Below are 57671 nucleotides of genomic sequence, written 5' to 3' on the forward strand. Positions count from 1 at the left end.
GCGTTCCGTGGTCTGGACCGATATTATTCAATTTATCGTGCTGGCCTTTGGTATCCCGATGACATTGTATTTTGGTTTACAGCATGTTGGCGGCTGGCAAGCCATGCAAAACAATTTACCTGCAACGCATTTTACCTTGCCTACAGAACCATTGGCGATGATTGCATTATTATCATTATTTATGACCTTCATGCTGGGTGAAACGTTGGTTCCGCCCTATCTGCAACGACTGTTAATTGGTAAAAGCAGTAAAGATGTCATTCGTGGGTCGCTGTTAAGCGGATTGTTTTCGATTCCTTTTTTTGCCATCACCGGTTTAATTGGTTTGGTGGCATTAGCCATGCAGTCCTCTCTAGATGCTAATTTAGCAATGCCTTATGTTATTCAACAGGCCGTGCCACCCATTCTGCAAGGCATTGTGGCAGCTGCCATAGTTTCTATCATCATGTCTTCGGCAGATTCGTTTTTAAATTCGGCATCAATTGCCTTCAGTAATGATATTGTCAGGCCATTACGTAAAACACCATTAACAGCCAAAGCAGAATTAATGCTCGCTCGTGTGATCACATTATTAGTGGGTATTGCATCAATGGTTTTTGCGTTATCGATTGATAGCGTTATCGATATTCTGATTTACGCGTATAACTTTTGGGCGCCAACCGTATTAGTGCCTTTAACAATGGCAATTCTGGGGTGTTATGTAAGTCGTAAACGGTTTATTGCCGGAGCGGTGGCTGGAATTGGTTCTGCAATTGTCTGGAATGTGGTATTACAGCAGCCATGGCAGATTGATGCTTTGGTGATTGGTTTTTTTGTTAACTTAATTGCTTTTACTTGCGTTGATAGGCCTGCTGCAAAAGCCGCGAAACTGGCGGATATTCAAGCCGGAAATTGCTGAGGAATAACAACATGAAATTATCGATGACCTGTTTTCAGCGGCTGCTGATCTTGCCGATACTGGCTGCTATGAGCAGCTGTGCTGCCTATAGTGTGGTTAACAGTGATCGTTATTCGGGAGCGTCCAGCGCAGTACCTGCTGAATATATACCCTCACCGGGTTTTTGCCGTATATGGTATAAAAACCGTGCTCCTGAACAGCAACCGGCCCAGGGTGACTGTGAAACGTTGAAACAGGATATTCCTGAAAATGCCGTGTTGTTAAAAGGCTGACATTAACGATGCAATCACGCTAGAATTGATTAATGACTAACCGCTTACGCATACTGACCGCTATCTTTGTTATCATCAAATTATTGATGGTCAGTGGCGTTACTGCGTCTGTGGCTCATCTCCCAGACGATCATTATTCAGCTCATTTGAGTATTGCGCATAGTCATGCTGATCATGGCTATCAGCATGAGGATATTGATCATGATCATCAGCTCCATTTGCACCTGGTTGCGGATTTAGTCAGTTATTCACTATTTTTTCAGGCCCGGACGGCTGATGCCGTTGCCAACACCAGCAGCAGTCAGCTGGTGACTTTGTATTATTCCCCTCTGTTACCGCCCCCCAACGCTTAATTCCATAACGTTTTAAACAACTTTTTGTTTTGCTGCCTGCTTCAGCGGGTGGTGTTATGGAGTTCATCATGAAATATCAAATGAATCCGTTTGTGAACAGGGGATTGATGGCGCTGCTCATTGCCGCGTTATTATTATGGACTGTTGCAGTGCGTGCCGAGAGTCGTGCGAGTCTCGATTTGGCCACAGCGCTGGAACGCACCTTATTGCAGAGTCCGAGATTACAGCAGTTTCCCTATCAACAGCGAGCGCTTGAAGCGCAGAAACTACAAGCCGGGTTGCCACCCAATCCGCAATTACAGGCAGATTTGGAAAATGTGCTGGGCACCGGCAATAGCCGGGGTCTTTCCGGTGCGGAATTAACTTTATCGTTAAGCCAGCTTATTGAAATGGGCGATAAACGCCAGAAACGCGTCGATCTGGTCGATGCCAAATCCAGCCAATTGCAACAGCAATTCGAGATTCAGCGGCTGGACACACTATCTGAGGTAACCGCCAAGTATCTGCAGGCGTTACGGATAGATGCATTGATAAGCTGGAATCAAAGGCGTATTCAGATTGAGCAGCAGGCCCTGGAGGTTATACAACAACGTGCTGCCGCCGGAGCGGTCGGTCAGGCAGATGTTTTACGTATGCAACTGTTGCTTGAACGCTCTGAGTCCAGACAGCAACAGCTAAATGGTCAACGCAAACTTGCTTATCAGCAAGTCGCTGCCAGCTGGGGTGAAGAAGTCGATTTTGCCGAGCTGGAAGGCCAATTACAGCAACTGCCAGTGTTGCCGGAGCAGTCGGCACTGGAACAAGCCATTTTGCAGTCTCCTCAATTTTTACAAAGCCACACTTTAATTCGTTTGCGCGAGGCGCAGTTACGTCTTAGTGAGGCAAAGTCGAAAGCGGATGTCAGTTTCGGTGCCGGGATTAGACGGTTGGAAGGCCAAAATGACAATGCACTGGTATTCAGTTTTTCGATGCCATTACAGTTATACGACCGTAATCAAGGCAATATAGCCGCTGCCCATGCGGAGTATGAAGCCGGCGTGTTGCAGCAACAGCTGACACAAACTGAATTGCGGATGGCCTTATTGGAAATCTATCAGGCCATGTTCAACAACCATCAGCAAATTGAACGGTTACAACAAACGCTGATTCCATTAACACAGGCACTGTTAAAGCAAACCGAAACTGGTTATCAAGCTGGTCAATACAATGTCTTGCAATGGATTGATGCTCAAATCGAAGCGTTTACAGTTGAACGTGATCTGATTGAAGCACAAACCGCTGTACATACACAGTTATTAGAGTTGGAGCGGTTAACCGGGATGCCTTTAAGCCGCTCAATCTTTACTGCCAGTTATCAGGAATAGTCCGATGAAATTAATCACCTTATTTTTTAGCCTGCTGGCACTGTCGAGTTCAGTGGTCCTAGCGGCGACCGATCATGCTCATAAAGAACAGCATGATCATGAAGAAACCCTGGAAGGACCGCATGGTGGAAGGTTATTGGAAAATGAAAACTTTGCGGTGGAAATAACCATTTATGAACAAGGCGTACCGCCGGAAATGCGGGTTTATGCCTATGAAAATGGAAAGCCAGTCGATCCTCAGCAGATCAATTTGACGGTAACGTTAACGCGGCTGGACGAGGAACAGAATCTTATCGACTTTACGGCCGAAGCTGATTATCTGCTAGGGGATACGGTAATAGACGAGCCACATTCATTTGAAGTGATTGTGGAAGCCGAATATCAGGGAAAGTCCCACCATTGGCACTATGACAGTTTTGAAGGTCGCAGCATGATAACTGATCGCATGATAACGCTGACAGGAATAGAAACAGAGCCAGCTGGACCGCAAACCTTATCCATAACCAATTCCCTTTACGGTGTAGTCAGCGTAGCGGAGGACCGTCAGTATCGGGTACATGCGCCGTATCCCGGCATTATTGAGTCGGTGATGGTCAGTACCGGCGATAAGGTCAAAAAAGGTCAGGTGCTAGTGACTGTACGTAATCAAACCACTTTACAAAGCTACTCTATCCGCAGTCCGGCCAACGGTGAGGTCACACAGCGTATGGCCAATGCCGGTGACCACAGTGATATGGGCAGTTTACTGGAAGTCAGTGATTTATCCCGAGTCTGGGTTGAGCTGTCGATGTTCCCAGCCGATATCGAACAATTACAGGTCGGTATGCCGGTCAAGGTGAAGGATTTGCATCAACATGAATCAGCTGAGGGAAAAATCAGTTACATCTCTCCCAAGATGACCGGCGGACACATTGCCCGCGCGCGGGCTGAAATTACCAATGCAGAGGGTCATTGGCGTCCTGGTATGCATGTCAACGCTGAAGTGCTAGTTGAACAATACCCTGCTGAGCTGGCAGTAAAACACAGCGCCATTCAAAGTTACCGGGATATGCCGGTGGTGTTTGTCCGTTATGGCAATACGTTTGAAGTCAGAATGCTCACTTTTGGCAAACAGGGGGCGGACTATATCGAAGTGCTTTCCGGATTAAAACCAGGTAGCCAGTATGTGACGACAAACAGTTTTCTGCTCAAGGCGGAGGTGCTTAAATCCGGCGCCACCCATGATCACTAGGAGCAGAAGATGATTAACTTTATTGTAAAATTTTCTGTCGAGCGTCGATGGTTAGTGCTTTTTATAACAATGCTTATTGCCGGAGTGGGCGCTTACAATATTTTTCAGCTTAATATTGATGCTGTGCCGGATATTACCAATGTTCAGGTGCAGATTAATACCGAAGCAGAAGGGTATTCCCCGTTGGAGGTTGAACAGCGAATTACCTATAGCGTTGAAAATGCGATGGCTGGCTTACCCAATCTCGATTACACCCGTTCTTTATCACGTTATGGGTTATCTCAGGTCACCGTGGTGTTTAAAGAAGATACGGATATTTATCTTGCCAGGCAGTTGATAAACGAACGCCTGCAGGGTATTCGCAGTGCGTTACCTGTTGGCATAGAACCGCAGATGGGACCGATCGCCACTGGTTTGGGAGAGGTGTTTACCTACAGTGTGCGTGCGAAATCAGGTGCGTTGAAAGCCGATGGAACAGAATATACGGCAGAAGATTTACGTACCATTCAGGACTGGATTATCCGTCCGCAAATGGTAAAAGTGCCTGGTGTAACTGAGATCAATAGCATTGGTGGTTACGAACGTGAATACCAGGTTGCCCCCGATCCAGCCAAACTGCTGGCTTATAAAGTCAGCCTGGCCGAACTGAGCGAGGCATTAATTCGCAACAATCAGAATGCTGGTGCCGGTTATATTGAACGTAATGGCGAACAGTGGCTGGTACGTTCTCCAGGTCAGTTAACTTCTCTGGAAGATATTCGAAATGTGGTTATTACCAAGCGTGATGACACGCCGATCCGGATATCGGATGTGGCCGAAGTGTTTTACGGAAAACAGTTACGCACCGGCGCTGCGACCCAGGATGGAAAAGAAACAGTTTTAGGCACAGCATTTATGCTGATTGGTGAAAACAGTCGAGTGGTCGCCAGAGCGGTTGCTGAACGCCTGGAACAAGTAAACCAAAGCTTGCCGGAAGGCGTTGTGGCGAAAGCGGTATATGACCGAACCACATTAGTGGATAAAACCCTTAAAACGGTACAAAAAAATCTGTTCGAGGGAGCTGTACTGGTCATTGTGGTGTTGTTTTTATTGCTGGGAAATATCCGGGCTGCATTAATAACCGCGCTGGTCATTCCGTTAAGTATGTTATTTGCCATTACGGGTATGGTCAGTAACAAAGTATCGGGCAATCTGATGAGTCTGGGAGCGATTGATTTTGGACTGATAGTCGATGGTGCGGTAATTGTGGTGGAAAATGCCTTGCGCCGATTGGGTCTGGCACAGCAGCGTCTGGGGCGTTTATTAAGCTTGCAGGAACGCTTGGCGGAAGTGATTGAGAGTACCCGGGAGGTGTTTAATCCCGCGGTCTTTGGCATGTTTATTATCATGCTGGTGTATCTGCCGATTTTTGCCCTCAGTGGTGTTGAAGGAAAAATGTTTCATCCCATGGCGTTTACTGTGGTGGCTGCCTTAACCGGGGCTTTGATATTCGCGGTGACTTTTGTGCCAGCGGCTGTGGCGATATTGATCACTGGCAAGGTGGCCGAACTGGAAAACCCCATTATGCGAATGGCGCGCTGGATTTATCGGCCGCTGTTGAGTCTCTCTTTACGCCTGCCATTTATAATTGTATTGCTGGCCACGCTGTTGGTCAGTATCACAGTTTATTATGGTTCGCGTTTAGGCAGCGAGTTTCTGCCACAACTGGATGAAGGGGATATCGCTTTGCATGCATTGCGTGTCACCGGTACCGGACTGGAACAATCTGTGGCGATGCAAAACCAGCTTGAATCGGTGATCGCCGAGTTTCCACAGGTTAAACATGTGTACTCGAAAATTGGTACGCCGGATATTGCCACTGATCCGATGCCACCAAGTGTTGCTGATACGTTTATTATTTTGCAACCCGTCGAGCAATGGCCTGAGCCGCATTTGAGCAAGGCAGAGTTTCTGGCAGAATTACGTGAAGCTGTTGAAGCAGTGCCGGGAAACCTCTATGAATTCACCCAGCCGATTGAAATGCGTTTCAATGAATTGATTGCCGGTGTACGGGCAGACGTGGCATTACGAATTTATGGAGATGATTTGCAGACACTTTATCAACTGGGCGGTCAGACTGAGCAAATGTTGTCAGGTGTTACTGGCGCTGCAGATGTAAGGATGGAACAACTGACCGGTTTGCCGATGCTATCCATTGAGCCACAACGTGATCATCTCGCTCTGTTGGGGTTGGATATCGCCAGTCTGCAGCAAAGCATTCAAACAGCGATAGGCGGCACCTCTGCCGGCTTGATTTATGAAGGGGATAAACGTTTCCGAATCGTGGTTCGGTTAGAGGATGAGATACGTAAGAATCCCGATCGCCTGGCTAAACTGCCGATCGCGTTACCTGACAGTGATGATCCGGATTTATCTTATGTGCCGTTGGGTGAGATTGCGGATATTAAAGCGATCAGCGGCCCCAATCAGATAAACCGTGAAAGTGGCAAACGTCATGTCATTATCAGTGCCAATGTGGTGGATAGGGATTTGGGATCTTTTATAGCGGATGTACAGCAGAATGCCCAACAGCTCAATTTGCCAGCCGGGTACTGGCTGGAATATGGTGGAACCTTTGAACAATTGGAATCGGCCAGCAAGCGACTGATGATTGTGGTGCCTGTAACATTGTTGCTGATCCTGATGTTATTGTTCAGTGTATTTAATTCATTCAAAGATACTTTGCTGATTTTTACCGGTGTACCAATGGCATTAACCGGTGGGCTGATTGCACTGATATTAAGGGATATGCCGTTATCTATTTCTGCAGCTGTGGGGTTTATTGCTTTATCAGGTATAGCCGTCTTAAACGGCGTGGTGATGTTGACATTTATCCGACAGCTGCGTGGGCAGGGGTTAGCATTGATGGAATCGGTTTTTCAGGGAGCAATGCAACGGTTAAGGCCGGTATTGATGACCGCATTGGTCGCCGGATTGGGATTTCTGCCAATGGCGTTAAATACCGGAACAGGTGCAGAAGTTCAGCGACCTTTAGCCACAGTGGTGGTGGGGGGGATTATCTCGTCTACGCTGTTAACGCTGCTGGTTTTGCCAGCATTGTATTTATTAGCCTATCGATTCAAAGTTAAATAACGCAGTAATAAAAAGGCCGGGAGAACCCCGGCCTTTCCACAACAAACGAAGCTGAAACGAAATTAGTTCAGCATAGATTGCACTTTATTGCGCAACTCAGGATCACTTTGGATGGCCAAAGCAATATTACTGTAAGTTTCGACATCTAAACCGGTGTCTTGCACCGTTTGAACCATTTTCTGGCTCGCTTCTTGTTGTAATTGGGCTGCTTGGTCTGGATCTTCTGTGCTTTCCAGACGGCCGGAATATTCACTACGAATACCTTCTAAATCTTCCTGAACATCAGCAAATTTTTTCAAATCAGCTTCACTGAAATCAGCAGCTTGATTAGATTCAGGCATAGGGGCTTGTTGTGGTGCAGCTTGTGGTGCTTGTGTACCTTGCTCTGCCATTGCAGAAGTACTCAAACCTAATGCCATTAAGATAGAAACTAATGTGGCTGTTTTTTTCATGGTGTTTTCCTTTATTGATTATGAAACACAATGTCAATGTTGCGAGTTCTATGCCAAAAACTTCGAAAAAACATAAGTCAATGAATTAAAACAAAATAATGAATTTGTTTATTTTCATCGCCCAGGTTAATAGCTTGACCGACACACTATTGGTGTGTCATTTTGGCCCATGTGTCATTAGTTCAAATTCCATGAAAGGGTCTAAAGATGCGATTTCCTTCGATTTTTAGCAATCTCCGCTTAGTGCTGATTATGCAAGTCGCTTTGCCGGTATTGTTGGTTTTGGCAGCAATATTGGCGATTGGACTTTCTATGGTGGGACAGTTTATCGAAGAACGGATGCAGCGAGATCTTCAACAAGTGGCCAGAACTATTCATCTCCCGGTATCGCAGGCATTGGAACGGGAAGATTTGGATCAATTACAGAATAGTATGGCTTCGGTATTTGGTATCACCGAGGTGTATGGGGCTTATTTATTTGATGCCAAAGGCAAGCGTTTAAGTAGCTTTGGTGTGGTTAATCCCACCAAAGAGCAGGCAACAGATGCACTTGAACAAATCGTTCAGGGTGAGTTTGCTCAATATGAACGGATCCGCGGCCAGAATGTATATTCGTTTTTTATGCCATTGTTTGACGCGACCGGACAGCCGAATGGTTTGCTTCAGGTAACACGGCGACGCAGCGATATTGATCGTGAATTAACCGAATTAAAATATTGGGCTTGGGGTGGCTTTGGGCTGGTGTCATTAATCATCCTGGGTGTAATCACCTATTCGCATCAGCGGGCTATTGAAACGCCACTACAAAAATTAGTCGAGAGCATGCGACGCGTCAGTCATGGGGATCGCGATCATCGAGCCGCAGAGCGAGGACCTATAGAAATCAGCCAGTTGGCAAAAGGACTTAACGGCATGCTTGATGCCATCGAACAAGCTGAAGAAAGTGAAGCGCAGCAACGTTATGCTCGTGAACAAATGGCAGAAAGGCTCAGACAAACCGAAACCATGGCAGCGCTTGGCCAATTATCGGCTGGGGTGGCACATGAACTTGGTGCCCCGTTAACCGTAGTGGATGGGCGAGCCAGCCGTTTGTTAAGACGCCTGCATAATGACAATGATATAAAAGAATTAAATGAAATCCGCCAGCAGGCAGCCAGGATGACATCCATTATTCAACAATTACTCAGCTTTGGTCGCTCTTCACGAGCTGAAATGCGTGATCTTGATGTGACTTCATTATTAGAGAGGGCAGAGGCTTTACTGGCTGATCATGGTTATCAGATCCGGCTTATAAAAAACTCCAGCGCCATAGTCAGGGGAGACTCTTTAAGTTTAGAACAGGCACTGGTTAATTTACTGCGAAATGCCTGTCAGGCCTGTCCTGATGGACCGGTTGAACTGTCCTGGGAACAGCGGGATGAGCAGTTAATTATTCATATTGATGATGCCGGTCCGGGAATTAATGATGAGCAGCAACAACAGATTTTTGAGCCCTTTGTCACCACCAAAGCACCAGGTGAAGGCAGCGGTTTGGGCTTGGCGATTGTGAAACGCATTCTACGAGAACATCAGGGAGAGGTGATGTTAACTGACAGTCCACTGGGTGGGGCTAGATTCAGCCTGATTTTACCTTTGGTGAAGCATACCGATTCCGGAACAATCGCATGACAACAAAACAGAACAAAAATTTACCTATCCTGTTGATTGAAGATGATCAGGCTTTGGCACGACTGATTAGCGATGAGTTGGAAGCCGAGGGCTGGAGTTTGATAATTTTTCATCAAATCCACCCAGCATTGGACTGGCTAAAACTCAATCAACCTGCATTGATTGTGACAGATTTACGGCTCCCTGATGGTAATGGCATGCAGGTTGTGGAGCAGGTGGTGACCCACTGGCCGGAAGAGCAACGACCGGGGCTGATTGTCATCACTGCTTTTGGCAGTGTGCGCCAAGCTGTTCAGGCATTACAGGCGGGAGCAGATGATTTCCTGACCAAGCCATTGGATTTAGAGCATTTTCTGCTGGCCGTTGAGCGTGTGGTAGCAACACGTAAATTACATGATGAATTGTTTCAATTCCGTAAACTCAACCGGCAACCCAGTTTTCATCAGATGTTCGGTCGCAGTGAAGCTATGCGAAGTCTGTTTGAACAGATTAAGGTCATTGGTCGTGCCCAGGGGCCGGTATTGATTAATGGTGAAAGTGGAACTGGCAAAGAGCTGGTGGCCAAAGCACTACATGCGGAAAGTGATCGTGCAGCCAGCCCCTTTTTAGCGGTGAATTGTGCGGGTATTCCCCAGGAATTACTCGAGAGTGAATTTTTTGGTCATGCCGCCGGCTCATTTACCGGTGCCAAAAAATCCCGTAAAGGTTTGTTACAAGAAGCCAATGGCGGCAGTCTGTTACTGGATGAGATTGGTGAAATGCCCATGGCACTCCAGGCGAAATTGTTACGAGCATTGCAGGATGGCTCGATTCGCCCGGTCGGTCAGGATACAGAAGAAAAGGTGGATGTGCGGATCATCGCAGCCACGCATCGTGATCTAAAACAGAAAGTGGTTGAAGGCAGCTTTCGTGAGGATTTATTTTATCGCTTAGAAACATTTGCATTGTCAGTGCCGCCCTTACGCGACCGTGAAGAAGACCGGGAAATTCTGGCGCAGCAATTTCTGCAACAATTAGTCGTGGCTCAAGGCCGAAAAATTCAAGGATTCAGTGATAAGGCGCTGGAAATTATTCGACATTACGCCTTTCCGGGAAATGTCAGAGAATTACAGAATGTCGTGGAGAGAGCGTTTGCCTTCTGTAATGAGGAATGGATACAGCCTCAGCACCTACCTGCTCGATTAATGGAAAGCCAAGCACCAGAGCAAGTGCCCGTTACTGCGGAGACGCAAAGACATGATGATGACTTATTGGCCGGTGCCGTTCTGCCCACCCTGGAACAATTACAAAAGCGTTATATAAATAGAGTGCTAAAAGAAGTAAACGGTAATAAACGGCGTGCTGCAGCACTGCTCGGCATTGGTCGTCGCACACTATATCGATGGCTGGATGAGGAAAGTGAAGAAGCTGAAGAGATAATTCTCAAAGATAAATAAGCGTTATTCTTGTGAAATATAGCCCCATTTGTCGCGAATTTTAATTGCCGCTACCCCTTCATGAAATGGTTGTGCATGTTCAAACTGCGGCTCAATAACCATTTCGCCTTGACGGTTGATATAGCCGTATTGTCGATAGTTATGGGTGACCACCGCTAAACCCTCTGAAAATGAGTATGCCCAGACATAGTCAGGTTTGATTTCAATCTCTCCCTCGGTATTGAGGTATCCGACCATGGCGTTTTTTTCTACCCGGGCAAGTCCTTCACTAAAACTCCAGGCGTCATCAAAATAAGGCTCAACCGCGATTTCGCCAGCAGAATTGATAAAACCATAAAGACCATTTTGTTTAATCGCGGCAAAACCTTCACTAAAAGCTTTAGCCTCTTCAAATTGGGGTTTTATTAACCAATCGCCATTTTTTGTAATATAACCCCATTTGCCATCCACCATGACTGCGGCAAAATTTTCGCGAAACACTCTGGCCTGTGTAAATTGAGGGTCAATTATCCGTTTACCCTCAGCATCGATATATCCCCATTTTTCACCTATCCGGACGGCTGCACGTTGTTCACTGAAGATATGTATTTCATCGTATTGGGCGGCGATATCGATTTCACCCTGACTGTTTATATAACCCCAAAGTGCATTCTGTTGAAATCCTGCCAGGCCTTCAGAGAAAACCCCCACCTTGTTGTAATCTGCGGGGATAGCTTCTTTACCTGCCGCATTCAAAAATCCCCACTGACCGTCTTTCAGAAAGGCAGCAAACCCTTCTTTGAAGGATTGAATTCGGGGATAGGTTGGCTGAAGCAGTGTATTGCCATCGCGATCAACGACACCCCATAACGTGCCTTTGCGATAAGCTGTCACACCACTATTCAGATCATTAATTTCATCGGCAGTAAATAAAATCTCGCCGTCGGGATTGATGATGGCAAATTGGGCAAGTCCTTGATTGGCAATTATCACCGCCGCACGCTGATTAACAAAGCTGCCCGCATCATCAAAAAGCAGATCAATTTTCAGATTTTCTACATAGGCCATGGTAGGCTGAACAGCATAGCTGGCAGTGGTGCCAGTGAATATCCATGTCAGTGCTGACAAATAATATCCCAATGTTTTAAAAAGCTTTTTGGTCATTGTCATTGCCTGTAGAAATTAAATGAATCCAGTCTGTTTGGCTGACAGTGAAAATTCCGTGAAAACAGAGCTTGGGAAAAAATCGCCCTGGACTGCGTTAGGGCTTGAGCGATAGTGAAATCATACCGCTGACGGAGGATATATGGAAAAGGATGAAGATACATATAACGCACTAAAATTAATGGCCGAAACCATCGATTTGAGCTCACGTAATGACAATGATGAGATTATTGGCCTGGAATATTACGTTAATTTTTATGTATTAAGTGAAACCGAGCTGGCTGAGCTGATCCACTTGTGGGAGCAAAAGCTTGCCACCTGTCAAAAGGAAAAACTGGCTTCTCAATTCACCGTGGTTCAAGTGTTCGGTTTAATTATTTTAGCGATGCTTATTGCCTGGTTATCTGGCGGGATTGCGGGGGCGATTGCCAGCATGATTGGCATTGTAGGCATGATTGCAATGATTGAAGACAAACGCGTTAAAAGAGCAAAACGTAACCTCAAAGATGCACAAAAAGTGTGCGACAAGCTGCATTCCTATATGCGATAAACCATATTGAGGAACCTCTGAGGAGCCATTTAGTCAGGTTATTCGGTTAACTTCGGGAATTATTTGTGTTTCGCCAACTTATCAAAACCTTATTTGGCAGTTTATCGGCGCTATCTTTCAGTGCCTGCTCACCGGTGACGGTATTAAATGCAATGGTGCCGCAATCCGGTTATCAGCATCAAGCTGATATCGTGTATGCGGATAACCCTCGGCTTAAACTGGATATTTATAAGCCTGTCTCGACAACGGGCTCAAAAAAACCCGCAACCATTATTTTCTTTTATGGCGGTGGCTGGGAGGCTGGCGAAAAAGCGGATTATAAATTTGTGGCAGAAGCGTTCACTTCGCAGGGCATGATGGTGGTTATTCCCGATTACCGGGTTTTTCCGGAGGTGGTGTTTCCCGAATTTCTGCAAGATGCAGCTCACTCGTTAGCCTGGACCAAAGAGCACATTGCCGAGTTTGGCGGCGATCCTGAACAACTGTTTGTTGCTGGACATTCTGCCGGCGCGCATATTGCAGCAATGTTAACCCTTAACCCTGTTTATCTCCAGCAGGTTGACATGCAGCCGCAACAGCTGAGTGGCCTGATTGGGTTAGCTGGACCTTATGATTTTCTGCCATTAAAAAGTGAGACGTTAAAAGAGATTTTTGGTGAAGAAAGCCAACGATGGCAAAGTCAGCCAATAAATTTTGTCACCACGCAGCATCCTCCCACATTATTGCTGGTGGGGAAACGAGATCGTACGGTGTTGTCACGCAACAGTTATCGTTTAGCCGATAAGCTCAAGCAGCAGGGAAATTCGGTTGAACTGGTCGAGTTTGACGAGTATGGGCATGTCGCCATGGTGGCCAAGTTAGCGAAACCCTTACGTGGTGAGGGAGCCTTGCTGACAGCAATCGTCCGATTTGTTGAGCAACATCGATATTAAACCAAGTGTGTAATAAGGTGCTGTGCAAGACTATCAGCACTGCTAAAAGCCGACTCAACTCGTCCCTGAATACACCAATCACCACATGCAGCCAATTGTAAGGTTTCATCCAGATAGGCTTGCTGGCCCGTTTGAGCCGGAATATTGGCATATACCCAGCGTTTAAGATCGGTATGAATGGCATGACGGAGACTGGTGCAAACGATGCGTTCTGCTTCAGCAAGCATGAGTTGTTTAATATGATCATCATCTTCTGTCAGGTGTAGTTCAGCCCAGGCATTATTGGCTTGTATGACCATTGAAAAAGCTTTGGATCGGCCTGGTTTGGAGCTATTAACGGAAATCCAGCTGATGATTGCCTCACGCACGAGCGCAGCTTGCCAATCGATAGTCGGCGGATCATCAAACCCCAGCATTAACGCGTAACATGCCAGCATTTTTGTCTGCTGTATGGCATGGCGGTCTGCAAACTTGTCGGGTAACAGATCGACAGCCTGTTTTGCTGGGATACAGCTGATCACCCAATCAAAATCATTGGCAATTGGGATTCCGTGATGAAATAAACACCATTTTCCGCAATGCTGTTCAAGATGGGTGATGGGTTGATTAAACTGAATATTCAGTGGGGCTGCCAGTGCCTGAGCAAACGCCTGCATATCGGGACTTCCCACATAATGAGGATATTCGGCATTCCAATGACGTTCTGCGCATTTTTCTGTTCCAGCGAATTCGACAAAATGAGCATCCCAGCGCTCAATGATTTTCTGCTCGATAAAAGGTTGAATAAAGTCGGTAAAACGCTGGGTTTTAACTGTAAAAAACTGTGCACCGTGATCAAATTGAAAGGGCGATGCTGAACGTGAGGCCAGTCTTCCACCGGCTCGATGCGCCTTATCAAATAAGTAAACATCTGCGTAGGGTTTCAGCCGATGGGCAACGGTCAGGCCGGCTAATCCACTACCAATAATTGCAATTTTAGTCATGGGGTTTCAATGTCTATGAGGCCAGACAATCTGACCCGATGTTACGGATGAGGTTTCGGACAGGCGAAAAAAAACCCCAGTCCGAAGACTGAGGTTTTTTGGATTAATAACTGCGTATTAACGGTTGCAGATATACATGGTTACTTCAAAACCGAAACGCATGTCTGAATATTCTGGTTTAGTCCACATAATCATTTCTCCTTTGTTTGATATCAGCTTTTGCTGACTTGGTAATAGATTATCGCGATTAGGCAATGAAAACCTCAGTCAATCTCTTGGATCAGCTCAGGATTTTCCTGATTAATCACTAACGGGAGTCCGCATGGTGACAAACTCTTCTGCAGCAGTGGGATGAATGCCTATGGTGGCATCAAAATCTGCTTTGGTTGCTCCGCATTTAATTGCAATTGCGATGCCTTGCATAATTTCACCAGCCGAGTCGCCAACCATGTGTGCTCCCAGGACTTTGTCAGTATCACCATCAACCAGCAGTTTCATTAAAGTACGCTCTTGAGAACCACCCAAGATATGTTTCATTGCACGAAAATTTGAGCGAAACTTCAACACATTCGGATATTCTTGACGTGCCTGCTCTTCGGTCATACCAACTGTTCCAATATTCGGCTGGCAGAATACGGTCGTTGCAATATTGCTGTAGTCCACTTTACATGGCTGCTCATCATACAAATAGCCAGCCAGTGCCATACCTTCGGCTAATGCTACCGGTGTTAACTCGATGCCCCCTGTCACATCTCCCAAGGCATAAATACTGGGTTCAGACGTTTGGAAGCTGTCATTAACATCAATATGCCCGCTTTTACTCAACTGAATATTGACATTTTCCAGCCCTAACCCGTCCAGGTGCGGTTTTCTGCCAGTGGCAAATAACACCGCATCAACGGTTATATGCTGTCCGTCAGTCATGGTTAAATACAGACTGCCATCCTGTTGTTTCTTGATGGAAGTGACTTCGGTATTAAAACGGATATGCACACCATTTTGTTGAATTTGCTCTGCAGCAAACTCGGCGGTTTCTTTATCAAAACCTTTTAATAAACCGCCGCCACGAACAATTTGCGTGACCTGGGCACCTAAGCCATGAAAAATACCAGCAAATTCCACTGCAATATATCCTCCACCGACTACAGCAAGGCGTTGCGGGAACTCTTCTAAATCAAAGATACCATTCGAATCGACAGCATGGGTTTTACCTGGAATATCCGGGACAAACGGCCAGCCGCCAGTAGCGATTAAAATACGCTCGGTGGTAAATCTCTTACCATTGACTTCAACAGTATGGGCATCAATGATTTTGCCTCTGCCATCGATGATCTCGACGCCTGCACGATCCAGAATACCTTCATAAACACCGTTCAAACGACTTATCTCGTGAGTTTTGTTATCACGTAAGGTTGGCCAGTCAAAAGCGGGTTTACTGACTTGCCAGCCAAAGCCTTTGGCATCGGTAAAGTGTGCTGAATATTCAGAAGCGTAAACATAGAGTTTTTTCGGGACACAACCCACATTTACACAGGTACCGCCCAGATAACGATCTTCGCATACCGCGACTTTTGCCCCATAGGATGCTGCCATACGACTGGCACGCACCCCACCGGAACCGGCACCAATCACAAATAAATCGTAATCATATTGCATCTTTAAAAAACTCCTGTTTGCCACTGAGCATCGAAAACAACACCGGACCTGAAAAGTGCCAGGTCCGGTGACTTATGGCTGACACGTTTATTGTTTATTCAGATAATCCAACATAGTGTCTACACCACTGACTTCGAACGGGTCATCAGGGCAATTATCCATTTGGCCGGGTTCGGCAAATAATTGTTTGATTTCACCATCAACTACGTGCATGGAATAACGCCATGAACGCTCACCAAAGCCCAGGTTTTCTTTCTTCACCAGCATGTTCATACCGCGGGTAAATTCACCATTACCATCTGGAAGCAATTTAACCTTGTTCACCTCCTGACGTTTACCCCATTGGAACATCGTAAAGGCGTCATTTACGGACAGGCAATAAACTTCATCAATGCCTTTAGCTTTCAGTTCTTCGTAATGCTCTTCATAACCCGGCAAATGAGTGCTTGAACAGGTTGGTGTAAACGCACCGGGCAACGCAAATACGATGATATTTTTGCCTTTGAAGATATCGTCAGTGGTGACATCCTGCCAACGGAATGGATTATCTCCACCGATGCTTTCATCACGGACACGGGTTTTAAATACGACGTTAGGAACTCGTTGACTCATGCTAATAATCTCCTTTAAGAGGTTGTTGTGACCTGAACATTTATTCAGTTGCAAGCAGTTTAACGAAATCAATTTGATTAATAAAACAACTTATTCAGGTTGTTTTAATCGGAAAAAACGATTGTTTTTCAGAGCTCACTATTGACGGTGATGGTCATATTTAACTGTTGGCCATGTTGTTTGTTTTTATACAGTGCTTCATCGGCAAGGTTATAAAGTTGCTGTAGATCGTAATCACTTAATGCTTTGGTTGTGGTAATACCAAAGCTGTAATAAAGATGAATATCGCTGTGAATAGACTGATTGTAAGCGTCAACTGTATTCGATAATCGATCTAAAATCGCCGATGGATCTGTATCACTTTGATTAACCATCAGCACCACAAATTCATCACCACCGATACGGCCAATTAAATCAGACTCACGGAATGTGCGGTTTAATAATTTTGCGAACTGCAATAACGCGGTGTCACCAGCCTGAGGTCCATGGAGATCATTAATATATTTAAAGTTATCCAAATCAAAATAGATCAATGACGCTTCACAGTCTTGATCACGGCACAACTTGAGAATGTGATTGGCTCTGAATTCAAAGCCTCTTCGATTTAACAGACCGGTTAAATGATCTTCACATAACAATTGATTGGCAGCGATTTCTTCTTCGACCATCAAGGCCAGTTCGCCCAGTAATTTGGTCTCACGCTCGCTTATATAGCGTGGTTTAGTATCTATCAGACAAAGTGATCCAAGCTTTTCTCCAGTAGAAGCCCGGAATGGGAAACCGGCATAAAACCGGATATAAGGCGGGTTCACTACATAAGGATTATCAGAAAAGCGTGAATCGAGAGAAGCATCATTCACCACCAGGCATTTTTCTTGTTCAATTGTGTAGCTGCAAAAGGCATGTTCCCGTGGGGTTTCGCTGACATCCATACCAATTTTTGATTTGAACCATTGTCTATCTTCATCCAGCAAGGTAATCAAAGCAATAGGGACATCAAACATACGTTTGGCTAAACGGGTTATCCGATCAAATCGTTGCTCGGCTGGGGTGTCCATGATTTTCAATATGTCCAGCGCTTTCAGCCGCTGTTGTTCCAGGGCGAGTTTACGCTGCTTTAACCATTCGTTGACCTTGTCTGCAGGCACCGGCCTACCGATAAAGTAACCCTGAGCCTTATCACAACCCAGTTGTTGTAGAAACTGCAAGGTTGGATAATCCTCGATTCCTTCAGCGATAACTTTCATATCAAGACTATGTGCCAGCTCTATAATCGCCTGGATGACTAAACGGGATTCGCGAGACTGTTGAGCTGTCATGACAAAGGATTTATCTACTTTTACTTCCGAAAAGGGCATACGCACCAGTTGCAACATCGAAGAAAAACCGGTGCCAAAATCATCTATTGAGAGCTGAAACCCTTTCATTCTCAATCTGGTTAAAATATCAAGTGAAGCCACCGGATCATCCATCGCGCCGGTTTCTGTCAGTTCCAGCATAATGCTATGCAGTTTTACATTATGTAGATGGCATAAAGCTTCAATCTGGTTAAACAATGAGAGGTTGCGTAAGGATAAAGCGGAAATATTGATGGAACAGATTAACTGACTGGCTTGCGGAGTGGTGGGCGTTTGATGTTGTTGTTGGCAAAACTGGCTAAACCAGGGGAGGGCCTGCTCAAATATCAATAGGGTCAGGTCATCTATCAGATTATGTCGCTCGGCAATAGCGATAAAGATATCCGGTGCAATAAAACCATAATCGGCATGATGCCAGCGTGCCAGTGCTTCAAATCCCATCAAGGTACCACTGGTACAGCCCACTTTGGGTTGATAAGCCAGCGTAATTTCACGATTTTTAATCGCTTTGGCGAGATCATTGGCATTAATGGTCAATGCATTGGGCCGGCCGGTGGTGTGTTGTCCATCAATTAAATCTGTCAGATTCGGGGAAGGAGAATCGATCAGTTCTCGAAAAGCTTTCGGATTAAAGGGTTTGGGTAAAATTCCCACGATATTTAACCCATGTGCAGCAGCCGATCGTGCTGCAGCTTGTAATACCTGTTGACCTACGCCACTGGTAATAATGATTTTGGCAGTAATATTCTGTTCGCCCAATGCACCAAGTACCTCAACGCCGTCCATCTCCGGCATAATCAGATCCAGCGCAATGTGTGAAGGCTCCCATTCCTTTAATAAGTTAAAAAACGCTGTGGCATTGGTGGTGACCTGTACAGACATACCGGCATACTCTGCGACATTGCGGATGGTTTCTCCGGTCAGTTCATCATCATCCAATATCAGCAGTTTATGCTCAGACATGTATCATTCTCTCAAGTCTTGTAATTCAGCATTTGGGCGATCCGATTTAATAGTGCAGCCCGGTGATAGGGTTTATTCAATATGGCGATATTGCCATTTTGTCCCTGGTCTTCTGGCAATGCTTTTTCAGTGTATCCAGAGGTGTAAAGAACAGGCAGATCCTTGCGAAGCTCTTTGGCTTGCTGAACCAGTTCAAAGCCAGTCATACCTCCTGGCATCAGCACATCGGTGAACAGTAAATCAATTTGCTGTGCAGAAGCAAGCCAGCTTAATGCCTGATGTCCATCTGCTGCAGCAAGCACCTGATAACCTGCGTCACGCAATTGTGAAAGAGCATATTGTCTGACCAGATCATTGTCTTCGACAACCAGAATCGTCTGTTGTGAATTCTCTAAGGAGGCTGACAATTCGATAGCTTGAAGCACTGGTGCAGGGGATACCATATCAGTATGCGGAATAAATAGCTGAAATCGTGTGCCTCGTCCTATTTCAGATTGGACCTGAATATGTCCACCGGACTGTTTAATAAATCCAAACACCATACTTAACCCCAGGCCGTTACCTTTGCCGGTAGATTTGGTGGTAAAAAACGGTTCAAAAACTTTGTCCAATAATTCCTGAGGTATGCCTTCTCCTGTATCCATCACATCGATTTTGACGTATTCACCTGGCTCCAGATCATTTTGTGCTGCATTTTGCTGATCCAGCAGGGTAAATCGTTCCGTGCTTATCATTAATTTTCCGCCTTTGGGCATGGCATCACGAGCATTGATCGTCAGGTTTAATAAACTGCTTTCCAACTGAACCGGATCAATCATTACCGGCCAGATATTACTGCTCAGATTCATATCCAATTGGTATTTTTGACCTAGTGAACTGCGGAGTAAGGCTTCCATATTGCGGATCAGCATGTTGATATTAACGGCTTCAGGTGACAAGGGCTGACGTCTGGCAAACGCCAGCAGATTGCGGGTTAACCCTGCCCCCCGTTCGGCAGCACTGCTGATCAGTCTGGCAAGTGACTGCAAAGCCGGTTTATCTGATAATTCATCAATTAATAAATCAGTATTTCCTGTGATAACGGTTAACAGGTTATTGAAATCGTGCGCGATACCTCCCGTTAATTGGCCGATAGCTTCCATACGTTGAGCCAGCTGTAATTGTTTTTGCAAATGCCTTTCTTCAGTAATATCCCGTTCGACCGAAACCCAATGGGTATACCAGCCAGCCGTTAATCCAATAGGGACGCTATTCAGTTCCAGAACTATCTCCCGGCCACTTTTATGATACTGAGTCAATTGAGCCCGAATAGGCTGCCATGTGCTATATGCTGCTCGTATTTTGCGGAGTTCGTTTTTTTCTGTTTTGGGTCCATGCAGAATTTGCAGGGTTTTTCCAATGACTTCTTGACGGTTGTATCCGGTGATGCGTTCAAAAGCGCTGTTAACAAAAACGATATTGGGTTTCTCATGCGCATAACGGGGAGCTTCGGTAATGATAACGACATCATTCAACTGGGAAACGGCGCTGCGTAATAGCTTAAGCTCCTCGCTTTCTCGGCGTTGCCGGGTGATATCTCGTAGATAAACCGTCACTCCATTTGTTGAAGGGTAAATTCTGACATCCAGCCAGAGCTGTCTGGTCTCATAGAAGTGTTCAAAGGAAATCACTTGTTGCTGGAACAGGGCAGATGACAAATTTTTAGCCAGTGTGCCAGCAGGATCGAGGTCAGTATTTTCGATGCCTTTATGATCCAGTAACGTCGACCGTGACATGTTAAATAAAGACATCGCCTGATTATTTACATAACTGAAACGCAAGTCTGTAGTTAATGTGAAAAAGGCATCGGTGATGCTGTCCAACGTATTTTGCAGCTGTAACGATAACACTTCACTTTGTTGTTGAAGCAACTTGGTCTGATGAATATTGATACTGGACCCATACCATTTGGTTATTTGCTCATTTTCATCCCGAATGGCCGTCGCCTGAGCCAGAAACCATTTATATTCACCATCAAAACGGCGCAGGCGATACTCGTCCGAGTAGGGTGAGCCGGTTTTTATGGAGTGCAACCAGCGTTCTCCTACACTTTGCTGGTCGTCTGGATGAACAAACTCAATCCAGTTGTTCAGAATATAATCTTCTGATTGCCCGAAATAGTCATGTGTGAGGTGTGAAATGGAATCCCATACACCCTCTGCATTTACTGTCCACATGAACTGCAAGGTGCTCTCAGCCAGATAATGAAAGCGGCGCTGTTCTTCAGCCAGATTTGCCTCAACCTGTTTACTTTCATGCACATCCTGAATAATGCCTTGAATTTGATTGGGTAGTTGCTCGTCATGGTAAGCCATTATTCGGATGCGATATGGGCCATTGTCACGGCGTAAGGAGAACTCACCATCAATGGCTTTTTGCTGGTTCAAGCAGTCATTTAATGCCTGATTTAAATCCTGTTGCTGTTTTTCAATAAACATGGCAACAAACTGTGTTTGTGAAATTTTATCGTGACGGCTCAGATGGAGCAGTCGGGCCACTTCAGGACTCAACAAAATCACGCCTGATTTATCCAGTTGCCAATATCCCAGCTTGGCAATGCCGGCGGCCAGTTTGAGTTGTTTTTGGTGTCTTGTCTGTTGTTGCTGAGAACGAATGGTAAAGCTGCTGAGCAAATAAATGGTCATCAAGGCGAGGGTTGCTAATATTCGATTAGAGAGAACCTGGGGTTGCAATATTGCTTCCAGCCCACCTTGCATTATCAATAAGCCGCACCAGATAAATAGCAAACTAATTACGAATGTAATGGTGAGACGACGAAGATTAGTACCGACACTGGCAAGCATGAGAATGGGAGCATATAAGATACCGTGTGCAAACCCAGGACTGGTTAAACTGTCAGCCAACAGCACAAGAAGCATTAATAAAAAGAGCAGTATGTTAAATAACGAACTGTTTATTAAACGGCTTATCGTCTGATTCATAATTTTTATAGATGACTCCAGTCACATCTTTCGGAATGACAAAACGGCAATTGCATACGAATATACTGTAAACGCGTTATAGGTCACATGATTTAATGATGTTTTTTTTCTGAGGAGTCAATGCAGTACTACAGGACCTGAAAAAGGTTTACTGATAAATAGTTTGTTCGGTCACAATTCTGTCCATCGCGATATCGTGGGGCCGGGGGTTGATTGTGTCCAATAACATCCATTGAAAACCAATGCCAATGCTGAGCGGTTTATTTGATCCGCTCAAGCTACGATCATAAAAACCACCACCATTGCCCAAACGATGTAAGTTTTTATCAAAGCCAACTAAGGGAATAATTAATACATCAGGTTGGATGATCGCGGTATTTTGGGGAACAGGGATATCCCATACCTCAGCCTGCATGATGGATTCCGGCTTCCAATGACGAAATTGCAAAGCGTGTTGTGAATCGATAATTTTAGGTAAGGCAGCTTGCCAGCCTTGCTTGATAAGCCCGCAAACAAAATCGCGACAATCAATTTCCCCGCGAATCGGCCAGTAAAAACCGATAGTACCTGTAGGTAAGGAATCCACAACTTTTTGTAGCTTCTCAAATAACGCAACCTGATATAAAAGGCGTAATTCAGCGGCAAACTCAAGCCGTTGCTCGATTAGACGAGACCTTTGTTCGATGCGCCATTGTTGCCAGTCTTTCATGCGGATTCCGGTATTTCCAGCAATTCCTGTAGACGATCTTTATTAAAGATCACGTCTGCCAATGTGTAGTCATCCAATACGTTCAAAAAAGCGGCCTGAGCCTTGTGCAGAGCGTTTCTTAAAATGCATGCGGGTTGAATCGGGCAAGCAATTTCATCACTAAAGCAAGGTAATAATTGCAGGTTTTCAGTTTTACGAACCAGCTTTCCGATACCAATATCTGCGACAGGTAAGGCTAGTTTTAAGCCGCCGCCCCGTCCGCGATGGCTGACAATATAACCATGCTGAACAAGAGTTTGTGCGACTTTTGCAAGATGATTGGATGATATTCCAAAACGTGAAGCAGCATCTTGAATGGTAGCAGCCTGCTTTCCATGATGTATCGCTAAGTACACCAATAATCTAAGCGCATAATCAGTATGCGTGGTGAGTTGCATTATTCATTGACTCCTGAAAGATGGACCAATACTATGCGTTTTTAAACAGGCATGTAAAATGCCTGTTTAGACAATAGGAGTTCGGCAATGAAGCCTGAAACTTTTGATATTATCCGTCAAACGGTACCGGTTTTGGAGCAGCATGGCGAACACCTTGCTGACTGCTTTTACAAAAATATGTTCCGGCATAATCCGGAAGTAATATCCTTTTTTAATCCTGCCCATTTACATGCGGGAGTACAGCAACGCGCCCTGGCGACTGCAATCTGCACCTACGCACAACATGCTGATAATCCTGAAAGATTGCGTCAGGCAATAGAGCTTATAGCTCACAAGCATGTTTCCTTGGGAATCAAGCCAGAGCATTACCCCATTGTTGGGAGTAATTTATTACTGACACTTCGTGAAGTATTAGGAGAGGCGGCGACAACGGAGGTTATTGATGCATGGGCCGAAGCCTATGCCATTCTGGCAGGTATCTTTATTGATCGAGAAGACGCTTTATACCAACAACAACTTCAACAAGGTTGGCATGGATTTAAAGCTTTCCGACTGAACCGACGGCAGGCTGAAAGCAGCTGTATCACTTCTTTTTATTTGCAACCTATTGATAATAAACCGCTACCACACTTTTTGCCGGGGCAATACGTCACGTTAAAAGTGACCTTGGCCGACGGTAGCCAAGTAATGCGAAATTATAGTTTGTCTGCTGCCCCGCGAGAAGATTACTTTCGTATTAGTGTGAAGAGAGAGACCGACCAATCAGGCAAATCGTCATTTGGCAGTGTTTCAAACCATCTGCATAATCGTTTTAATGTGGGGGATCAGGTGCTGGTAGGGCCACCCTGCGGAGAATTCAGCTTAAAGCCCTCAAATTTACAGCAACCCATAGTTTTTATTGCTGGAGGAGTGGGTATAACGCCGCTTTTAGCTATGTTACATAGCGGGTTAACTCAGGATCGGCAATCGTCTTTTATACTTATTCAGCTCGCCAGAAACCATGAAGAATTAGCGTTTTATCAAGAGCTATCCGTGTTGGCAAAGACCTACAGTAATTTTGATTGGCATATTTGCCTCAGTCAACCCGCTACAGCATCAACACCAGCTCCCTTTGAGCATAGCGAGGGTTATCTGGATGAAGCTTTGCTGAAGCAATTATTACCTGATCCCCGGGCAGATTATTACCTGTGTGGACCACCAGCCATGATGCAGGCCACCAAGGCATTACTTCAGCGGCGAGGAGTTGAGGCTTCGGCTATTTATGCAGAATTCTTTGGTCCGATGCAATCGCTCGGTTGACACGAAACACAGTTATTAGCATCCGCCTTTTGCAATGAAGCAGATTCGCGGGTTTTTCCATTAAATTAATACTCTGAATTAGCAATGAAGCTTACCGACTGGCTGCAAAAAAAACAGCCGCAAATACTTGAATATCATCCTAAATTGAAAGAGCATCTTAACGCCAGCTTGGGGTCATTTATGGCCGTTTGGCTACTGATGACGTTCATCAGTCAGTTGCAAATTACGACAGAAATGGCGTTATTAGTTCTGGCCTCTATGGGCGCTTCAACTTTTTTACTGTTTGTGGTGCCGCATAGTCCGATGGCTCAGCCATGGCCTTTGATAGCAGGACATTTGATTGCCGCGGTGATGGGTGTGACCAGCGACTACTGGATAGCCGACCCGATATTAGCCACCGCGGTCGCTGTCGGGTTAGCGGTATTGTTAATGCATATTTTGCATGCATTACATCCCCCTGCCGCTGCAACTGCAATGATTGCCGTAATCGGGTTGCCTGAACACAGTTTAATTGCGTGGCATTTTGTTTATGCCGTTGTGACAATCAATGCAGGAAGTCTGCTTATCCTCTCATTGGTGATTAACAATCTGTTGCCGGGGCGACATTATCCGCATCGGGACAATCACCATAAACATCACGAACAATTTGTAAGTCAGTCGAACAATAGAACACTGTTAGTCGAAGAGGATTTTCAATGGGCACTCAATCAGATGGAGGCTGTCATAGATGTTTCAGAGACAGACTTAGTCGATTTATATGAGTTTGCTTTAGAACATGCAGAAAAACGCAAAATAATGCCTAAAATAAAAAATTAATTTTATTCAGTTTGATTTAAGTTTGATTTTGTAAAGTGGACTCACCTTAATCGGAAAGGAGTACCAAAAATGAAAAATTTAAATAAAATGACATTAGCAACTTTATTGGCTTCAGCGTTGACTTTTTCAACAGCAGCCGTCATGGCAGATGATGATGCTGTTACTATGCAAAAAAAAGCAGAACAGTTTGGTTTGATTAGCAGTGAAGAAGCTAAAAAAATTGCTTTGCAAGAAAAATCAGGCGTTGTAACTGACATCGAATTAGATAGTATTGATAACGGTGGCGGTTGGGAATATGAAATTGAAGTCGTCCAGGAAGATGGTACTGAATGGGATATTGATGTTCATGCCAAAACCGGTGAGCTTCGTAAAGTTCAACGTGATTGATAGTTAACTCTATCTTGGCGTAAAAAGCAGCGGCCCGTCTTTGACGGGCCGTTTTTTTTGCCTCATAAATAAAAATAGATTCAATAATTCAGCTTTATTTAATTTTAAGTTTGTATCCTTGGTCATCATAAATAAAAAGAGGCTTGATATGAAAAAGTTATTAATATTTACATTGGTTGGTTCTGTTTTAAGCTTTGCAGCATTCGCTGATGATATTAATGAAATGAATGCAAAAAGCGAGCAGCTTGAATTGATAAGTGTTGAAGAAGCAAAGTCACTCGCATTAGAAGCCAAGCCAGGCATAATTGATGATATCGATTTGGATAATCGCTCATTTGTGGGTGGCTGGGATTATGAAATTGAAGTGCTTGGCAAAGATGGTAAAGAGTGGGATATCTATATCAATGCTGAGACCGGAGAGGTGCGTAAAGTCAGTCGAGACTGGGACTGGTTTTAAGTAATATTTATAAGGAGCCCGCTAGGGCGGGTTCCTTAAACTATTAGTGGCAAACGGATTTCCACTTCCAAACCACCCATTGCCGAGCGACTAAAGAGCATTTCACCGCTATAACTTTCTACGATGTCAGCCACAATGGCCAGCCCAAGCCCGCTACCGGGTACGGACTCATCCGCTCTGAACCCGCGTTGCACCAATTGCGACTGTTCACTTTCCACACAGCCTTTCCCATCATCCTCAACGACAAAACAACAACAGCTGCGGTTTTGATAAACGTTAATATTGACGCGTTTTCGGCACCATTTGCAGGCATTTTCCAGCAGATTACCCAACATCTCCAGCAAGTCTTCACGATCGCCAAAAAATAATAAACCGGGTTCAATTTCCCAATCAATAATCGGGGATTTTTCACGATAAAGTAGTTGGAGTGTCCGACTTAATTCAGCAATCTCATGTTCCAGTTCAACCTTTTGCCCCGGCATGGGTGAGCCTAATAATCGAGCACGTTTGAGTTCTCTCTCGATAATCTGGCCCATGTCGCGACTCACCTGATTTAATGAAACCTGAATCTCCGGCAGATTTTTCAATCCCTCGCGTTCAGCAGTCTGGTTAAGTAGTGTTAAACGGGTTTTCAGGGCATGAGCCAAATTACCGAGTGCAGCACGGGAACGCTGGGTTTTTCGGGTCATGGTATTCAATAAGCGATTCAGCTCTTCAATCATCGGTTGGATTTCTGCCGGTCCTTCAGCATCAATTTTAGCTGTTTCACCTTTACGTAAACGCGAGAGCTGGTTTTGAATTCGTTGTAACGGTTGTAATGCTTTGCCCACAATTATCCATTGTATAAACAGCAATACAGCGAGGCCAATGGCAGAGACTAATGAGTAAAGCATTTGAAACTGAAAGATATCTTCATGCAGTTCGCTGATATTCTGTGCGACCATAATGGTAAGGCTGTGATTCTGCTTGTAGTAGCCACGACTCAAGGCAAATAAACGCTCGTCATTGGGTCCATTCAGAGAAGATTGAAGCATTTGACCACTCGGCATCGGCTCAATATCTAAAGATTCATCCCATAATGATCGGGATTGTCGGCAGGATTGCTCAGTACAAACAACGAAATAATGTCCCGAGAAAGGACGTTGATACAGACTGCTTAACCGTAAAGAATTGAGTTGAAACGAACCATCCGGATTGATTTCGATACTGGCAAGCAAACCCTCACTTTCACTTTCCAGCCTTTCCAGCAATTGCGTCTCAGTGACCCGTTCAATGACCAGGGTTATCAAAGCCCATTGCAACAGAATCAACAGACTCAAGGTAAACGTCAGACCCAGAGACAGTCGGCGTTTAAGTGAAATCATGGAGAACCGAAAATATACCCTTGACCACGGCGGGTCTGGATCAGATCTGTGCCCACTTTCTGACGCAGGCGATTAACATAGACTTCGATGACATTACTGTCGCGGTCGCTATCATATTCATAGACATGCTCTGTCAGTCGACTTTTTGAAATCACCTGACCTGGGTTCAGCATAAAATAACGTAATAGACGAAATTCTGTTCCGGTCAAAGTAAACAGTGTGCCATTACTTAATTGAACGGATTGAGCGTCTTCATCCAGTTGTAATCCTGCAACCTGCAATGGGCCGCCACTGGTTCCAGAGCTGCGTTTGAGAACAGCACTTATGCGGGCCAACAACTCTTCGGTTTGAAAAGGTTTGGCAACGTAATCATCGGCACCTGCTTTAAAGCCCTGGACTTTCTCTTCCCAACTGCCCCTGGCTGTCAGAATCACCACAGGTACATGGTTATTCCGATTACGCCAATTTTGCAAAACTTCCAGGCCAGAGCGTTTGGGTAATCCCAAATCCAGCACGATTAAATCATAGGGTTCGATATCACCCAGTGCTTCGGCATCAATACCATCCACGGACAGATCCACGGCATATCCCGCCTGAGAAAGCGCATTCTGCAGCGTTGGTCCCATTTGCACATCATCTTCAACCAGAAGTAAACGCATGGTTAATCGTCCAGCTCCAATTCAAGCAAGTCGCCATGGGTGGCATCAAACTCAAGCTCCCAGACACGGCCTTGCTCATCCAATACCTCAATCTCGTAAATCAGCATACTATTATCACGCTCTAGTTCCGTATCAATTACTTCACCGTTGCGGTAAGTTTTAGCTGTTTCGATAATAGTTTCCAGGGGTAGTATCTTGCCTGACTCACGTAATGTCCGGGCTTCAGAATGGCTGACTTCATCGGCCATCACAGGGCTTGTGATTAGTCCTGTGAGCGCTATTAAACCGATTAATCGAATTACCGATGAAAATGAACGTTGCATAATTTTCCTAAAAAAGTCTCTATGGTTCAGCCAGATTAATCCGAATGATAGCGAATCAGGCTTAATTTAAGCTGAACTTACCCCAAAAGTTACTTGCCTACCCTTGCTGAAAACGTTTAATCATATCGCTCATGTGATGCGATTGCGTTGACAGACTATTGGCAGCGTTATCCGCTATCTCAGCACCATGAGATACCTGTGATGCGGTTTCGTTCACCTGAACGATATTTCGATTAATATCTTCACTGACACTGCTTTGCTGCTCAACAGCCGTCGCTATTTGGGTGTTCAGCTCGTTAATATTACTTACTTCATGCGCAATGGTTTCCAGCGCCGTAATGGAAGCTTTGACGTGAAGCTCACTGGTTTCACTGGTTTGCTGGCTTTGTTCCATGACATTAACAGCCTGTTTGACCGCGCCGTTAAGTTCACCAATTAAGTCCTGAATTTGCTGGGTAGAAAGCTGGGTTTTACTCGCCAGTGAGCGAACCTCTTCTGCAACGACAGCAAATCCACGACCATGTTCACCAGCGCGAGCCGCTTCGATCGCCGCGTTGAGGGCTAACAGATTGGTTTGATCAGCAATACTGGTAATAACATCGATAATTTGCCCGATGTTCCGTGTGTCTTTATCCAGTTGCGCCACCACGGTGGAAATATTGCCGATAGCTGTCCCCAGATCACTTAGCGAGCTAACAGCTTTTGAAGCACTGGAAACGCCATTTTTGGAGAGCTCATCGGTTTCACGGGCTTTGGTGGCAGCATAAGCGGCATTATTGGCAACCTCCTGAATGCTGGCGGTCATTTCTGTCATTGCCGTGGCGACTTCTCCCATTCTCATGGCTTGCTGTTGTATGGCTGATTGAATATCCGCAACTGATTGTGCGCTGTTGTCCGCTTCCTGTTCAATACTGACAGCAGAGTCGCGAATACGGCCAAGCGTTGTGCCCAGCCGGCCTTTTAAAAATTCGGCGGTTAACTGAATCTGACCGATTTCATCTGAGCGGCCAGTATAAATTAATGCCATTAACGGGTTATCAATCTCTTCACGTGCTCGAGCTGCTGCCTTTTTTAACGGAGAAAAAGCCCAGACTGAAAGCCCGAAAAAGATCACAATCGTTATCGTAGCGATCAGGACTAACTCAACTGATGCCACTTGCAAAATCGCACTCGACACTATCATTGCCATCACAATGGCGAGGATGTGTGCAAATAAAAAACGATAGTGCAGATTTAAGCGGGAAAACCAATTGCCCTCTATAGCTGACTGACCATTGTTAATGCGTTTATAAACTCTTTCTGCTCGCTCAACCCGCTCTCTGGTCGGTTTTGTTCTAACCGATTCATAGCCCACCACATCGCCGTTTTCAATCACTGGACTTACATAACCGTCGACCCAATAGTGATCACCATTTTTAACCCGGTTTTTGATGATGCCCATCCAATGGTGATTGGATTTCATCGATTTCCATAAATCATCAAAAGCGGCTGGAGGCATATCGGGATGGCGGATGACATTATGATTTTTATTGAGAAGTTCATCAGCTTCAAAGCCGCTGATTTTCTGGAATGTATCATTGAAACTGGTGATGATACCTTTGAGGCTGGTAGTTGAAATGATTTCTTCACCATCAGGATAAGGCACTTCATTATTAGTTATTGGAAGATTTTTTTTCATGCTGCTGCCCTTCTATTCCATGCTTTGTTATAGCTTTAATTATGATAATGATGTGGCCGAACTGCTTTGTGAAGCAATCGGCTTTGTATCGGCATTTCCATCGCTGACTTTAAGTTGAACGGATTTAAATCACGCTTTTTTATAATTTAAATATTTTCAACTTAATTGGTAGAGTAATAGAGAAAAATAAAAAATCAGTAATTAGCTGATTCAAAGCAATAATTTTACGTTATGGTAAGGATAATCACCCAAAATATAGTGGAGAAATACCGCCTATGTCTGATTCAACTTCCAAAATGACTCATCCGAATTTGAGTGAAACGCGTCGTAGTCAAACACAAACGGTAGCTCCTCCCACGATATTAAGGGAAGCAGCGGATCTGGCCGGAGTCAGTTTTAATGGTGATAAACCATGGGATATTCAGGTATTTGATTCCAGAACGTATCGTCGCATTCTAATGCAGGGTTCATTAGGTTTCGGTGAGAGCTATATGGATAATATGTGGGAATGCCATGAACTGGACGAGCTGTTTCATCGCTTACTTAAAGTGAATATCGAAAAGCATCTGGGCAGTGTGGCCAAATTCAGATTGTATTTTGAGATCCTCAGACAAAACCTGTTCAATCGGCAAACCAGTAAACGCGCTTATGAGGTAGGAAAAAAGCATTACGATACCGGTAACGATATTTTCCAGGCGATGCTCGATCCCACCATGAGCTATTCTTGTGGGTATTGGGCCACGGCCGATAATTTGGCTCACGCACAAATTGCTAAATTGGACCTGATCTGCCGGAAACTGAAGCTCAAACCGGGCGAAAAAGTATTGGAAATAGGTTGTGGCTGGGGCAGTTTTGCTCAGTATGCAGCTGAAAACTACGGGGTTGAAGTCCACGGTATTACCATCTCTAAAGAGCAGAAAACGCTGGCACAGGAGCGTTGTGCAGGTTTACCAGTCAAGATTGAATTAATGGATTACCGTGATCTCGAAGGACAGTTTGACAAGATAGTATCTATTGGCATGTTTGAGCATGTCGGGCCCAAAAACTATCCAATTTATTTTGATAGCGCATTGAAATTACTCAAACCGGAAGGATTATTTCTGCTGCACACGATCGGCATTTATGCCACCTCTCTAAAAGTTGATCCATGGATTGATAAATACATATTTCGTAATGGCAAACTGCCCTCAGCCGAAGAGCTGGCTGCGGTGTTGAATAATCGTTTTGTCATAGAAGATTGGCATAATTTCGGTACTGATTACGATAAAACGCTGATGGCCTGGTGGGAAAATTTCGATAAGGCCTGGCCCGATTTATCAAAGCATTATGACGAACGGTTTTACCGCATGTGGAAATACTATCTACACAGTTGTGCTGGTTTCTTTCGATCTAAACAAGGCCAGTTGTGGCAGCTGGTGTTAAGTAAGCATGGGCGCGAGGGGGAATATCGTTCTTTACGTTAATTCTTTATCGCATAATATAATTTATCGATATAACCGATTGTTGATATAGGAATTACTTGTTTTGCCGATTCGGTAAAGTGACCTATAGTAGGGACAAACTCATGTAGATGGGTCTTTTATTGCCCTCAAGGAGGCGAACATGGCAGATAAACAAAAACTCACAACAATCGGTGGTGCACCGGTAGTAGATAACCAGAACAGTATGACAGCCGGACCTCGTGGACCGCTACTGATGCAGGATGTCTGGTTTCTTGAAAAAATGGCGCACTTTGATCGAGAAGTCATTCCAGAAAGACGCATGCATGCGAAAGGTTCTGGAGCTTTTGGCACATTCACGGTTACTCACGATATAACGCAATATACCCGTGCCAAAATTTTTTCTGAAGTGGGTAAGAAGACTGAGCTTTTTGCACGCTTTTCCACCGTAGCAGGTGAGAGAGGCGCAGCAGATGCCGAGCGTGACATCCGTGGCTTTGCTGTGAAGTTTTACACGGAAGAGGGTAATTGGGACATGGTGGGGAATAATACCCCGGTGTTTTTCCTGCGTGATCCACTAAAATTCCCGGATTTGAATCATGCCGTCAAACGTGATCCCCGGACCAACATGCGCAGCGCTCAGAATAATTGGGATTTCTGGACCTTGTTACCGGAAGCATTACATCAGGTCACGATTGTAATGAGTGATCGCGGTTTACCGAAAAGTTACCGTCATATGCATGGTTTTGGCAGTCATACCTACAGTTTTATCAATGCTAATAACGAGCGCTTTTGGGTGAAATTTCACTTCAAATGCATGCAGGGTATTGAAAACCTGACCGATGCAGAAGCGGCTAAACTTGTCGGCGAAGATCGTGAAAGTCATCAGAAAGATTTGTTAGAAGCAATAGATCATGGTGACTATCCCCGCTGGGAATTGAAAGTTCAGATAATGCCGGAAAAAGACGCCGAGACTTATCACATTCATCCATTTGATCTGACGAAAGTCTGGCCGCATAAAGACTATCCGCTGATTGATGTTGGTGTGATGGAGCTTAATCGGAATCCCGAAAATTATCATGCAGATGTAGAGCAATCAGCCTTTACTCCCGCTAATGTGGTGCCAGGTATCAGCTTCTCGCCTGACAAAATGTTGCATGGACGGTTGTTTTCTTATGGTGATGCCCATAGATATAGATTAGGGGTGAACCATCATCAGATACCGGTGAACACGCCACGCTGTCCGTACCATAGTTATCATCGTGATGGTGCAATGCGTGTCGATGGCAACTATGGAAGTACCAAAGGCTATGAGCCCAATAGCTACGGCGAATGGCAGGAACAGCCCGATTTTAGTGAACCGCCTTTGGCCATAAATGGGGCTGCAGATCATTGGAACTTTCGAGAAGATGATGATGACTACTATTCACAACCCGGCAACCTGTTCCGTTTAATGACGCCAGAGAAACAGCAATTACTGTTTGAAAATACGGCAAGAGCCATTGACGGAGCAGACGATGAAGTAAAAAAACGTCATATTCGTAATTGTCTGAAAGCTGATCCGGCTTATGGTAAAGGTGTCGCGGATGCAATTGGTATTTCGCTGAATGATGTGAACTGAACAGATATGGATCATGGTCGCCGTGATGTCACGGCAGACTTCGAATTTTATCAGGAGGTAAATATATGAGTTCGATTGATATTGGTATTAATAAAAAAGACAGAGAAAAGGTAGCTGAAGGCCTGAAGAAACTGCTTGCCGACACCTATACCCTGTATTTGCAGACCCATAACTTCCACTGGAATGTCACGGGTCCGCGTTTCCGTGAATTACATTTAATGTTTGAAGAACATTATGTTGAACTGGCAACCGCTGTTGATGACATCGCGGAACGAATCAGAACCCTCGGTGTCTCAGCACCAGGTACTTATAAAGCTTTTGCCGAATTAAGTTCGATCAAGGAAAAGGATGGCGTGCCTGATGCGATGGAAATGACCGAGATTCTGACGCACAACCACGAGTTAGTGGTAAAAACCTGTCGTGAAGTATTGAAACTGGCAGAAGCTGCAGATGACGAATCTTCATTGGCGTTGGTATCAGACCGTATGCGGATCCATGAAAAAACCGCCTGGATGTTACGGGCAATGACGCAGTAACAAGTACTTTTTTCTCTCTCAAATTTTAAGACCGCCCACGGGCGGTCTCTTTTTGTCTGCAATATGACGATTCATTTAAGGAATACTTTTAGAGGTGAGTACAATCATCTTGTCTATCTGCATATCGTCCATACTATAGGCAATACCACCCGTTCCATGCCCTGAATGTTTCAATCCGGCAAATGGCATCCAGTCAACCCTGAAAGCGGTATGTTCATTAATCATGACTGCTGAAGCATCCAATCGCTCTGCCACATACATGGCATTATCTATATTCTGACTGTAAACCGATGCCTGGAAAGCAAAATCAAGGCTGTTGGCCTGGGCAATAGCCTTATCAATATCCTGATAGGGATAAATGCAGACAACAGGGCCAAAAATTTCGCTTTTGGAGACTTTGGCATCCGCCGGTGGATCGAACAACACAGTGGCGGAATAACAATTGTTTTCCAATGCTGTCCCGCCGGATAATAATTCTGCACCCTGGTTTACGGCTTCCTGTACCCACTCATTCACCCGTGTTACTTCATTTTTACGAATTAAAGGCCCAATTTCGGTTTGATCTGATAAGGGGTCGCCAATCTGCATCTTGTTACCTGCGGCGGCTAACTTTTCTGCTAATTCACGCGCAATAGAGTGGTGAGCAAAAATACGTTGTACTGAGACACATACCTGACCGGCATGATAGAAGCTGCCTTTTGCCAGTCCGGGTATTGCGGCCTCAACATCGGCTTTTTCATCAACAATGACGGGTGCCACACCACCGTGTTCCAATGCACATCGAGTGCCTGCCGCCAGCTTGGAGCGCAAATACCAGCCAACTTTGGCGCTGCCTATAAAACTGACAAATGCCACTTTGGGATCCGTAGCGAGTTGTTCTGCAACTTGATGGTTTTCTGTTAATAAAGCCTGACACCATTCAGCTGGCAACCCCGCCTGGTGGAAGATCTCGACCAAACGGAAACAAGATAACGGTGTGTTTTCTGCAGGTTTAACAATGACCGGGCAGCCTGAAGCAATTGCAGGTCCCACCTGATGAGCAATCAGATTTAATGGATGATTAAAAGCGCTGATAGCCACCACCACGCCAATCGGCTCTTTATGCAACATGGTCAAACGGTGTTGAGAAGCCGGGTTTATCCCCATTGGAACAGGATGTGAAGTTTGATGGCGTAACGTATCCATACAATGACGAATACTGTCGATACAGCGTACCATTTCAACCTTTGAATCCAGTAGAGGTTTTCCGCCTTCTTCCGCTGCACCTTTGGCTAACTCGTCCGCCTGTTGTTGCATCAACTCCAGCGAGTTTTGCAGAATCGTCAAACGTTGAGTCACCGAAAGCCATTTGCTTCGATCCGTAAATAAAGAATGTGCCGTCTGCAAAGCGGTTTTCACGGCATCGCTATCAGCTAAATCTACCGTGGCGATAAGTTGATCATTGTACGGGTTGGTCACATCAATCTTAGCCCATTGCTTGGCTTTTACACCGGGTAAGCTCAGAGCGAAGTGGGGAGCGGTAGACATAAGGCTTCCTTATAAAATGCAGATTTTTTGTTTCAACCCCTCATTCAGAATGGAGTGGTTGAGAGAGTAGTCAATGGCAACATCAATTAAATGTACGCCAGGAGTGTTGATGGCTTCACGCAGCATTTTATCAAACTCGATATAGCTGCTGGGGCGGTGACCAATTGCGCCATAACTATCAGCATATTTCACAAAGTCCGGATTGTTAAAACTCAAACCGAAGTCATTAAATCCCATACCCTGCTGTTTCCATTTGATCATTCCGTAAGCATTATCATTCAGAATGATGACGACCAGATCCAGCTTAAGCCGAACTGCAGTTTCCATTTCCTGCGAGTTCATCATAAAGCCGCCATCACCACAGACTGCAACGACTTTACGTTCAGGATGCAATAATTTAGCTAACATGGCTGTAGGCAGACCAGCGCCCATGGTGGCCAATGCGTTATCTAACAATAAGGTGTTATTTTCATAACACTGATAATTGCGGGCAAACCAGATTTTGTAGAGCCCATTATCCAGCGCCAGAATATCTTTTTCGCCCAATGCAGCGCGGATAGTAGTGACCGCACTTTGTGGCAGAATAGGAAACCGGTCATCTTCACTGTATAAACCAAGCCGTTGCTGAACTTCCTGTTTAACCCGATAGAAATAGGAAAAGTCCCAATTGGATTGAGGTGACAAAGCGTCTGATAGACGATTGATAGAGGTAGCCAGATCACCGATAACATCCAGCTGAGGAAAGTAGACCGGATCGACCTCAGCTGGCTGGAAATTGATATGTATAACGGGTGCGCCGCCATCTTTCATAAAGAAAGGAGGCTTTTCAACCACATCGTGCCCAACATTGATAATCAAATCCGCCCGTTCGATCGCGCAGTGCAAGTAATCGGACTCAGATAAAGCGGCTGTGCCCAAATAGCTGTCATGACGTTCATCGATTACACCTTTACCGAGCTGGGTGTTAAAGAATGGAATACCGGTTTTTTCAACAAAACGGGTTAATGCCTTACTGGCACGTTTACGATTTGCCCCGGCACCAATCAATAACAGCGGCATATTGGCTTTGCGGATCATTGCCAACGCATCTTTTATCGCGGTGTTATCGGCATCCGGACGGCGGATATTTTCCACTACATAGATTCTGTCATGAACTTCTTCGGCAGCAATATCTTCAGGTAACTCGATATGCACGGCCCCGGGTCGTTCCTGAACTGCAATGCGACAAGCTTCTCGAACCACGGCACCAATGGTGTTGCCATGCACTACCTGTTTAGTGAACTTGGTGATAGGACGCATCATATTCACGATGTCGACAATTTGAAACAGCGCTTGCTTGCTGGCTTTAATGGGTTTTTGCCCGGTAATGATAAGCATTGGCATACCCCCAAGCTGGGCATATGCCGCCGGAGTAATCAGATTCGTCGCACCTGGCCCCAAGGTTGATAGGCACACACCGGGCTTACCGGTTAGCCGCCCGTAATTGGCGGCCATAAATCCTGCGCCTTGCTCATGTCGGGTAATAATTAATTTGATGGAGGAGTGTTGCAGCGAGTCAAGGAAATCGAGGTTTTCTTCACCAGGGATACCAAAAATATATTCGACCCCTTCGTTTTCTAACGCCTTAACCAGCAGATCAGATGTTTTCATGGAGTGTTCCTAGGTCCTCTGAATGGGCGGAGCAATCATCGCGTCATCGTTTGGTTGTACCATAAATAATCATGGCATCACAGCCCCTTATTGAGTGAGGACAGCTATTTCCACCCTTCGGTTGCGTGCTCGACCAGAATCAGTGTCATTTCCTGTTATTGGACGGGTATCCGCATAGCCTTCCACACGAAATCTTGCTGCTTCATATTGAGGATAGCGCAACAATTCATGTAATACGGAAGTGGCTCTCGATCCAGATAATTCCCAGTTGGAACGATATTCTGATGTATTGAGTGGACGATCATCCGTATGTCCGGAAATGATAAGGGGATCTTCGATATCAGCCAGCGCAGCTGCGATATCTTCCAAGACAGGAATAAAGTCGGGTTTGATTGTGGCCTGACCTGAGGGAAAAGAAGCTTTTTCATCAATGATGATAACCACACGATCCTGGCGTGTTTCTACTTGCAAGATTCCTTCATCAATTTGTTCACGAAGTGCTTCATTAAGTTGCTGAAGTTGGCGTTGTTGTTTTGCTTGTAAATATAAATTGAGATCGCTGGTATTCAGTATCGGTTTACTGGGGTCACCCGTTTGTCTCACTTGTTCGATAACAGTGACATCCGAGGGATTGGGTGAGAAGGTTTGCTTAATAATGGAAGTGCCCATCGGGATGGTCTCTGGCACTTCAGGCGGGGTTACGCCAAATGCATTATGCAACGATTGCGAAACCATTTTTAAACGGATCACATCCAGCTCTGACATTGACAGGAGCAAAACAAAGAAACACAACAGTAAAGTCATTAAGTCAGCAAAGATAGCAATATATGCTGGAATCGCTTTACGTTTTAACATTCTAATTGAAGGATCCGGATTCAGTTTTCGGTTTATCAATAGTCCGTTTTCCAGTCATTAAAAAACTATCAATGAGTTGTCGGAAATGAACCAGCTTCTTCGCCTGATTCTATTGTTACCGTAACTCTCTGATAATTCAAGGTTTGGGGGAAATGAAGTGAATGTTACCCTTAAGAGCGGGTTTGAAGATGTGAACTGCAACACAGCATTCAATATTTGATTTTAATATTTAGAATTGGCTGCTTAATAACAAATCGCCTTTCATCACTGCTTCTGCAATAACAGCAATTTTGCAACAGGTTATTCAACAAGGCTCAGTGAATGTTGTAGGCTAAAGCTTAAGACCCGTGAATGAGGATTCGGCTACTCATCGCCGCAACTTGGCTAATCCGACTCATCTATCCACAACCACGCACGACACTAACTATTATTTATTTCCTGATTAATCTGGAGTCTGTTATGTCTCATTTCGCTCGATGGTTTTGTCTGTTGTTCATCATTGTTATTCCAGTGATTACATCCTGTGCTTCACGTTCACAAAGTCATTATTATGCCGATGAAGTGGGAGAGATTATGAGTGTAGAGGATGTCTGGATCATCTCTTCGCGAATAGTCAAAATTGAAGGGTTAGGAGATAAACGGCCAGGCTGGGGGACAGCGGTGGGGGCTACCGTCGCTGGGGCATCGGCTTATGGCATTACCCAGGCAGATAATCCTGCTGGCGTGGCAATTACCATTATTGCTCTGGTCGGTGGCGCATTAGCCGGTCAGTTTATTGATGAGAAGATAAAGTCAGAGCTGGGCGTGGAATATATCCTGGACAAAACCTCTGGTGACAAGATTGCCGTGGTTCAGACGGTAGAAAGTGCAGAGGAAATGTTACCTGCCAGAACGCCTGCTTTATTGATGCGTGGCAAAAATGGCTACTATCGCGTCGTTCCACAATAATTTATTTATTGAACAGATTTAATCCGATCAACTTCGGTATGTTTGAAGCGGAAGGGATTTTTTATGTCAGATCAAAGTTTTATTCATCAGTCGAGAAAGCAATGGAGCTCTGAACCAGCTTTTATCGCATCCATGGCTGCCGCCGCGGTGGGGCTTGGTAATTTATGGCGATTCCCTTACATCGTCGGTGAAAATGGTGGGGGCGTGTTTGTCATTGCCTATCTACTCGCGTTATTTATTGTTGTCCTGCCCATTATGATGTTGGAGGTTGCAGCCGGGCGACTCACCCACGGTAATACGGTTGCTACCTTCAGACAAATTAATCGCCTGGGGGGGTATTACGGTTGGTTTGTCGTCAGTATTACCATTGCGATTACCAGCTATTATTTGGTGATTACAGGCTGGACCCTGGGCTATAGCATTGATGCAAGTCGAGGTGAGCTACGGGTATTTGAAGAGTTTACCCAAGGCTTTAACAGCTACTGGTATTTTCTGATCATTATCGCTTTGGCTTCTATTGTTTTAATTAAAGGCCTGAAAGCGATTGAAGGTCTGTCAAAATTTCTAATGCCAGTATTAGTGATAGTGATGATTTTTCTGGTGGTGACTGCCAGCAAAACCTCTGGGTGGCAGCAAACTGTTGATTTCTTCTTTGAGTTTGAATGGGCCAATCTGAGCAACGGCGAACTGTGGGTGTTTGCTTTTGGCCAGGCTTTTTACACGTTGGCTATTGGCCAAGGATATTTGATCACCTATGGCAGCTATATTCCCCGGAAAACCAATATTCCCAGGGCCTGTATTATCGTCGCGATATTTCAAACCCTGGTTGCCTTACTCGCTGCCTGGATGATTTTCCCGTTTGTTTTCAGTCAGGGCTTATCTCCTGATGAGGGTACTCAACTGGCTTTTGCCACCATGCCAAAGGTTTTTGCCGAGCTCTCCGGCGGAACTATTATCGGCATCGTATTTTTTACATTATTTTTTGCCGTTGCCTTTACATCGACTCTGGCAGGCTTAAAAGTAATCGTTTCAGCCGTTGCCGAAGAATTTTCTTTGAGCAATTTTAAAGCTGTTATGGTGGTTGCAGGCATGATGATTCTCTTCGGATCGGCATCAGCTTTAAGTTTTACGTCAGTCAATTTACAAATAGCCGGTGAGCCGGTGCTGGATATGGTGGATCGCATTGCAGGTGGCAATGTCATTCTGTTGTCTGGGGTGATGGGGGCGGCCTTGTTTTGCTGGTTTATCCCACCGCCCAGAATTCATTCGGTATTAGGAACGGAATCACATTGGTGGGAATGGCGTATTTATCTGGTCGGCCGTTTTCTTCCGGTGTTTATCTTGGCAGCATTGGCAATGAGGTATTTTTTCTGATGCATGACTTTTGTAGATAAAAGCTTACAGTTCAGTGAAATTTTTGGGTTAACCTGAGTAAATATTTATTTAGGATGGCTGTGCTAGTCTTGATGGATAGTCGATCCTCGCAGGGAGCTTGTTCTTTTATGCATGACAAAAAAATTATTCGCCCGGAAGAAAATTGTTGGCGTTATGTCAATGCTGATAGAGCAGCATTACTGGTTGATGGTGAAAAATACTTCGGAACACTTCATACCGCTATCAGTCAGGCCCGCTATGCTGTTTATATACTGGCATGGGATATTGATAGCCGCTTGGGGTTACTTCGTGGAGAGCAAAAATCTGATCTCCCTGCCGAGTTAGGTAATTTGATAAATGCCCTGCTTGATCAACGGCCCGAATTAAGTATTTATATTCTGAACTGGGATTGGGCGATGCTCTACACCCTCGAGCGGGAGTGGTTGCCATTATTCAGGCCCGGCTGGAAAAAACAAGCCCGTCTTCATTATCAGTTGGATGGTGAGTGTCCATTTGGCGGTTCACAGCATCAGAAAATCGTTGTAATTGACGACAAACTGGCCTTTTGCGGAGGCATTGATCCCGGTAAATACCGATGGGATACAAGTGATCATGCGCCCGATGATAAGCGTCGCATTGATCCAGATAATGAGGCATATCCGCCTTTTCATGATATGCAAATGATGGTGGATGGGGACGCGGCTCAAAGCCTTGCCGAGCTGGCTCGAGATCGTTGGTATAAAGCGACGGGAGAGCAATTGCCAAAGGTTAAGCACCACGAGCAAGACATCTGGCCAAGTGATATTAAGCCTGATTTTGAGAATGTGAACATCGCGATCGCTCGTACCTTGCCTGAATTTAAGGATCAAGCCGAAATTACTGAAGTCGAAACCTTGTATCTGGATGCGATTGCATCAGCTGAAAAGTTAATTTACATAGAAAATCAGTACTTTACCTCATGGAAAGTAGCAGAGGTTTTAGCCCAGCGCTTAGCAGATGATCAGGGACTGGAAGTGGTGATTGTGTGCCCTAAAATGACCGGGGGATGGCTTGAGCAGCATACTATGGATGTATTGCGCTCAAGGGTGAGCCGGAAATTGTTTGAGGCCGACAAGCATGGCCAGCTAAGGGTTTGTTATCCACACCATGAAGCACTGGGAAATGCCTACATCAGTTTGCACAGCAAACTGTTGATTGTAGATGATGTTTTTCTGCGTGTAGGTTCAGCAAATCTGAGCAATCGATCGATGGGATTGGACAGTGAATGTGATTTGGCTATCGAAGCGGAAAACGAAGAACAGCTTCAAGCGATAAAGGCATTTCGCCAACGTCTGCTCTGTGAGCATCTCGGACTGAAGAACGATGAGCTGGAAGCGTTGCTCACCCAGCATGGTTCGCTAATCAAATTATTAGATGCCCGAGAAGATGCCTCTCGAACACTGCGTACACTGGATTGTGAGATCGATGACAGCATTGATGGGCTGACTCCAACGGCTGATTATATTGATCCTGAACGTCCGGTTGATTCAGTTGAAATGAGCCGTAAATTGGTACCCATAGACGAATCAAAATCTCCTAAAAAGCAGATTGTGATAGCGGCAATGGTTTTGCTGGCAGTCATTGCCTTGACCGCTTTATGGAAGTGGACGCCACTCAACGAATTCTTAACCCCTGAAAATCTGCAGCAATTGATTAGCACCCTCAATGACTACCCGTTTACTCCAGTAATCGTCATTGGCATATTTGCTCTGGCGGGGCTTATCGCTGTTCCTCTGACCCTGCTCGTTGTCACTGTCGCCATCAGTTTTGGTGCTTGGCCGGGCAGTCTCTATGCCATTCTGGGCTCTTTGTTAAGTGCTGTGCTGGGATATGTCGTGGGTGAATGGCTGGGACGAAGCAGTGTGTCCAAAATGGCAGGGTCAAAATTAAACCGGCTGTCCAAGAGGTTAGCCAATCACGGTGTGATGGCTATCATTACAGTGCGGATCATCCCTGTCGCACCATTTACCGTTATTAATCTGGTAGCCGGTGCTTCCCATATTAAGTTAAAAGATTTTATCTGGGGCACCTTAATTGGCATGCTGCCAGGCATCCTGGCAATAACGATATTTGCTAATTCTTTACTCAGGGTAGTAAAGCAACCCAAGCCAATCGAAATTGTGGTTTTTGTGTTGGTAGTTTTTGTGATTGGCGCTTTGATGTATGGCGTCAAAAAATGGCTGAATAGAATTTCAACAGACTCGTGACTGAGATAACTTCATCAAGGATATTGACGCTCGCCACTTATAATATACATGCCTGCATTGGGGGTGACGGGCGGTTTGATCCTGCACGTATCGCTGCAGTTTTAGGTGAGCTTGATGCCGATATTATTGCACTTCAAGAGGTTGAGCATCACTCTGTGGATGAGCTGGATTTGTTGGAATATCTTGCCTATCAGACGGGACATGAAGCGATTGCCGGGCCAACGCTATTCCGGGAGACCCGCCACTATGGCAACGCTCTACTGACACGCTTGCCATTACAGTCTTTTAAGCATATTGATCTTAGCGTGGCAGGGTATGAACCACGAGGCGCTATCGAGGCTATATTTGATGTGGATGGTTACGAATTACAGGTTATTGCAACGCATCTGGGGCTGAAATCGGCAGAGAGGCGATGGCAAGTTAAGCAGCTAATCGATCTTAAATCACAACAGGAAGCGGAAATCAGTTGTTTACTGGGTGATGTAAATGAATGGTTGTTATGGGGACGACCATTGCGATGGTTACACAGACACTTCGGTTCACCGCGACATTTGGCTACTTTTCCCGCACGCTGGCCTATTTTTGCCTTGGATCGAATCTGGATTGGACCGCAAAGGTGCCAAATGAAACTGTCGGTACACAAATCTGAGCTCGCTAAGCAGGCTTCAGATCATTTACCGCTTATTGCCCGCATTCGCTTTTAAAAACATAGGCTACCATCAGGCAAGGTTACTGAAGTAAAAAGCAAATTGGGTGTAAATTTCTCGCTTTACAAAAAATTTCAATCAACGGAATATGGCCGCTATATTCATGAAATGACATTTTAAAGTGTGCCTTAATTACAACAATGCTGCTTTCCTATTGCAAAAAAGGAGTTTTTCCCGCCACAATTGCCCCACTGAGAAAAACGCAAGACATTGTGTAAATTTTCATCAAGGGAGATTGGAAATGAATATGGATAAGTTAAAAAAAGCACTTTACCGTTTTATGAAAGACGAGGAAGGTGCCAGTGGGATTGAATATGCTTTGGTGGCGGCAATGGTGGCTGTGGCATTAGTTACCTTTGTTGCACCTGTTCGAGAGGCCATTGTCGGGGTGTTTACGGACATCCAGGGGGCATTGGAAGAGACCGAGTAAAAGTATCTCACTTTTATCTGGATGTGAAAATCTTCTTCCTCCCGTTTTATCTTACTGCCGGAGCAGTGTCGCTTTGGTGTCTGGCGTGTGGGTTTTATGATCTGACTCAGCGTCGGCTTCCTAATTTGCTGACCCTGGGTATGCACGTTCCTGCTTTGGCAGTACTGGTGATTGCTGGTGAGGGTTTTCTGGGAGCTTCAATAACTTCCTGTCTCCTGGCCTGGGCCGCGGCATTGGTTTTGACTCTTCCTGCCTATGCCTTTAATTGGCTGGGGGCTGGTGATGCGAAATTTCTTGCGGCCATTGGTCTGCTCACCGGTCTAAAATTTCTATTTGTCACCTATATCATTGCTGCTTTAACGACAGGGCTGGTAATACTTATCTGGTTATCGTTGCAACGATACTGGCCGTTTGTAAATCTGCAGCTCTCTTCATTAAATCTACGATTGCCTGATATACCGCTGCTTCGGGGTAAGATATTGCCATTTGGTGCCATCTTGGCATTAAGTGCAATTATTACGCTAATGCTGCCTCATTTATGGGAGGCTGCATGATGACAAGTCATACCAAATGGTCTGACATTCCTGCTTGCAGGGCACTTTCCATTACTGCTGGATCGATATTCTCCCCCGGACAAATAACTAAAACTCTGCATAAGCAACGCGGGGCTGCGGCTATTGAAGCAGCCTTGATGTTTGTCCTGTTTTTTTCATTGTTTTATGCCATTGTCAGCTACGCTTTACCATTATTGATGGTGCAGGCGTTTAATCATGCTGCAGCTTCCGGAGCACGATCCGCATTGGCTATTGAGCCGGACGAATTTGAAAACACTTCGCAATTTATTGAACAAGGAGTAAAGCCAAGGGTAAGAGAGGTTATTGCGGAGACATTGGACTGGTTACCACCAACAGCCAAAACAGCCGTTCTAGGCACGCAAAATAATAATATTGTTATTGAATTTAACGAAACAACGGGTGTGCTAGCTGTGACGGTTATTTATTCAGGTTATCGGGAAGCACCTTTAATTCCGACGCTAAAGCTTCCAGGCATGGGAGACGTGCCTAGATTGCCTACTAATCTGCAGGGAAGTGCTTCAGTCAGTTTGTAATAACTGAAATAAAAAGAAAATAATAAAAAATCCGTTATGGAAATAAATACGGACTAAATCACTGGAGTCAGAAATGAGTAGTTCCGCCTTACGCATAATGGCAGTTTTATTGGCAGTCGGTGCGGCTGTTTTGGGCTATATCGGTTATCAAGCGAGTCATGATGCTCGGCCGATTGAAAACGCGTTGATCGAGCCAAGCGAAGTAGAGCCGGAAACTTATCCATTGGTTATTGCGGCAAAAGATATTCCAGCTGAGAAAAAAATCACGGCTGAGGATATTAAGCTGATAATGGTGGATAAGCCGATTGGTGAAAGCTTTACTGAGCTAGAGCCGCTTATTGGCTTAACCAGCCGAATGGCAATCTCCACCGATGATATGATTTTACCAGCCCACTTCCATTCATTCAGTGCGGTTACGGACAATCTCCATCCTGGTGAAAGAGCCATTGCGGTGAAAGTAGATGAAGTCACCGGTGTCGGGGGATTTATTGAACCTGGTGATAAGGTGGATGTGTTGCTGTTTTTGCCGGCTGGGCAGGAAACAGGCAAGGAAAGCTCCGCGCAATTATTACTGCCGGCATTACGAGTGATAGCCTATGGAAACCAATTAGCCGAATTAGATCAGCAACAGATTCGGCAAAAATCCCGTGCTTATCTTTCGGCCGCTAAAACAAATCCAATAAGCGAACTCCTACCAGAAAACGAGTCCGCAGAAAACCAAGGTGACCCTTCCGGGAAACAAAGCAAAACCGCTGTTTTAGCCGTAAATCAATCCCTGGCCTCAACATTATTACTCGCTGAATCCACAGGCAGAATCCGTTTAGCATTGGCGGGAGCGGGAGGGGAAGTGAGCAATACCGAAAATCTCCCTAATCAAGCATCGGCAGAAAACCAAAATTATTTTATCTCTCTGGAAGCCTTAAAAGGTAAGCCGGTTGAATCGGTTGCTCCCATCTCTAACGTTGCACCTTTGTCGATAAATTCCTCACCTAAAAGGATGCCTGCTCAGGTGACCGTACATCGGGGGTCACAGCAAACAATTATAAATATCGACCAGGAGAAATAATATGAGTGATAGTCAACGTGGTTTGATGCCCTTGTATATCTCATTCAAGCAGAAATACTCAATGTCATTCGGCATCTTATTACTCATGTTTATGGGTACTTCATCTGCAGAAAGTCAACTTACTCTGGAGGTCGGGCTTCAGCAGAGTTACCAGTCTCTTTATCCAATCGGCCGCATTGCAGTTGGAGAGCCAGGCATCGCGGATGTATCGGTTATTACTGAAACTGAAATTTTGATAACACCTCTACAACCCGGTGTCACCAGTTTAACGATCTGGTCAAAAAACAACTCAGAAAAACAGATAGTCCAATTGACGGTGACCGCTTCAAAACAATTGAAACAACGTAGTTTCAACAAGTTGGACGACCCCAGCATGCAGCTGGATGAGATGAGCGATCAACTGCTATTGCATGGTGAAATAAGTACTCTGGAGAACCATGCGACGGCACGATCAGTTCTCAGTTTTGATGATAAAAGCGGCATAGATAGCACAGTTTTTGATCAGGGATCACAGGTGCAGATCGATATCAAAATCGTCGAATTAAGTAAAAATCGATTGCAGTCTGCAGGTTTCTTTTTTGGTAAAGGTAACCGTACACCACGCTCTATTTCGGCTCCAGGCAGTCCCTCTACCCTATCCCGCAACACTGCGGGAGGCCTTTCATTACTTGGTGACAGTTTTGCCCTAAGTAACGACACATTTAATCTGGTGTATGGTCGCGCCTCCAATGGCTTGCTTGCGGCAATTTCTGTGCTGGAGGGAAATGGCTTTGCTTACACTCTGGCCGAGCCATCACTAGTAGCGATGAGTGGCCAAAGCGCCAATTTCCTTGCTGGTGGAGAATTTCCCGTTCCTGTCCGAGGTTCTGGGTTAGATAACAGCGTAACTATTGAATATAAGGAATTCGGAGTGCGTTTATCGTTAACCCCGACCGTTTTGGATCAACAAAGGATCGCCTTAAAAGTTTCACCGGAAGTCAGTGAATTGGACTTTAATGCAGGCATCCAGACCGGTGGCGTAACCGTTCCGGCGTTAAGAGTCAGAAGAACAGATACAACGGTCGCATTGGGCAATGGAGAAAGTTTTGTCATTAGCGGCCTTATCAGCCAGAACACTCTGGCCAATGTCGACAAAATGCCATGGCTTGGGGATATTCCTATTATCGGTGCCTTTTTTCGATCTAATCAACTGGATAGAAGTGACCGGGAATTATTAATGATTGTCACGCCGCATTTGGTAAAACCATTGGCACGCAATGCTGCATTACCTGAGTTGCCCGGCGAAAAATATCGTAATTACGATCCTGATTTTGCCGATTTTCTGTTTTTTGAAAAAGGAGAGTTTGTGAACAGACCACCCGTTTCTTCAGGTTTTTCAAAATAACATGGCTAAACTACAGAAAAGCTCTTTTATCGTCATTCCGGATAATGAAGCTCAATTGAGCTGGTTACATGAGGTATTGGACGATGATGGCGAGGTCATTAAGACCGACATTACCTCAATTGATCGGGTCCGGCAATTACTGGATTTAACGGGGGCGCAGGTTGTATTTGTGGGTATTTCTGAAGCGAGCCTTCGGCAGAATATCGCATTTATCGAAGACTTAGTGACGTTTAAAACCATGTTGTTGGTTATTGCTGTTGCCGATAATCTGGATAATGAACTGGTTTTGAGTGCGATGCGGGCCGGGGCAAGAGAGTTTATAACAACAGGCACCCGCCATAACGAGGTTATGCGGTTGTTGAATCGATTACAGCTTCGAGCGCCGATTGCACAACATAATACCGATCGCCTGGGTAAAGTTATCTCTTTGGTCAGTGCGCGACCTGGTTCGGATACCCCCATGCTGGCATTACATTTGGCGTTGGCAATTCAGACTGAAGGTCAGAATGAAAAAGTTTTATTGCTCGATATGGGAACGCCCGCCTCGGACACATTAACTTATCTGGGCATCAATGCGCCTTATAGCTTTTTGGATGCAATCCGCAGCCTGCGGCGTTTGGACTCCACATTAATCGATAGTGCATTTGCCAAGCATAAGAGCGGTTTGAAGTTATTGGCCTTGCCCGAGGATCATACCGGTATTGGAGAAGTCACCTCTGCCGATGTCTATGTCTTGTTAGGCGTTCTACAACAATATTTCACCCATATCATTATCAATCTGGGAGGCGTCCCCTATTCTGATTTTTTGCATTTATTAGTCAGTAATTCAAACACGACATTGGCCTTACTGGAGCAGAGCGTGCCCAGCTGCAAACAGAATATGCAGTTGATACGCAAAATTTCTCAGGGTCAGATTGATATGAACGCGGTAAAGCTGGTGGTGGACCGTTATTTATCTAATTTGCCGCCTGATGCTGAAAATCTGGCAAGAGGTTTAAATGTCAGTCTGCTGACCACTTTGCCATCTTCGGGCATGGCACGATTAAAAATGATGAATTCAGGTGAAAGTCTATTTGAATGTGCACCGCGGGACCCTTATACGTTGGCGGTAAGAAAAATGGCAAGAAAGCTGACCACGGCTGAGCAAGGGAAAAAGGAGAGCAGTCATTCTCGATTATGGCCCAGGTTTAATGCCTGGATGAAGGCTAAATTAGGATAAAAATATGGCTTTTCAGTATCCACAATACGATTTCAGTCTTAAGAGTACGCAGACTTATCAGGATATAAAATATGCCTTGCATCGTTATCTTATTGCCCGGGTAGAAGAAGATAAAATTCCGATAGTGGAATGGTCGGAAGAGCAATTAAATGACTATGTGTATGGCCACGTGACCAAATATGCCCACAAAAGCCAAATGGCTGTCAGTAGTCAGGATTTGGATGATTTGACTGAGGAAATGGTCAATGAGCTGGTGGGATATGGCCCATTACATAGTTTGCTGGAAGATGACAATATCAGCGATATTATGGTTAATGGCGCCCATCATATTTTTATCGAAAAGCAAGGAAAGGTCCAAAAGTCTTCGTTACGCTTTATTGATGATGAACATGTGTTACGGGTCATCCGTCGTATTATTGCCCCAATGGGGCGACGCCTTGATGAATCCAGTCCCATGGTAGATGCACGCTTACCGAATGGCAGCCGTATTAATGCGATTATTCCACCATTAGCACTGGATGGTCCTTGCATTTCTATTCGCAAATTCCGTCAAGAAATGTTGCGCGAGACAGATATGCTGGTTTACGGCACATTGGATCAGGATATGCTGGATTTACTGGTTCAAGCAGTCAAAAGTCGTTGTAATATTATGGTGAGTGGAGGGACCGGTACCGGTAAGACAACGCTGCTCAATACATTAAGCCGGTTTATCGATCCCGCTCAGCGTATTGTGACGATTGAGGATGCGGCTGAATTGCAACTTGGTCATCATCATGTTGTGCGGCTGGAAACTCGACCGCCTACCATTGAGGGTGAAGGTGAGGTCAAGTCACGTGACCTGGTCCGTAATGCGTTACGAATGCGCCCCGATCGAATCATTTTGGGAGAGGTTCGTGGAGAAGAGGTTCTGGATGTGCTGCAAGCGATGAATACCGGTCATGATGGTTCAATGAGTACGGTACATGCCAATAATCCGCGGGATGCCCTTGTCCGATTGGAAATGCTGGCTTCGTTAGCCAACTTCAAGGGGGCACACGAAGTTATCAGAGAAATGATTGCCAGTGCAGTTGACTTGCTGGTGCATATCTCTCGATTTGCTGATGGAACGCGTCGAATTACCTCGATTGCCGAGATCACCGGCCATCGTGATGGGCAGTATATGTTGAATGAATTATTCAGCTATAACGACTTGTTAAATAAACATGAAAAAAACAGTGTGCGGCCAGTGAATGAAAAATTTCTCACTGGAAGTCAACTAAATAAATCCATCACACATAGATCCTCGGCAGCAGAATTAAAATGACGCTGGTGCTCTTGATATATGTGTTTACCGGGCTGATGATTTTATTTGCCGTTTTTGTCTTTATCCAGAGCCATTCAAAAGAACTAACCGAAAAAACCAATCAGAATTTCAGCCAGGTTGTGGGTATTCGCATTGATGGCCGGTTCGACCGTCAGTCGAAAAACCAATCTACTAGGTTGAAAACTTTTTTATGGCGGGCCGGGGTTGATCCCAAAGAGCGGCATCTGCTGGTGTTTTTTCTAGGAACGGCGTTACTTACCACTTTGGTTGTCATGATCCAAGGATTACTCACGGCCATATTTATTCCTTTGCTGGTTATTGTGTTTATTTCGCTATGGTTACAACGGCGTGCATCAAAACGTATTAAAGATATTCTGTTTCAATTGCCACTGTTTCTGGATCAGGTACTGAGGTCACTGGGAACGGGGCGAAGTATGGAAGGAGCTCTGGAGCTGGCCACTTTAGAATCTTCCGAGCCGCTGAAAACAGTATTTGAGCGTGTTTTAAGAGAAAACAGATTGGGTAAGGATTTGGGCATGGCCATTCAGGAAACAGCGGAGCTTTATCGATTACATGAGCTATATCTGGTTTCAATGGCAATACGAGTCAACCGTACCTACGGCAGCAGTGTGCGTGAACTGATAAAAAATATTGTCAAAATGATTCATGAACGTGAAGCGGCCAGACGTGAGTTAAAAACCATGACTGGTGAAACGCGTGTTACAGCCTGGGTCTTGGGTTTATTACCTTTATTAATTGCCGGTTATATCATGATGATGAATCCGGGTTATATGCAGACCATGTGGCAAGACAGTTCAGGAAAATTTATGCTGTGTATGGCAGTTATTTTCCAGATGATTGGTGCTGTCGCCTTATGGCGTATGATTAAGAGCATATAGGGTAGCGATGTCTGGCTGGATTATCATGATAATAGTGCTTCTGACGATAGCCGCGCTGTTGCTATTGGTCATAGCCCAACATTTGGCGAGTAGTGCTGATCAGGCTTCTCAAAGGCGTTTTTTTGAACTGCTTGAAAATAATTCTGGTGATGACTCCGACCCACACTGGATGCATGGAGTAGTTCGGCGAATGGGGCAAAGTAAATTGGTCCATTGGCTACCCAAATTAGAACATACCGAAACAGTTCAATTGCTTAAGCAAGCTGGCTGGTATACAGCAAGTGGCAGATCGCTTTTTTATTTATCCACGTGGTTGGTGCCTTTTACACTGACCATCGTCAGTATGCTCATCCTGTACTTCCAAACTGAAGGGCTGAATAATGAGGCCTGGGCAAAGATTTTTATTGCCGGCACGATAGGTTATTTATTACCAAAACATATTCTGCGTCGCAGAGCCAAAGAGCGACGCAACAAATTATCGCGGGAAATGCCCACCGCTATTCATCTGCTACGAATGTTATTTGATGCAGGCTTATCTATCGAGCATGCCATAAGAGTTTTGCAGCAGGAAGGTAAATTACTCACCCCAGAACTGGCTAAGGAATTAACTAAAGTATTGCGTCAACTAGATGCCGGATTGGAGCCTGCAGAAGCATTGGCAGAAATGGCCACTCCTCTTGGAGTCAATGAATTGGATGATCTGGTGGCTATTTTGAAGCAGGTCAGTCGGCATGGTGGAAATATCCGCGAAACACTAGTGAAATTTGCCCAGCTTATTGAAGAACGTCAACTTTCTGCGTTGCGAGAATACGTCAACGTACTTTCAGGAAAAATGTCCGTAGTCATGATGGTCTTTTTGTTTCCAGCCCTGCTGATTTTTTTGGCTGGCCCTGGGTTTATGGCGTTAGCTAAAGGTTTATCAGGGGCATTATGAAATCAGTATCACCGATTCTGCTTGGCTTAATAATGAGTTTAACCGCATGCAGTCAGCTGGGGGCAAAGTCCCATGTACAGCAATCATCATTATCAACTTCACAAACAACCTGTGAAAAAACGGGCGATGCAGATACATCAATGAACCTGGATTTGATAGAACAGCTTATGCAGTCGGGGCGGCTGTATGCCGCATTAGCCCACCTGGATAATCTGCGTTCAGATTCCCTTTATGCAACATACTTACGTGCCGAGATTCTTCGTCAATCAAATCGCGATCAGGAGGCTGCGGAGTATTACCAGTCATTACTGCCAACCTGTATGGCTGGTGAAGCACATCATGGTTTGGGACTGATAGCGGGGCGCAAGAACCTGTTAAATCAAGCAGTGGAACATTTAACCTTGGCGGCAGAAAAACTTCCGGTGAATGCCAGAATCAGAAATGATCTAGGGTATGCATTATTACTGCAAGGTCGATTTGAAAAGGCTCAGCGAGAGTTTCTGACTGCACTGGAGCTGGAACAAGATGCTCCTCTGGCAGAAACAAATATGATGATTTTGCTGTTGGCAACTGGCGAGCAGGCAAAAGCAGAAGCCTTTGCGAAAAAAATCAATATGGATACACAAACGGTGACAGATCTGAATGAGCAAGCAATGACCATACGTGCCCAGACAGGCAGCCGATAGTCTTAATCAAATTAAGGAAGCTCCAATGCAAAATAAATATATATCACCCCTCGGTTTTTTCTTTCTTGCCCTCTCTTTTACTGTTATGGCCGATTCTGCTGAAACGCCTGAAAAACAGGATGAAAAAACCCGACAATGGTTGGATTTGCAAAAAAACGGTCAGCAGGCTTCATCTCATAAACAAACGTTATCCGGCCCAGCTGCGGCTCGAGTTTATCAGCGTTATCTGGATAGTTTTAGTCATCCCATACCGGAATACTATAGCGAAGTTGAATCGAATCCCTTCAGCAATTCCCCTTAATCGGTGATGTGCGGATAATTATTTTTAACCGATGAATACGCCCAACAAACAGCGTGGCGCCATGGGGTTGCTGGGCATTATGACGTTATTGCTCGCGACGTTATTTGCTGCTTTGGCCGTTGATACGGGTCGCTTACTGATGGAGCAACGGCGAATGCAGACTGTCGCTGATATGGCTGCATTGGATGCTTCAGCATTGTCGGGTCATTGTGGAGAGGGAGACCTGGCCCAGGTTCAGACGCTGGCTTATGCCAGTGCAGCCCGCAATAATCATGTAATTGATACCGGAAAGACGCTCGATGTTAGCTTAGGCAGAATTGATGTCGGTGCAGCAGGATTAAGGCAATTTACCACAACAACTGCGAGTTCAGCGACAGCGGTTCGGGTGGTTGCAGCTAAAACGGTTCCTGCCAGTTTTTTTGCCGGCGGTATATTAGGGCGTAATGTGACCCTATCGGCTAAAGCTGTTGCCGAAAGACAAGCAATAGCTGGCTTTATAGCCGGTAGTTCCATGGTTGGATTGTCCAATCAGCAGGCAGCGATTTTAAATTCGTTGCTGGGAAGTATTCTGGGATCGTCCGTTAATTTAAACGTATTGTCTTACCAAGGTATCGCTGCAACAAATATTACCCTGGCAGAATTAGTTGAAGCCTCAACGGCAATAGCCAGCACAGAAGAGTTGTTGAACAGCAATCTTAGTCTGAATGATTGGTTGAATCTTTATGCAGATGCCGCAAACGCTTCCGATGCAGTCGATATAGGCTTATCCGCCGCTATGCAAAGCTTGGTGTCGGCAAATGTGAATAATTTATCGGCACAATTTTCCAATATCGTTGATGTCACGACGGATTCTCCTGAAGCGGCAGCTGAAGCCAGTGTGAACTTATTTGACTTGCTGACCACCACAGCTTTTGTGGCAAACGGCTCCCAAGCCATCAATTTGCCTTTGAGCGTTAATCTGCCAGGTAATCTACTCAATGTAGTGACTCAGCTTAATATTATTGAGCCCCCTAAGCTGGTCATTGGCCCTCCCGGCAAAAATGCCGATGGGCAATGGCGAACTTTTATGGAAACCGCACAGTTTGATTTGAGTACATTGGTACAAAGCACGGTCGATTTGAATGTATTGGGATTGGTGGGGGCTAAAGCGCAAATTGATTTAGCATTACAGGTAGATATGGCACAAGGCAGTGCATGGTTGAAAACATTACAATGCGGACAAATCAATAATAACCGGACGATAGTAACCATAGGCGTACAGCCTGGAGCTGCAACACTCCAGCTAGCCCGGGCCAGTGATCCAAGTGCTGAAACTGCCAACATTGATGTTTCAGCCACATTGCTGTTCCTGGGGCGGTTGCCTATAGCCAATGTCGGGCTTGGTTTGAATATTCCACTACAAAATCCCACCACAACAGACTTAATTTATGAAGTCAATTTGGCGGATGCCGAGGCTTTGCCACAAACCCAGCATGCTTCAACAGCGCCGGGATTGTCGATTTCAAATATCACACAAGGAATTGATACCGATGTGACACTATTGGGAGTGATATCTCTGCCATTATTGGATCAGCTGATAGCTGAAGCACTGTTAGCACAAGTGTTAACGCCTGTGCTCAGTCAAGTTGGAGCCGCCACGATTGATCCCTTATTAACGGTATTAGGCGTGGAAATAGGCTCGATGCATGTACAGTTGTTTACCGTTGATGTGGATAGACCGGATTTAAAAATCTGAAACAATTAAAGCTTCAGTGTTGATGAGATGTCGTGTTAGAGGAAACATCCGCCTGATACCAGGAAACCTGATTGCGTCCCTGTTCTTTTGAGCGGTAAAGCGCAATGTCGGCCAGCTTTAAGGGATTGATTGATTCCTGTGAATCGTTGGCATAGACCGTAACGCCACCCATACTCAGAGTGACAATCCCGAGATCTGCATCGAGATTCTCGATGCGTAGACTTTCCACCTGCTGACGAATTTCTTCAGCCAACTGATAGGCATCATTTCGAGTTGTTTGATTAAGCAAAATCACAAATTCTTCGCCACCATAACGGGCAACCAAATCCGTGGCACGTTTTGCCGAGTTCGCTAGCACTTTAGCCACAGTCATCAGGCATTTATCACCTGCCTGATGACCATAGCGGTCATTAAATTTTTTGAAATAATCAATATCAATCATGATGAGTGAAATAGGTACGCCTGAGCGACGGGCCTGGCCCCAGACTTGTTCAAGTGTTAAATCAAAACGGCGACGGTTAGCGATATTGGTCAGTTTATCCTCGCCAGCATCATTTTCGAGTCCGAAACGGGCTATCAAATCATCAATGAGATCGCGGCGGCGCTGCACTGCAGAGTAATAAAGCACACCAATGATAATCATAATGGGAGGAATTAATTCCCAGCCAGGAGAATCATTCACAGTTATCAGAACAAACAATAACGGTAAAAATAGACCGATTAAGAAGCTGATATAGACAATGGGATAAGCACTCAGCTTCAGAAGCTCGCTGGCGGCAATGGCACTTAACATCAGAATTACAAATAATCTGGTGGAAAATGAAAGCTCAGGTAACAATAAAGCAGTTAGGCCTAATCCCAGTCCTGCAGCGAAAGAAGCAATCTTGAATGACGCTAAATTATGAGACTTAAGTTTGGTCGAAATATCCTTGCCAAAATTATTACTAATCCGCCATTGCCATAATCCCCCCGTGATAGCGATTATCACCCAAATTAAAAACGTATATAAAGGTAACTGTGGGGCAAGGTAAAGTGCAAACAAAGCAATAAAACCACAATGCTGCAGGAAAGACATTCGCGGATGTCTATGCAGTTCACGAAATAAATGTGTGGATAATTGATGAGGGTCTATCAAGCACTATTCCTGGTTTGAGTAACTCTTTCAGGCAGATTCCACTGAGTAATCACCAGAGAGTTAGATTTAATTTAGCCACCATAGGGTGAAGAGGGGAACTTTGCTGGCGTCAGCATCGGTTTCATTCTCTCAGTCCTAACAGGCCATGGCAATATTATTCAGCAGATCATTTTGAGAAATTGGTACAAATTCAAATAAACCCTTTTGGGCATTGCCCTACAGATAAATGTCGACTATCTTTGTAGTGATAAATTCAGAGGCTTGTATGACTTATTGTGTAGCCATTACCTTGGATGCAGGATTAGTGCTGACATCCGATTCCCGGACCAATGCCGGAATTGACCAGGTCAGTACTTATAGCAAAATGACTCGCTTTGAGACCCATGCCGATCGATGCCTGGTTTTGATGAGTGCAGGCAACCTTGCCACCACACAATTTGTTGTTGAGCAGATTCATCGTGATGTTCGGGAAGGTCAGGCGCGCAATTTAAATACGTTGAGTTATTTATCGGACACAGCGGATTATATCGGTGAAATTCTCAGTAGCCGCATTCGTCGTTACTCTGAAAATGAAGCTTCCGGTTTTGCGCCTGAAGCCACATTATTACTTGCCGGCCAGATCCAGGGCGGCCCGCCACAAGCCTACATGATTTACCCTCAAGGTAATCACATTACCAGTTCCAGAGAAACGCCCTACTTGCAGATTGGTGAAAGCAAGTACGGCAAGCCGGTGCTGGATCGTTTTATCCGCCCGGACACTTCGTTGCTGGATGCAGCAACCTGCTCGTTGATTTCAATGGACTCAACCATGCAGAGTAATGTCAGCGTGGGACCACCGATCGAAGTGTTAATGTATAAAAAAGATAGTTTTGTAATGAGTGCTCACTATCGGTTTGGAGCCGAGCACCCTTATCTTATTGAATTAAGGAAGGCGTGGGGAGACAAGCTGCGACAAGCTTTTACCGAGATGCCGCGTTTCAGCGAACAGTAAGTTAATGCACCCCAAGCGCTGGGGGGAAACGACCCGTTAGCCTTGCATCAAATCATGTATAAATTGCAGCTTTTTTTGCACCCGGGTTGAGACAACAAACGGGTAGGCATCGGCATTACCGATACTACGATTGAGCGCATTTAATACCAGTGCCAATTGCATCCACTCGGATAGCCAGACATGAAATTCCCGATCAGTTTCGGGTGGATGAATGACATCAAACTCTACAGCTGTTTCCAGCGTCTCATACATCAATAAATAATGGGCCCAGGTTTCCGCCCAATCTTCCAGGGCATGGGCACTGGCATAGGCCGAAATATATTCCTGTTGAAAATCCTCTGGCGGCCCCTTTTCATAGTAGGTTGCCAAGGCCTGAGAATAATCAACAGTATCATCCCCAAATAACGCTTTAAACTGAGTATAAATCGGCTGATTTTTAATCAGTTTTTCCCAGTAGAAATGGCCAATCTCATGGCGAAAATGGCCCAACAATGTGCGGTAAGGCTCATTCATTGCTTCACGAGTGGCTTCACGGTAACTTGTGTCAGCTTCGGAGGCATTCAGCGTGATAATACCGGCCGCATGACCACTGAAAACCTGTTCATGCCCATCTATCGGGTTACTGATCTGATCTTCCAGAAAATGGAACTGCAATTGCTGGGTATCTGCTGCCGGCCATTGATGGATAGGTAAACCCAGCCGCAACAAACCATAGATCATCCGACGTTTAGCTGCCTCTAAGACGGCCCAGCGTTTAACGTTGTAAGGATAATTCTGGTTGGGGATAACCCGCGTTAAACGACAGGACAGACACTGGGTAAAAATATCACCGACAGGCAATAACCAGTTGCATTGCATCAAATGCTGATGATGCATACAGCGCTTGTAGTGTTGTTCCGGTAATTGCACCGAACGAAACTGACCTTTAAAGGGTTCAATGCTAATCAGCTTTTGCTGTTCGGTATCGAAACCTAAAATACTGTTACAACGGTTGCAGTAGGTGTTATCAAAAAAAACTTCTTGCCCGCAATGACAATAAAAACGCCTCATGCGACAGATCGATCCGGGTGAAACCATTGCTGGCTGATTTGACTGCTTAACTCGGCGAGTTTGGCCTGTAAATCATCCATACGGGTATGGATCATCTCGGCAGGCAGTTCATTCAGTCTTTCAGTAAACATCTCGGACATAAGTTGTTGGTGATGTTCCAATGTTGGGGTGGACTGTGGCAAAGGCCACAAATACCGGCCAATGGCTTTCAGCGAAAAGAATAATGACCGTGGAAAAGCTTCATCACGTATCAGGAACGTTAACACGCCATCGGCATTCATCGATGAACTATGTGTTTGAGTGTACATCTGCTGCGCACTTAATGCGCGTAATAAATGTGTCCACAAAATGCCTTCTGCAGCTCGCAATGATTCACTGCGGTTTTCGGCCATCAACAATGAAGTCATTTCCAGA

At 45.2% G+C, this 57671-nt stretch carries 54 protein-coding genes (2 of these 54 running past the window's edge); 34 read left to right on the plus strand and 20 right to left on the minus strand.

Features of this window, described 5'->3' with window-relative positions:
* The 6 genes from LGT40_RS14895 to LGT40_RS14920 all read left to right on the plus strand — a co-directional run.
* Positions 1-898 carry the 3' portion of a sodium:solute symporter family protein gene (locus tag LGT40_RS14895; protein WP_226076129.1) on the plus strand. Its footprint begins 503 nt before the window's first position, so only the last 898 of its 1401 coding nucleotides appear in the window; its start codon lies beyond the left edge, outside the window; the stop codon is at positions 896-898.
* Between the two features lie 11 nt (positions 899-909).
* The gene (locus LGT40_RS14900) at positions 910-1170 is read left to right on the plus strand and encodes a hypothetical protein (protein WP_226076132.1); all 261 of its coding nucleotides are present in this window, start codon (positions 910-912) and stop codon (positions 1168-1170) included.
* A 32-nt stretch (positions 1171-1202) separates the two neighbouring features.
* Complete coding sequence (locus LGT40_RS14905; protein WP_226076135.1) at positions 1203-1523, plus strand: hypothetical protein; 321 nt, start codon at positions 1203-1205, stop codon at positions 1521-1523.
* A 68-nt stretch (positions 1524-1591) separates the two neighbouring features.
* Positions 1592-2887 (plus strand): TolC family protein, encoded by a 1296-nt coding sequence (locus LGT40_RS14910; protein WP_226076137.1) that lies wholly within the window; start codon positions 1592-1594, stop codon positions 2885-2887.
* A gap of 4 nt (positions 2888-2891) precedes the next feature.
* The gene (locus tag LGT40_RS14915; RefSeq protein WP_226076139.1) at positions 2892-4118 is read left to right on the plus strand and encodes an efflux RND transporter periplasmic adaptor subunit; all 1227 of its coding nucleotides are present in this window, start codon (positions 2892-2894) and stop codon (positions 4116-4118) included.
* A gap of 9 nt (positions 4119-4127) precedes the next feature.
* Positions 4128-7250, plus strand: coding sequence for an efflux RND transporter permease subunit (locus tag LGT40_RS14920; protein WP_226076141.1), 3123 nt, complete (start codon positions 4128-4130; stop codon positions 7248-7250).
* A gap of 62 nt (positions 7251-7312) precedes the next feature.
* Here the strand turns inward: LGT40_RS14920 and LGT40_RS14925 are convergent, their stop codons facing one another.
* The gene (locus LGT40_RS14925; protein WP_226076143.1) at positions 7313-7702 is read right to left on the minus strand and encodes a DUF4168 domain-containing protein; all 390 of its coding nucleotides are present in this window, start codon (positions 7700-7702) and stop codon (positions 7313-7315) included.
* A 207-nt stretch (positions 7703-7909) separates the two neighbouring features.
* Between LGT40_RS14925 and LGT40_RS14930 the strand changes: the two genes are divergently transcribed.
* Positions 7910-9370, plus strand: coding sequence for a sensor histidine kinase (locus tag LGT40_RS14930; RefSeq protein WP_226076145.1), 1461 nt, complete (start codon positions 7910-7912; stop codon positions 9368-9370).
* Entirely contained in the window at positions 9367-10806 is a 1440-nt protein-coding gene (locus tag LGT40_RS14935; RefSeq protein ID WP_226076147.1) for a sigma-54-dependent transcriptional regulator, read from the plus strand. Before LGT40_RS14930 ends, LGT40_RS14935 begins: the two co-directional genes overlap by 4 nt.
* Before the next feature lie 3 nt (positions 10807-10809).
* On the opposite strand, the gene LGT40_RS14940 is transcribed toward LGT40_RS14935, so the two are convergent.
* Entirely contained in the window at positions 10810-11949 is a 1140-nt protein-coding gene (locus tag LGT40_RS14940) for a WG repeat-containing protein (protein ID WP_226076149.1), read from the minus strand.
* A 142-nt stretch (positions 11950-12091) separates the two neighbouring features.
* Between LGT40_RS14940 and LGT40_RS14945 the strand changes: the two genes are divergently transcribed.
* Both LGT40_RS14945 and LGT40_RS14950 read left to right on the plus strand, forming a co-directional pair.
* Positions 12092-12499 (plus strand): hypothetical protein, encoded by a 408-nt coding sequence (locus LGT40_RS14945; protein ID WP_226076151.1) that lies wholly within the window; start codon positions 12092-12094, stop codon positions 12497-12499.
* 65 nt (positions 12500-12564) lie between these two features.
* Positions 12565-13431, plus strand: coding sequence for an alpha/beta hydrolase (locus LGT40_RS14950; protein WP_226076154.1), 867 nt, complete (start codon positions 12565-12567; stop codon positions 13429-13431).
* Here the strand turns inward: LGT40_RS14950 and LGT40_RS14955 are convergent.
* The 8 genes from LGT40_RS14955 to LGT40_RS14990 form a co-directional block, all read right to left on the minus strand.
* Entirely contained in the window at positions 13428-14414 is a 987-nt protein-coding gene (locus LGT40_RS14955) for an NAD(P)/FAD-dependent oxidoreductase (protein WP_226076157.1), read from the minus strand. The two genes, LGT40_RS14950 and LGT40_RS14955, sit on opposite strands and share 4 nt — an antisense overlap.
* A 117-nt stretch (positions 14415-14531) precedes the next feature.
* Positions 14532-14603, minus strand: a complete 72-nt coding sequence (gene pqqA / locus LGT40_RS14960; RefSeq protein ID WP_081443609.1) for a pyrroloquinoline quinone precursor peptide PqqA — start codon at positions 14601-14603, stop codon at positions 14532-14534.
* Between the two features lie 111 nt (positions 14604-14714).
* Positions 14715-16070, minus strand: a complete 1356-nt coding sequence (gorA, locus tag LGT40_RS14965) for a glutathione-disulfide reductase (RefSeq protein ID WP_226076160.1) — start codon at positions 16068-16070, stop codon at positions 14715-14717.
* Between the two features lie 87 nt (positions 16071-16157).
* Positions 16158-16682: a peroxiredoxin gene (locus tag LGT40_RS14970; RefSeq protein ID WP_226076162.1), complete on the minus strand. Its 525-nt coding sequence runs from the start codon at positions 16680-16682 to the stop codon at positions 16158-16160.
* Positions 16683-16810: 128 nt separating this feature from the next.
* Positions 16811-19003, minus strand: coding sequence for an EAL domain-containing protein (locus tag LGT40_RS14975; protein ID WP_226076165.1), 2193 nt, complete (start codon positions 19001-19003; stop codon positions 16811-16813).
* Positions 19004-19014: 11 nt separating this feature from the next.
* Positions 19015-21906: a PAS domain S-box protein gene (locus LGT40_RS14980; RefSeq protein ID WP_226343218.1), complete on the minus strand. Its 2892-nt coding sequence runs from the start codon at positions 21904-21906 to the stop codon at positions 19015-19017.
* A gap of 226 nt (positions 21907-22132) precedes the next feature.
* Complete coding sequence (locus LGT40_RS14985; RefSeq protein ID WP_226076171.1) at positions 22133-22693, minus strand: 5-formyltetrahydrofolate cyclo-ligase; 561 nt, start codon at positions 22691-22693, stop codon at positions 22133-22135.
* A complete protein-coding gene (locus LGT40_RS14990; protein WP_226076174.1) occupies positions 22690-23130 on the minus strand; it encodes an RrF2 family transcriptional regulator in 441 nt (146 codons plus the stop codon). The genes LGT40_RS14985 and LGT40_RS14990 overlap by 4 nt, the downstream gene beginning before the upstream one ends.
* Positions 23131-23217: 87 nt before the next feature.
* Between LGT40_RS14990 and hmpA the strand changes: the two genes are divergently transcribed.
* The 4 genes from hmpA (at position 23218) to LGT40_RS15010 (ending at position 26089) form a co-directional block, all read left to right on the plus strand.
* Positions 23218-24429 carry an NO-inducible flavohemoprotein gene (hmpA, locus tag LGT40_RS14995; RefSeq protein WP_226076177.1) on the plus strand — a complete coding sequence of 404 codons (1212 nt, stop codon included), beginning with the start codon at positions 23218-23220 and terminating at the stop codon, positions 24427-24429.
* Between the two features lie 84 nt (positions 24430-24513).
* Positions 24514-25245, plus strand: coding sequence for an HPP family protein (locus tag LGT40_RS15000; RefSeq protein ID WP_226076180.1), 732 nt, complete (start codon positions 24514-24516; stop codon positions 25243-25245).
* 69 nt (positions 25246-25314) lie between these two features.
* The gene (locus LGT40_RS15005) at positions 25315-25632 is read left to right on the plus strand and encodes a PepSY domain-containing protein (RefSeq protein ID WP_226076182.1); all 318 of its coding nucleotides are present in this window, start codon (positions 25315-25317) and stop codon (positions 25630-25632) included.
* Positions 25633-25780: 148 nt separating this feature from the next.
* On the plus strand, positions 25781-26089 hold the full coding sequence (locus LGT40_RS15010; protein WP_226076192.1) for a PepSY domain-containing protein: 309 nt from the start codon (positions 25781-25783) through the stop codon (positions 26087-26089).
* Between the two features lie 35 nt (positions 26090-26124).
* On the opposite strand, the gene LGT40_RS15015 is transcribed toward LGT40_RS15010, so the two are convergent.
* From LGT40_RS15015 to LGT40_RS15030, 4 genes are all read right to left on the minus strand, one after another.
* Positions 26125-27453 (minus strand): ATP-binding protein, encoded by a 1329-nt coding sequence (locus tag LGT40_RS15015; RefSeq protein WP_226076194.1) that lies wholly within the window; start codon positions 27451-27453, stop codon positions 26125-26127.
* Positions 27450-28112, minus strand: coding sequence for a response regulator transcription factor (locus tag LGT40_RS15020; protein ID WP_226076203.1), 663 nt, complete (start codon positions 28110-28112; stop codon positions 27450-27452). Before LGT40_RS15020 ends, LGT40_RS15015 begins: the two co-directional genes overlap by 4 nt.
* A 2-nt stretch (positions 28113-28114) precedes the next feature.
* Positions 28115-28435 (minus strand): PepSY domain-containing protein, encoded by a 321-nt coding sequence (locus LGT40_RS15025; protein ID WP_226076215.1) that lies wholly within the window; start codon positions 28433-28435, stop codon positions 28115-28117.
* 97 nt (positions 28436-28532) lie between these two features.
* Positions 28533-30113, minus strand: a complete 1581-nt coding sequence (locus LGT40_RS15030; RefSeq protein WP_226076218.1) for a methyl-accepting chemotaxis protein — start codon at positions 30111-30113, stop codon at positions 28533-28535.
* Between the two features lie 275 nt (positions 30114-30388).
* Here LGT40_RS15030 and cfa point away from each other — a divergent pair, with 275 nt between their 5' ends.
* From cfa to LGT40_RS15045, 3 genes are all read left to right on the plus strand, one after another.
* Positions 30389-31576, plus strand: coding sequence for a cyclopropane fatty acyl phospholipid synthase (cfa, locus tag LGT40_RS15035; protein WP_226076222.1), 1188 nt, complete (start codon positions 30389-30391; stop codon positions 31574-31576).
* Positions 31577-31715: 139 nt separating this feature from the next.
* On the plus strand, positions 31716-33173 hold the full coding sequence (locus LGT40_RS15040) for a catalase (protein WP_226076225.1): 1458 nt from the start codon (positions 31716-31718) through the stop codon (positions 33171-33173).
* Positions 33174-33238: 65 nt separating this feature from the next.
* Positions 33239-33709 (plus strand): Dps family protein, encoded by a 471-nt coding sequence (locus LGT40_RS15045; RefSeq protein ID WP_226076228.1) that lies wholly within the window; start codon positions 33239-33241, stop codon positions 33707-33709.
* A 75-nt stretch (positions 33710-33784) separates the two neighbouring features.
* Here LGT40_RS15045 and LGT40_RS15050 read toward each other — a convergent pair whose 3' ends face one another.
* From LGT40_RS15050 to LGT40_RS15060, 3 genes are all read right to left on the minus strand, one after another.
* Complete coding sequence (locus tag LGT40_RS15050) at positions 33785-35236, minus strand: aldehyde dehydrogenase family protein (protein WP_226076231.1); 1452 nt, start codon at positions 35234-35236, stop codon at positions 33785-33787.
* A gap of 9 nt (positions 35237-35245) precedes the next feature.
* A complete protein-coding gene (locus tag LGT40_RS15055; protein ID WP_226076244.1) occupies positions 35246-36886 on the minus strand; it encodes an acetolactate synthase large subunit in 1641 nt (546 codons plus the stop codon).
* A gap of 87 nt (positions 36887-36973) precedes the next feature.
* Positions 36974-37741, minus strand: a complete 768-nt coding sequence (locus LGT40_RS15060; RefSeq protein WP_226076253.1) for an OmpA family protein — start codon at positions 37739-37741, stop codon at positions 36974-36976.
* Between the two features lie 459 nt (positions 37742-38200).
* Here LGT40_RS15060 and LGT40_RS15065 point away from each other — a divergent pair, with 459 nt between their 5' ends.
* The 16 genes from LGT40_RS15065 to LGT40_RS15145 all read left to right on the plus strand — a co-directional run bounded on the left by LGT40_RS15065 (position 38201) and on the right by LGT40_RS15145 (position 54081).
* Entirely contained in the window at positions 38201-38689 is a 489-nt protein-coding gene (locus LGT40_RS15065; RefSeq protein ID WP_226076256.1) for a hypothetical protein, read from the plus strand.
* Between the two features lie 63 nt (positions 38690-38752).
* On the plus strand, positions 38753-40063 hold the full coding sequence (locus tag LGT40_RS15070; protein ID WP_226076260.1) for a sodium-dependent transporter: 1311 nt from the start codon (positions 38753-38755) through the stop codon (positions 40061-40063).
* A gap of 128 nt (positions 40064-40191) precedes the next feature.
* On the plus strand, positions 40192-42309 hold the full coding sequence (locus LGT40_RS15075) for a VTT domain-containing protein (RefSeq protein ID WP_226076262.1): 2118 nt from the start codon (positions 40192-40194) through the stop codon (positions 42307-42309).
* Positions 42310-42332: 23 nt separating this feature from the next.
* Positions 42333-43013 carry an endonuclease/exonuclease/phosphatase family protein gene (locus LGT40_RS15080; RefSeq protein WP_226076281.1) on the plus strand — a complete coding sequence of 227 codons (681 nt, stop codon included), beginning with the start codon at positions 42333-42335 and terminating at the stop codon, positions 43011-43013.
* Positions 43014-43263: 250 nt separating this feature from the next.
* Positions 43264-43446: a Flp family type IVb pilin gene (locus LGT40_RS15085; protein ID WP_226076283.1), complete on the plus strand. Its 183-nt coding sequence runs from the start codon at positions 43264-43266 to the stop codon at positions 43444-43446.
* 65 nt (positions 43447-43511) lie between these two features.
* The gene (locus LGT40_RS15090; protein ID WP_226076285.1) at positions 43512-44000 is read left to right on the plus strand and encodes a prepilin peptidase; all 489 of its coding nucleotides are present in this window, start codon (positions 43512-43514) and stop codon (positions 43998-44000) included.
* Complete coding sequence (locus tag LGT40_RS15095) at positions 43997-44554, plus strand: TadE/TadG family type IV pilus assembly protein (protein WP_226076287.1); 558 nt, start codon at positions 43997-43999, stop codon at positions 44552-44554. The genes LGT40_RS15090 and LGT40_RS15095 overlap by 4 nt, the downstream gene beginning before the upstream one ends.
* A gap of 73 nt (positions 44555-44627) precedes the next feature.
* Complete coding sequence (gene cpaB, locus LGT40_RS15100) at positions 44628-45620, plus strand: Flp pilus assembly protein CpaB (RefSeq protein ID WP_226076289.1); 993 nt, start codon at positions 44628-44630, stop codon at positions 45618-45620.
* Position 45621: 1 nt separating this feature from the next.
* A complete protein-coding gene (locus LGT40_RS16405) occupies positions 45622-47004 on the plus strand; it encodes a type II and III secretion system protein family protein (protein WP_285229313.1) in 1383 nt (460 codons plus the stop codon).
* Between the two features lies 1 nt (position 47005).
* On the plus strand, positions 47006-48223 hold the full coding sequence (locus tag LGT40_RS15115) for a CpaE/TadZ family protein (protein WP_226076291.1): 1218 nt from the start codon (positions 47006-47008) through the stop codon (positions 48221-48223).
* Positions 48224-48227: 4 nt separating this feature from the next.
* The gene (locus tag LGT40_RS15120) at positions 48228-49526 is read left to right on the plus strand and encodes a TadA family conjugal transfer-associated ATPase (protein ID WP_285229312.1); all 1299 of its coding nucleotides are present in this window, start codon (positions 48228-48230) and stop codon (positions 49524-49526) included.
* On the plus strand, positions 49523-50425 hold the full coding sequence (locus LGT40_RS15125) for a type II secretion system F family protein (RefSeq protein WP_226076293.1): 903 nt from the start codon (positions 49523-49525) through the stop codon (positions 50423-50425). The genes LGT40_RS15120 and LGT40_RS15125 overlap by 4 nt, the downstream gene beginning before the upstream one ends.
* 25 nt (positions 50426-50450) lie before the next feature.
* Entirely contained in the window at positions 50451-51359 is a 909-nt protein-coding gene (locus LGT40_RS15130) for a type II secretion system F family protein (protein ID WP_226076295.1), read from the plus strand.
* Positions 51356-52045, plus strand: a complete 690-nt coding sequence (locus LGT40_RS15135; RefSeq protein WP_226076298.1) for a tetratricopeptide repeat protein — start codon at positions 51356-51358, stop codon at positions 52043-52045. The genes LGT40_RS15130 and LGT40_RS15135 overlap by 4 nt, the downstream gene beginning before the upstream one ends.
* Before the next feature lie 25 nt (positions 52046-52070).
* Positions 52071-52346 carry a DUF3613 domain-containing protein gene (locus LGT40_RS15140; protein WP_226076301.1) on the plus strand — a complete coding sequence of 92 codons (276 nt, stop codon included), beginning with the start codon at positions 52071-52073 and terminating at the stop codon, positions 52344-52346.
* Between the two features lie 31 nt (positions 52347-52377).
* Positions 52378-54081 carry a TadG family pilus assembly protein gene (locus LGT40_RS15145; protein ID WP_226076304.1) on the plus strand — a complete coding sequence of 568 codons (1704 nt, stop codon included), beginning with the start codon at positions 52378-52380 and terminating at the stop codon, positions 54079-54081.
* A gap of 13 nt (positions 54082-54094) precedes the next feature.
* Here LGT40_RS15145 and LGT40_RS15150 read toward each other — a convergent pair whose 3' ends face one another.
* A complete protein-coding gene (locus LGT40_RS15150; RefSeq protein ID WP_226076306.1) occupies positions 54095-55216 on the minus strand; it encodes a GGDEF domain-containing protein in 1122 nt (373 codons plus the stop codon).
* Between the two features lie 265 nt (positions 55217-55481).
* Between LGT40_RS15150 and LGT40_RS15155 the strand changes: the two genes are divergently transcribed.
* Entirely contained in the window at positions 55482-56207 is a 726-nt protein-coding gene (locus LGT40_RS15155; protein WP_226076308.1) for a proteasome-type protease, read from the plus strand.
* 36 nt (positions 56208-56243) lie between these two features.
* Here the strand turns inward: LGT40_RS15155 and LGT40_RS15160 are convergent, their stop codons facing one another.
* Positions 56244-57257 carry a zinc-binding metallopeptidase family protein gene (locus LGT40_RS15160; RefSeq protein WP_226076311.1) on the minus strand — a complete coding sequence of 338 codons (1014 nt, stop codon included), beginning with the start codon at positions 57255-57257 and terminating at the stop codon, positions 56244-56246.
* Positions 57254-57671, minus strand: the 3' portion of a protein-coding gene (locus LGT40_RS15165; protein WP_226076313.1) for an alpha-E domain-containing protein. 524 nt of this gene lie beyond the right edge of the window; the window shows 418 of its 942 coding nt (coding positions 525-942); its start codon lies beyond the right edge, outside the window — the gene reads right to left on this strand; the stop codon is at positions 57254-57256. Before LGT40_RS15165 ends, LGT40_RS15160 begins: the two co-directional genes overlap by 4 nt.

Origin of the sequence: Methylophaga pinxianii (assembly GCF_020447225.1) — a bacterium.
GTDB classification, from domain to species: domain Bacteria; phylum Pseudomonadota; class Gammaproteobacteria; order Nitrosococcales; family Methylophagaceae; genus Methylophaga; species Methylophaga pinxianii.

Coding starts and splice junctions, on each gene's coding strand:
- LGT40_RS15060 (WP_226076253.1), bottom strand. CDS start 37,741: ATGTTAAAACGTAAAGCGATTCCAGCATATATTGCTATCTTTGCTGAC.
- cpaB (WP_226076289.1), top strand. CDS start 44,628: ATGAGTAGTTCCGCCTTACGCATAATGGCAGTTTTATTGGCAGTCGGT.
- LGT40_RS15020 (WP_226076203.1), bottom strand. CDS start 28,112: ATGCGTTTACTTCTGGTTGAAGATGATGTGCAAATGGGACCAACGCTG.
- LGT40_RS15030 (WP_226076218.1), bottom strand. CDS start 30,113: ATGAAAAAAAATCTTCCAATAACTAATAATGAAGTGCCTTATCCTGAT.
- LGT40_RS15095 (WP_226076287.1), top strand. CDS start 43,997: ATGATGACAAGTCATACCAAATGGTCTGACATTCCTGCTTGCAGGGCA.
- LGT40_RS15075 (WP_226076262.1), top strand. CDS start 40,192: ATGCATGACAAAAAAATTATTCGCCCGGAAGAAAATTGTTGGCGTTAT.
- LGT40_RS14900 (WP_226076132.1), top strand. CDS start 910: ATGAAATTATCGATGACCTGTTTTCAGCGGCTGCTGATCTTGCCGATA.
- LGT40_RS15015 (WP_226076194.1), bottom strand. CDS start 27,453: ATGATTTCACTTAAACGCCGACTGTCTCTGGGTCTGACGTTTACCTTG.
- LGT40_RS15055 (WP_226076244.1), bottom strand. CDS start 36,886: ATGAAAACATCTGATCTGCTGGTTAAGGCGTTAGAAAACGAAGGGGTC.
- LGT40_RS14915 (WP_226076139.1), top strand. CDS start 2,892: ATGAAATTAATCACCTTATTTTTTAGCCTGCTGGCACTGTCGAGTTCA.
- LGT40_RS15115 (WP_226076291.1), top strand. CDS start 47,006: ATGGCTAAACTACAGAAAAGCTCTTTTATCGTCATTCCGGATAATGAA.
- LGT40_RS16405 (WP_285229313.1), top strand. CDS start 45,622: ATGAGTGATAGTCAACGTGGTTTGATGCCCTTGTATATCTCATTCAAG.
- LGT40_RS14905 (WP_226076135.1), top strand. CDS start 1,203: ATGACTAACCGCTTACGCATACTGACCGCTATCTTTGTTATCATCAAA.
- LGT40_RS15010 (WP_226076192.1), top strand. CDS start 25,781: ATGAAAAAGTTATTAATATTTACATTGGTTGGTTCTGTTTTAAGCTTT.
- LGT40_RS15000 (WP_226076180.1), top strand. CDS start 24,514: ATGAAGCTTACCGACTGGCTGCAAAAAAAACAGCCGCAAATACTTGAA.
- LGT40_RS14930 (WP_226076145.1), top strand. CDS start 7,910: ATGCGATTTCCTTCGATTTTTAGCAATCTCCGCTTAGTGCTGATTATG.
- LGT40_RS15005 (WP_226076182.1), top strand. CDS start 25,315: ATGAAAAATTTAAATAAAATGACATTAGCAACTTTATTGGCTTCAGCG.
- LGT40_RS14935 (WP_226076147.1), top strand. CDS start 9,367: ATGACAACAAAACAGAACAAAAATTTACCTATCCTGTTGATTGAAGAT.
- LGT40_RS15120 (WP_285229312.1), top strand. CDS start 48,228: ATGGCTTTTCAGTATCCACAATACGATTTCAGTCTTAAGAGTACGCAG.
- LGT40_RS15045 (WP_226076228.1), top strand. CDS start 33,239: ATGAGTTCGATTGATATTGGTATTAATAAAAAAGACAGAGAAAAGGTA.
- LGT40_RS14920 (WP_226076141.1), top strand. CDS start 4,128: ATGATTAACTTTATTGTAAAATTTTCTGTCGAGCGTCGATGGTTAGTG.
- LGT40_RS14925 (WP_226076143.1), bottom strand. CDS start 7,702: ATGAAAAAAACAGCCACATTAGTTTCTATCTTAATGGCATTAGGTTTG.
- gorA (WP_226076160.1), bottom strand. CDS start 16,070: ATGCAATATGATTACGATTTATTTGTGATTGGTGCCGGTTCCGGTGGG.
- LGT40_RS15130 (WP_226076295.1), top strand. CDS start 50,451: ATGATAATAGTGCTTCTGACGATAGCCGCGCTGTTGCTATTGGTCATA.
- LGT40_RS14985 (WP_226076171.1), bottom strand. CDS start 22,693: ATGAAAGACTGGCAACAATGGCGCATCGAACAAAGGTCTCGTCTAATC.
- LGT40_RS15065 (WP_226076256.1), top strand. CDS start 38,201: ATGTCTCATTTCGCTCGATGGTTTTGTCTGTTGTTCATCATTGTTATT.
- LGT40_RS15025 (WP_226076215.1), bottom strand. CDS start 28,435: ATGCAACGTTCATTTTCATCGGTAATTCGATTAATCGGTTTAATAGCG.
- LGT40_RS14970 (WP_226076162.1), bottom strand. CDS start 16,682: ATGAGTCAACGAGTTCCTAACGTCGTATTTAAAACCCGTGTCCGTGAT.
- LGT40_RS14975 (WP_226076165.1), bottom strand. CDS start 19,003: ATGTCTGAGCATAAACTGCTGATATTGGATGATGATGAACTGACCGGA.
- LGT40_RS14955 (WP_226076157.1), bottom strand. CDS start 14,414: ATGACTAAAATTGCAATTATTGGTAGTGGATTAGCCGGCCTGACCGTT.
- LGT40_RS15040 (WP_226076225.1), top strand. CDS start 31,716: ATGGCAGATAAACAAAAACTCACAACAATCGGTGGTGCACCGGTAGTA.
- LGT40_RS15125 (WP_226076293.1), top strand. CDS start 49,523: ATGACGCTGGTGCTCTTGATATATGTGTTTACCGGGCTGATGATTTTA.
- LGT40_RS14940 (WP_226076149.1), bottom strand. CDS start 11,949: ATGACCAAAAAGCTTTTTAAAACATTGGGATATTATTTGTCAGCACTG.
- LGT40_RS15085 (WP_226076283.1), top strand. CDS start 43,264: ATGGATAAGTTAAAAAAAGCACTTTACCGTTTTATGAAAGACGAGGAA.
- LGT40_RS15050 (WP_226076231.1), bottom strand. CDS start 35,236: ATGTCTACCGCTCCCCACTTCGCTCTGAGCTTACCCGGTGTAAAAGCC.
- LGT40_RS15155 (WP_226076308.1), top strand. CDS start 55,482: ATGACTTATTGTGTAGCCATTACCTTGGATGCAGGATTAGTGCTGACA.
- LGT40_RS14990 (WP_226076174.1), bottom strand. CDS start 23,130: ATGCAACTCACCACGCATACTGATTATGCGCTTAGATTATTGGTGTAC.
- LGT40_RS15160 (WP_226076311.1), bottom strand. CDS start 57,257: ATGAGGCGTTTTTATTGTCATTGCGGGCAAGAAGTTTTTTTTGATAAC.
- LGT40_RS15135 (WP_226076298.1), top strand. CDS start 51,356: ATGAAATCAGTATCACCGATTCTGCTTGGCTTAATAATGAGTTTAACC.
- LGT40_RS15140 (WP_226076301.1), top strand. CDS start 52,071: ATGCAAAATAAATATATATCACCCCTCGGTTTTTTCTTTCTTGCCCTC.
- LGT40_RS14945 (WP_226076151.1), top strand. CDS start 12,092: ATGGAAAAGGATGAAGATACATATAACGCACTAAAATTAATGGCCGAA.
- LGT40_RS15070 (WP_226076260.1), top strand. CDS start 38,753: ATGTCAGATCAAAGTTTTATTCATCAGTCGAGAAAGCAATGGAGCTCT.
- cfa (WP_226076222.1), top strand. CDS start 30,389: ATGTCTGATTCAACTTCCAAAATGACTCATCCGAATTTGAGTGAAACG.
- LGT40_RS15145 (WP_226076304.1), top strand. CDS start 52,378: ATGAATACGCCCAACAAACAGCGTGGCGCCATGGGGTTGCTGGGCATT.
- hmpA (WP_226076177.1), top strand. CDS start 23,218: ATGAAGCCTGAAACTTTTGATATTATCCGTCAAACGGTACCGGTTTTG.
- LGT40_RS14910 (WP_226076137.1), top strand. CDS start 1,592: ATGAAATATCAAATGAATCCGTTTGTGAACAGGGGATTGATGGCGCTG.